This is a genomic window from Phyllobacterium myrsinacearum (genome assembly GCF_002980555.1).
GTDB classification, from domain to species: Bacteria; Pseudomonadota; Alphaproteobacteria; order Rhizobiales; family Rhizobiaceae; genus Phyllobacterium; species Phyllobacterium myrsinacearum.
Genome location: NZ_PVBT01000005.1, coordinates 115,344 through 173,014 on the forward strand (window position 1 = coordinate 115,344; position 57,671 = coordinate 173,014).

Here is a 57,671-nt window from a genome sequence, read left to right on the forward strand (position 1 = left end):
CATCGCCGCTCCTTGAGGACATGAAGGCGGCGGGCAGGCTCGGCCGCAAAACCGGAAGCGGGTTTTTCACCTATCCGCGCCAGGACAACGTGCTGGCGGGGGAAAATCATATATCCACCGCCAACGAACTGAAGCGGCAACTGGAAACACGCACCGGTGTTGCCGTGCATCTGAGCGACGGGCGGACGGCCCGCGAACTGTCCGCGGACAGCCGCCAGCCGGTTATCGTGCTTGACCGGCAGATCGGCCAGTGGCGCGGTCCCGTTTCCCTCGCCTTCGCCCAGCATGATCTGCGTGATGCCGATATCCAGTCCATAGCGCTGCAGGCCAAATCGCTCGGTGTTGAACTGCACGAGGTGACGGACACGCCAGGCCTCGTATTTCTGCGCGTGGCGGCCATGCTGGTCAACGAAGCCGCCTTCGCCTTCGAGCAGGGATTGGCCACCACAGCGGGGATCGACACCGCCTTGAAACTCGGCCTGAATTTCCGCCACGGCCCGCACGAAATGCTGGAGGCGCTAGGCCTCCCAGCGGTCAGCAACACGCTGGAGCGCTGCGGCCGGACCCATCCTTCCGGGCGATATGATGCCTGTCCCGCTCTGGCGGACTTTGCGGAGGACGCAACAACCAAGCGTTAGTTGGCACGGGCACTTGCATCGCGAATCAATTTAGAATTGAGATGAACCATAAAATAAGGGGAACGACGCAATGAAACGAATAGCAGCAGCGGCATTGATGGCAGGTTTGACTTTTGCCGGTCAGGCCATGGCAGAGCCCGTGAAGATCGGCATGATCACGACATTGTCCGGCGGCGGCGCAGGCCTTGGCATCGACATACGCGATGGCTTCCTTCTCGCCATCAACGAGTCCGGCAACAAGGACATCAAGGTCATCGTCGAGGACGATGCGCAGAAGCCGGAACTCGCCGTGCAGATCGCCGACAAGATGGTCCAGAGCGAAAAAGTCGACATCCTGACCGGCATCGTCTGGTCGAACCTCGCCATGGCTGTCGTGCCGGGTGTTGTCGGCCAGGGCACATTCTACCTCTCGACCAATGCCGGACCGTCGGCACTGGCGGGCGCCAACTGCAACCCCAATTATTTCAACGTCGCCTACCAGAACGACAATCTGCATGAGGCCATGGGCAATTATGCCAACACGGCCAACTACAAGAAGACCTTCATTCTTGCGCCGAACTATCCCGCGGGCACCGATGCACTGACGGGCTTCAAGCGCTTCTACAAGGGTGCGCTGGCAGGCGAGCTCTACACCAAGGTCGGCCAGACCGATTATGCCACCGAGATCGCGCAGATCCGCGCCTCCGGCGCCGATTCCGTCTACTTCTTCCTGCCCGGCGGCATGGGTATTGCCTTCATGAAGCAGTATTCGCAGTCCGGCATTTCCACGCCAGTCATGGGACCCGGCTTCTCCTTCGATCAGGATGTGCTTGGCGCTATCGGCGATGCGGCCATCGGCGTGAAGAACTCGTCGCATTGGTCGAAGGACCTCGATAATGCGGCCAACAAGAAGTATGTCGCGGCCTTCAAGGCCGAGTACAAGCGCCTGCCGTCACTCTATGCGACACAGGGCTATGACACCGCCAACCTGATCCTCTCGGCGGTCGCCAAGGCCAGCGTCAAGGACAAGGATGCGTTCCGGGCCGCGCTCAAGGAAGCCAAGTTCGATTCGGTGCGCGGCAAGTTCAAGTTCGGCAACAACAATCACCCGATCCAGGACATTTATGTGCGCGAAGTGATCAAGGAAGACGGCGTTCTCACCAACAAGATCGTCGCCACCAGCTTCACCGACCATCAGGATGCCTATGCGGCCAGCTGCAAGATGTGAACGATAGACGGGCGCGCGGACGAAAAAAACGCGCGCCCTTTCTGCCAGTGATCGTCTCATCGGATTGGATTGAACCTTGTCTTCGGCTCTCCTCATCGAACAAGCCCTGAACGGCCTGCAGTTCGGCGTCATGCTGTTTCTGATGGCCGCCGGATTGACGCTGATCTTCGGCGTCATGGGCGTGATCAACCTTGCCCACGGCTCGCTTTACATGGTGGGGGCTTTCGCCTGCGCGGCGGTGGCCGCCTATACCGGCTCGTTCTGGCTTGGCCTGGTGGCAAGCCTCATTGCCGCTGCCGCTGCCGGAGCCATCGTCGAAATCACCGTGATCCGCCGCCTCTACAACCGCGATCATCTCGATCAGGTGCTCGCGACCTTCGCGCTCATCCTGATCTTTTCCGAGGGCACGCGCTGGGTTTTCGGCTCCTTCCCGCTCTATCTCGACATACCGAAAGTGCTGCAGGGCGCGATCAGCCTGCCGGGCGGCGGGCAATACCAGCTTTACCGGCTTGCCATTATCGGTGCCGGTCTCATCGTCGCCATCGGGCTTTATCTGCTGATTGCCAAGACGCGGCTCGGCATGCGCATCCGCGCCGGTGAATCCGACCGGGAAATGATCGGCGCACTCGGCGTCGACATCGCTTCGCTCAACACCATCGTCTTTGCCCTCGGCGCAGCGCTGGCCGGTCTTGCCGGTGCGCTGGTCGGCGCGCTGCAGTCGGTGCAGGTCGGCATGGGCGAACCGGTGCTCATTCTCGCCTTCGTCGTCATCGTCATCGGCGGCATCGGCTCCATCAAGGGCGCGCTCGCCGGTGCCATTCTTGTCGGCGTGGTCGACACCATGGGCCGTTTCCTGCTGCCGCAGCTCTTCGCCCTGTTCATGCAGCCGTCGCAGGCGGCAACCGCGGGCGCAGCCATCGCCTCGATGCTCATCTACATCGTCATGGCCTTCATTCTGGCAGTGAGGCCGAAGGGCCTCTTTGCGGTCAATGCGTGAGGGGCGGGATGGCTGATCGCGAACGCCTTGTGAATATTGCCCTTGCCCTGATCGTACCGGCCTGCGCCCTTGCCGCCTATGGCATGGGCGAGCCGTTCTACGTGACCCTTGCCACCCGCATCGCCATTCTCGCGCTTGCCGCAGTGGGGCTGAACCTTGCGCTTGGTCTTGGCGGCCTTGTCTCCTTCGGCCATGCGGCGTTTTTCGGCATTGGCGGCTATGCCGCCGGTATCTTTGCCACCCATGCCTTCAACCAGACCCCGCTGCTCGCCTCGCCCGTCGTCATCATGGCGACCAGCCAGATGCCGGTGATCTGGCTGGTGAGCGCTGTCGTCGCCGGTCTTGCCGCCTTGCTGATCGGCCTGATCAGCCTGCGCACGTCAGGCGTCTATTTCATCATGATCACCCTCGCCTTTGCCCAGATGATCTACTACTTCGCCATCTCGTGGCCCGCCTATGGCGGCGAGGACGGTCTGTCGATCACCATGCGCAACAGCTTTCCCGGTGTGAACACGCTCAATCCCCTCAGCTTTTTCCTCATCGCCTATGGCCTGCTCCTGCTGGCGCTGTTCGCCTTTTCCCGGCTCAGGGATTCGCGTTTCGGCGCGGCGCTGCAGGCCACGCGGCAGAACGAGGTGCGGGTGGCATCCATCGGCATCCGGCCGCTGCGCATCCGCCTTGTCGCCTTCATCATCTCCGGCATGATCACCGCCGTGGCGGGCGCGCTGTTTGCCGATCTCAACCGTTTTGCCGGTCCGTCCATGCTGTCATGGAGCATGTCCGGCGAACTCATCGTGCTGATCATACTGGGCGGCACCGGCCGTCTCTTCGGCCCTGTCGCGGGCGCCATCCTGTTCGTGCTGTTCGAATTTGCCCTCGGCGGACTGACCGAGCATTGGCAGCTCTTCCTCGGCCTCATTCTGCTCGCCGTCGTCCTGTTCGGGCGCGGCGGCCTCATCGGGCTTCTGGCCGGGAAGGTGCGTCATGGCTGAACCCGTCCTCAGCATCCGCAACCTGTGCAAATCCTTCGGCGCCCTGAAGGCCACCGACGATGTCAGCCTTGATCTGCGTCCGGGCGAAATCCACGCGCTGATCGGGCCGAACGGCGCGGGGAAATCGACCCTCATCCACCAGATCGCCGGAACGCTGAAGCACAATAGCGGCTCGATCCATTTCATGGGCCGGGATGTCTCGGCGCTTGGCGTTTCGCCCCGCGCGCAGATGGGGCTTGGCCGCACATTCCAGATCTCCTCGCTGGCGCCGGAATTCTCGGCACTGCGCAATGTCATGCTCGCCGTGCAGGCCAATCAGGGGTCGAGTTTCCGCTTCTGGAAACCTGTCATGGCCGATGCATCGCTCAAGGACACCGCGCGGGACATGCTTCATCGGGTGGGATTGCTCGAGCGGGCCGATATAGCCAGCGCCGCGCTTTCCCATGGCGAACGGCGGCAGCTGGAAATTGCAATGGCACTGGCGCTCGGTCCGAAAGCCTTCCTGCTCGACGAGCCGATGGCGGGCATGGGGCCGGAAGGCTCGAAACGCCTTACCGCCTTTCTCGACACGCTGCGGCACGAGGCGCCGATCCTTTTGATCGAACACGACATGGATGCCGTCTTTGCCCTCGCCGACCGCATTTCGGTGCTGGTCTATGGCCGCATCATCGCCACCGGTTCCGTCGACGACATCCGCCGCAATCCGCTGGTGCGCGAAGCCTATCTCGGGGAGAGCGTCTGATGCTGCTGGAACTTGACGGGGTCGAGACCTTCTACGGCGCGTCGCAGGCACTTTTCGGCGTCGATCTTGCCATGGCGGAAGGCGAAGCCGTTGCGCTGATGGGCCGCAACGGCATGGGCAAGACCACCACCATCCGCTCGATCTTCGGGCTCTCGCCGCTGCGCCGTGGCACGGTGCGTTTTGCCGGCCATGATATCTCGTCGGCAAAACCCTATCGCATTGCCCGGCTTGGCCTCGGCCTGGTGCCGGAAGGGCGGCGCTGCTTTCCCAATCTGACGGTGGCGGAAAATCTGCTGGCTTCGGCGCGAAGGGGTTTCTGGACGATCAAGGAGGTCCACGCCCTCTTTCCGCGCCTGGCGGAACGGTCCGGGCAATATGCCAACTCGCTGTCGGGCGGCGAGCAGCAGATGCTCGCGGTCGGGCGCGCCCTGATGGCCAACCCCAGACTTATTGTTCTCGACGAGGCGACGGAGGGCCTTGCGCCTGTTATCCGGCAGGAAATCTGGAAGGCCATCGCCGCCTTGAAGCAACAGGGCCAGTCCATTCTGGTCGTCGACAAGACCCTGTCCGAACTTCTGCCCGTGGCGGACCGCTGCTTTGTGCTGGAGCGGGGCCGCACCGTCTGGAGCGGTGTGCCGGCCGAATTGACCGGCGCGATACAGGACCGCTATCTCGGCGTCTGATGGCCTCCCCGGCGGGAGGCCATCAGACATGATGTCTTACGAACGGCCCTTCCAGCCGAGAAGCCGCATGGCATTGGCCGTCACCAGCACCGTCGCGCCGGTATCGGCAAGGATCGCCGGCCACAATCCGGTCAGCCCGATGATCGTCGTTACCAGGAAGACGGCCTTCAGGCCGAGCGCAACGCCGATGTTCTGGCGGATATTGTTCATCACCGTTTTCGACAGATCGACCATGTTGGCGACATCGATCACGCGGCCGTGCAGAATGGCGGCATCGGCGGTTTCAAGCGCCACATCGGTGCCGCCGCCCATGGCAATGCCAATATCGGCCGCAGCCAGCGCCGGAGCGTCGTTGATGCCGTCGCCAACCTTGGCCACGGTCAGGCCGGAACGCTGCATCTCGCCGACAATCCGCTGCTTGTCCTGCGGCAGCAGTTCCGCCCTCGGCTCGATCCCGAGCTTGGAAGCGATTGCCTTTGCGGTGCGGCTGTTGTCGCCAGTCAGCATGACCGCCTTGATGCCCTGCTCCTTGAGCACGGCAAGACCGCGCTCCGCATCGGCTCTTGGCTCGTCGCGCATGGCCAGCAGGCCCGCAAGAGTGCCATCGACAACCACGAGGGAAACCGTCTTCCCCTGATCGTTGAGTGCCGCGATGGCTGCTGTCTGCTCCGCGCTGAGCGGCGCCGTTGCGGCGACGGCCTGCGGTGAGCCAAGAAAGACGGCCTTGCCGCCGACGGTCCCCTCGACGCCCTTGCCCGAAACCGCCTTTGCCGCGGTGGACGGGAGAACGGCAACGGCATCCGCCTTGGCCCGGTCGAGAATGGCCACCGCCAGAGGATGGCTCGAACCGGTTTCCAGCGCCGCGGCCAGCGACAGCACGTCCTGTTCCGGCAGGCCGAATGACACGATATCCGTGACCACGGGCTTGCCTTCGGTCAGGGTTCCCGTCTTGTCGAAGGCAACGGCCGTCACCTTGCGGAAGGTTTCAAGCACGGCGCCGCCCTTCATCAGCAGCCCGCGCCGCGCACCGGCGGAGAGGCCGGCGGCAATGGCGGCAGGGGTTGAAATGACCAGCGCGCAGGGGCAGCCAATCAGGAGAATGGCAAGACCCTTATAGACCCATTCGCTCCAGATGCCGCCCATGAACAGCGGCGGTACGATAGCGACAAGCGCCGCGACAACCATGATTCCAGGCGTATAGTAGCGGGAGAAACCGTCGATGAACCGTTCTGTCGGCGCCTTGCTTTCCTGTGCCTCCTCAACGAGGCGGATCACGCGGGCGATGGTGTTGTCGCTTGACGTCGCGGTGACAGCGATGCGCAGGACGCCATCTGTATTGATGGTTCCGGCGAAAACGGGATCACCGGCATTCTTGCGCTTGGGCGTGCTTTCGCCCGTGACCGGCGCTTCGTCGATCTCACTGGTTCCCTCGGTGATGTCGCCATCGGCGGGAATGCGGTCACCCGGCCGCACGAGAATGATATCGCCAACGGCCAGAGTATCGGCAGGAACCGAGACGGTGTTGCCGCCACGCTCCACCAGCGCGGTTTTGGGAACGAGATCGGCGAGCCCCTGGATGCTGGCGCGGGCGCGCCCGGCGGCAACGCCTTCGAGCAGTTCGCCGATCAGGAACAGGAAGACCACGGCGGCGGCTTCCTCACCCGCACCGATGAACACGGCGCCGATGGCGGCGATGGTCATCAGCATTTCAATGGAGAAAGGCGTGCCCGAAAACGCAGCCATGATCGCCCGGCGGGCAATCGGGACAAGACCGACGAACATCGCCACGACAAAGGCCCAGTTGGCGATATCCGGGTTAAGTTTGCCGGCGGCGTAGGCCACAACGAGGGCAACGCCGCTGATGATGGTCAGAAAACCCTTGCGGCTCTGCCACCAGCGGGCGGGCCTGGCACTTGGCACCGGCGCAGCGGCCACGGCGGTGCTTGTGTCCGCATGGGCATGCCCGGAATGATCGTGACCGGCATGGTCATGACCGTCGTGATCATGGTCTGCGTGATCATGTGCGGCATGGCCGTGATCAGCATGGTTGTGGTTGGCATGATCATGCCCGCTGCACGAGGGCGCCGCCGCGGGGGCCGGGCTCTTGGCCGTCAGCGGCGAAACCTTGTAGCCAAGACCATTCACCTTTTTCTGGACGACGCCGAGATCAGCCGTTTCATCGTGCTTGACCGTCATGGTGCCCGCTGTCACCGACACGGAAATGTCGGCCACCCCAGGCAACCGGCGCACCGCCGTATCGATCTTGGCCGCGCAGCTTGCACAGTCCATGCCCTCGACCCGGAAGCGGGTTTGCGTTGGCGCTGCTGTCATGATTCAACCTCTCTTGACTCTGTTGCCGGCAAGGCTACATGCTCTAGCGACTAGAGGAGCAAGCGAAATGTTGAAAGAAATTTCAATCGGCGAAGCAGCAAAGCGCAGCGGCGTCAAAGTGCCGACCATCCGCTACTACGAACAGATCGGGCTGCTGGCGGCGCCGGCGCGCACCGACGGCAACCGGCGGCACTACGAGGACACGGATATCCGCCGGCTGGCATTCATCCGCCACGCGCGGGAGCTGGGTTTCGAGATCGACTCGATCCGCACCCTGCTGCACCTGCAGGATGATCCCAACCAGCCCTGCGAAACCGCCGACGGCATTGCCAATGCCCGGCTCATCGAAGTCGAGCAGCGCATCCGCAGCCTGAACGCGCTGAAGGCCGAGCTGGAACTGATGGTGGAGGGGTGCCGGCATGGCCGCGTTGCCGAATGCCGCGTCATCGAAATCCTCGCCGATCACGGCAAATGCGCGCACGCACAGCATTAGGCCGCAGTCACTACCGTCTGCGGCCTTGATGGCTCCGCCGGTCAGATGACCAGCAATGGGGCCTTGCCGGGGACGCGCTCATAGAGATCCATCACGTCCTGGTTGAACATGCGCACGCAGCCCGACGATGCTGACTTGCCGATGGAGTTCCAGTCCGGCGAGCCGTGAATACGGTACAGCGTGTCGACCCCGCCCTGAAAAATGTAGAGCGCACGGGAACCCAGGGGATTGTGGACGCCAGGCGGCATGCCCTGGCGCCATTTTTCCAGCTTCGGATCGCGTGAGATCATGGCCGATGGCGGTGTCCAGGTCGGCCACTTGCGCTTCCACTGAACGATGGCGCGCCCCTTCCAGGAATAGCCCTGACGGCCAAGCCCGACGCCATAGCGCATCGCCTTGCCGTTCTTCTGGACCAGATAAAGAAACTTGTCGACCGTGTTGACGACGATCGTGCCGGGCTTCTCCCCCGTCGGATCGTCGACGACCTGCCGCAGGAATTTTTCATTGACCTTGGCAAAGGGTATCGCCGGCAGCCGGTAGCCATCCTCTTCGACAGCCTGATACATGCTGATGTAATCGGGCCTTGCCGGTGCGGCAGTCTCAACGGGCGCGGGTGCGGGCTTGTCCGCCGGGATGGCATCCTGCGAACCGGCAAGATCGAGCGACTGTTTGGGCAGCTGGGCACAGGCAGCGACGGCTGAAACGCCAAGGAGCGACAGGCCGGTCAGGAATGACCGGCGCGAAACGAGGGATGACATTCTGTATGCTTTCAAACGATGGGACAGGCAGGGCGGACAGGCGGTCGTGGACACCGCTTGCCCCATCCTTTTAAAACGGATCGCGGCAACTATGTGTCAAAAACAAGGCAAACCGTAATGTCTGTGGCGGTGTTGCAATATGATCACAATAAATATCAACCTGTAAACTTACGTGATAAGATAACGGGACGGCTAATCCTTCGTGCTTCCTTCCCAGGTTCCGTGCGAAATGCCGTGCTGCTTTTCCATATGGGCAATCACCGCGTCAATCTCGTCGGGATCAATCGCGGTGCTGACCAGCGTGGCAACGATTTCCACGGTCTCTTCGTCGCCCTGGTCGGTGATTTCCACATCGCTGACGGGATAATCCGCCTCTTCAAGCCGCTCGACCAGAAGATCGCGCATGGTCGGCATGGCCGCACGGGTCGATATCAGCTTGACCTCATAGGTGGCTTCCGCCGCTTGCTCGCTGATCGGGATGCGGTTGATGACATTGACCAGCGGGCGCAGCAGCGTGTTGCCGGCCAGGACAAACACCGTCAGCAGCGCCGCTTCGGCAAGCATGTCCGTCCCGGCACAGGCACCCACCGCCGCTGAACACCAGAGCGTCGCCGCGGTGTTCAGCCCCCGCACGTTCATCCCCTCCTTCATGATCACGCCCGCGCCGAGAAAGCCGATGCCGGAAACCACATAGGAAATGACCCGGACCGCTTCCGTCGTCCCGGCAATCCGCTGCGCCAGGTCGACGAAGGCCGCCGAACCAATGGCGACAAGCACATTGGTGCGCAGTCCGGCCGTCCGCTGCCTGTACTGGCGCTCGGCACCGATCAGCGTGCCGAAGATGAAGGCGGCGACGAAGCTGATGGTCGTATCGAGAAAGGGATAGAGATCGAATGTCTGTATGAACTTCATGGGGTCACCGCGGCTGGCTGGTTATGCGAGGCTAGCATTTCTCCGGTTAACAATGATGACAGTTTCTGTCATCGCGAGACGGGCGGCTTGCCCCAGCATGTCGCCCTCCGGATTGTCGGCACAATAGGCAGCGGAAGAACCCGCCTCACCCTGCGGCAGCCGCCCGGCATAGGCCGTGATCACCGGAATATGCCTGGCATGGGCCTGCTGCACCAGTTCCTGCAGATGCCTGCCGCCGGGAAAGGCCAGCAGCGCATCGGGACGGCTGTCTTCCAGCATGAAGCGGTTGCGCTTCGTGTCCGCCTGCTTTCCCAGCAGCGACCAGTTGGCGGGATAGCGGACGATATGGACATCGTTCTGCCGGGCCCAGTCCTCGGCCACCGATCCCAGGGCAGGAAGACCGCCATGGATGAGAACCGTTACCGGACAGGCCGCATGGATGCGGTTCAGTTCGTCGAGAATGGCTTCGGCGACATCGAAATGCCGTCCGCCGGAAATCAAAAGGCGCATGATGTGCTCCTTGCAGTCTGTGTTGACATGAGAAATGTGCTACCAGCGCGCACGCCGCATGATGCGGATCGCGCTCTGGTTGAGGGACGACGACCACTGAATGAGGCGCCAGCTTTGACGGCGATTGAGAACGCGCCAGCGGTGCAGCCGTGTGGCAAGCCGGAACAGCCCCTGCCCCGTCACGGCCAAAAGCCAGCAGAGCCATCGCAGAAACTGATCCCTTATCCGGGAACGGCGCGGTTCGGGGCGCCGGGATTGACGTTTGGGCGAACCGCCCCACGAACCATGGGGTGTTGCACCAGGCTGAAACGGCAGCAGAAAAGCGGTCATGACCATATCGGATCTCCTCTGGCATCAAGGATTTGCATAGCGGCATTGGGAGAACAGCGGGCGATGATGACATCGCCCGCTGCATGGCAGCTCAGAACCACTGGCCGAAGCGGCGGATGTAGATCGCCTTCATCGTCTGGGCGACGACGCAGTAGCTGAACAGGGTAGCCACCAGCCAGGGGAAGTAGCTCCAGGGCAGAGGCTGCAGTCCGACCAGCGTGCCGAGCGGCGAGAACGGCACATAGATGCCGAGGCCCATCACCAGGATCGACATCAGCATGACCGGCAGGGCCGCCGTGCTCTGGATGAAGGGGATCTTCTGCGTGCGCAGCATGTGCACGACCAGCGTCTGCGACAGAAGCCCCTCGATGAACCAGCCGGACTGGAACAGCGACTGATGTTCGGGCGCATTGGCGGCAAAGACGAACCACATCAGGGCAAAGGTGGTCATGTCGAAGATCGACGAAGTCGGTCCGATCCAGAGCATGAAGCGGCCGATGTTCCTCGCATCCCACTTGCGCGGCTTGCTGAGGAATTCCTTGTCCATCCGGTCCCACGGCAATGCCAGCTGCGAGATATCGTACATCAGGTTCTGGATGAGCAGATGAATCGCCAGCATTGGCAGGAACGGGATGAAGGCGCTGGCCACGAGCACCGAGAACACGTTGCCGAAGTTGGAGCTGGCCGTCATGTTCAGGTACTTCATGATGTTGCCGAAGGTCTCGCGACCCTTGATGACGCCCTCTTCGAGCACCATCAGGCTCTTTTCCAGGAGGATGATATCGGCCGATTCCTTGGCGATGTCGGCACCGCTGTCGACGGAAATGCCCACATCCGCATCGCGCAGTGCCGGAGCATCGTTGATCCCGTCGCCGAGGAAGCCGACGGTGTGACCATTGGCCTGCAGGGCCTTGAGCACCCGCGACTTCTGCAGCGGCGTCAGCTTGGCGAAGACGACGCGCTCTTCAACGAGCAGGCCCAGCGCGCTGTCGTCGAGTTTCTCGATGTCACGGCCAAGCAGCGGTATCCCGGCTTCAAGCCCGACCTCACGGCAGATCTTGAGGCTGACCACCTCGTTGTCGCCGGTCAGCAGCTTGACCGCGACGCCATGTTCGGCAAGCGCAGCAATCGCCGGTCCTGCGGTTTCCTTGGGCGGGTCGAGGAAGGTCAGGAAACCCTCGACGATCAGCTCGCTTTCATCCGCAATGCCGTATTGCGCCTTGGTGTCCCCTGCCGGGATTTCCCGGGTGGCGACCACAAGAACACGGAACCCGTCCTCATTGTAGGCGCGGGCGATGGCAACCAGCGCCTTGCGGCTGGTGTCGTCGAGCGCGCGGACATCCTTCCCGTCGCGCATGCGGGTGGCGATGCCAAGCATTTCCTCCACGGCGCCCTTGCAGACCAGCAGGTGCTCGCCGGCCACGCCTTCGACCACCACCGACAGCCGCCGGCGGATGAAATCGAACGGCATCTCGTCGACCTTGCGATAGAAGGCAGCGGTCCGCATGTTGTCGGCCGATGCATCGGTAAAGCGCAGCACGGCCTGGTCCATCAGGTTTTTGACACCGCTTTGGTGATGGCTGTTGAGCCAGGCAAGGCGCAGCACTGTCTCGTCACGCTTGCCGTAGACATCGACATGATGCTCCAGAATGATCTTGTCCTGGGTCAGCGTGCCTGTCTTGTCCGTGCACAGGATGTCCATGGCACCAAAGTTCTGGATGGCGTTGAGGCGCTTGACCACCACCTTGCGCCGGGCCATGGCGACAGCACCCTTGGCCAGGTTGGACGAGACGATCATCGGCAGCATTTCCGGCGTGAGGCCCACGGCAACCGCGAGCGCGAACAGCAGGGCTTCCAGCCAGTCGCCCTTGACGAAACCGTTGATCAGGAAAACGACCGGCACCATCACCAGCATGAAGCGGATGAGCAGCCAGCTGACGCTGTTGATGCCGCGGTCGAAGGCGGTCTGGGCGCGCGAACCGACAATGGATTTGGCAAGCGAACCGAAATAGGTGCGCGATCCCGTTGCCACGACGACAGCCGTCGCGGTGCCGCTGACCACATTGGTGCCCATGAAGCAGATATTGGGAACATCCAGCATATCGGTCTGATCGGAGGCAATGCCCAGCGCCGACTTCTCGGCAACCGCGCCGAGCGTGTCGTATTTTTCGACGGGAATGGCTTCGCCGGTCAGAACAGCCTGGCTGACATAGAGATCGCGCGATTCGATCAGGCGCACGTCGGCCGGGATCATGTCACCGGCGGACAGGCGCACGACATCGCCCGCCACGAGTTCCCGCATCGGAATTTCGAGCATTTCCGGCGGGGTCGTCGCACGGTTCCGGCGCAGCACGGTCGCCGTGGTGCGCACCATCGCCTTCAAGGCTTCGGCTGCCTTGCCGGACCGGTATTCCTGCACGAAGCGCATGATGCCGCTGGCCAGGATCATGACGGTGAGGATGATCACCTTGGTCGGATCGGGCGCGTCGCCCTTCTGCATGGGCAGCCAGCAATCGGTGAAAGCGCTGATCAGGCCGAGGACGATCAGCACCATGATGAAGGGATTCTTGAAAGCCGACATGAACTGGAGCAGCGCATGCGGGCGCCGGTCATGGGCGACCTCGTTTGCCCCGTCCTTGGCCAGGCGTTCCGTTGCATCGCGGATCGTCAGGCCATCGCGATGGCTTTTGACGTTGGCGAGGGTGATGTCGATATCGTTCTGGGCTTCACGCACAGCCCGCATGGACAGCTTGCGGCTATCCTTTTTCTCCGCATTCAACGCGGAATTCTTGAGAATGACGTTCATTTTCTGGTCTCCTGCCGCTTTGCGCGACAGCGACACCAGCTCACGGTCACCTGAAATTCAGGCGCAACAAGCCGTGCCGAGCCGTCACGTCCACGGTCGGTTTTGGGGAATTTGCTCTTTGGGATCGCCCGCCATGCTTGCCGGTCACCGGCAGCACGGCGGGCCTACTAGGATAGTCGTCCATGGGATACTCCTTCATGCCGCGCCCCGTAGCCCGATGGCGCATGCGCGGCGTTTGGCAAAACGGCGGTCAGATCATGCGGCCCGACTGATAGACCGCAAGCACCATCCCGACTTTTTCAACCGGGTCCAAAGCGGGTGCCGGCGGCTCATTGTCGGCACGCCAGCGCATTTCAAGCCGGCCATTGACCGGATTGACGCGCCAATCCGCCTGCAGATTGGAAAAAAGATGCTGTTTCCGGGGTGCGGCGGAAACGGTGTTCCGTTGCACGGCAAGCCGCCCGCAGACGCGGTTGGCGAAGGCGCGAACGCCTGGAAGAGTTGCGAACGTGATGTTCATGGCTCACCTCATTGACCGGAAGCGATCCGGCCTGGGTGAGCGACGGTGGAGCCCTAAGCCCTAACGTTGCTCATCCGGTGTACCGGATCGAGTCCTGCTCGTTAGTTGTTTCAAGCGCCCGGCCTCCCGCATCAACGGCAGTCAGGGCGCAGCTAGATTTGCTGTCCATCGTCTTCTTTGTGATTTGAAAAATGACCTGGGTAACCCAAGCAAAACCGCGATACGCCTGCTTGATGCGGGTTGTCAACCAGAAAGCTTGGCCATTGCGATTTTTGTCGCATGAAATCGAACGGGGCCGGGACTGCGAACTTTACAGCGCCGGTCAGAAACGTATGCTCCATCTGCTGAACGCTTTGGGAGGAGCAATCGATGATCAGGGAAAGCTACGTTCACGGTGCAAGCAGCCAGCCGCTGATCGGCGAAACGATCGGCCGGCATTTTGACCATATCGCCGGGCGGTTTCCCGACCGCCCCGCCCTTGTGGTCCGCCACCAGAATGTGCGCCTGAGCTATGCCGAACTGAAGCAGCGCGTTGATGCCGTCGCAGCGGGTTTCATTGCCCTCGGCCTGAAACCCGGTGACCGCATCGGCATCTGGTCGCCCAACAATCTGGAATGGGTGCTGACCCAGTTCGCCACGGCCAAGGCCGGGCTCATCCTCGTCAATATCAATCCGGCCTACCGCTCGCACGAGCTTGAATATGCCGTCAACAAGGTCGGCTGCAGCGCGCTCATCCTGTCGCCAGCGCTCAAAACAAGCAATTACCTCGACATATTGCGCGAGATCGCCCCGGAACTGGAACACTGCGCGCCCGGCAAGCTCCGCTCAATCAAGCTGCCGGCGCTGCGGACCGTCATTCGCCTGGGCGCAGACAAGACGCCGGGCATGTTCAACTTCGCCGATCTCGAACGGGCCGCGACCCCGGAGGCCATGCAAGAGCTGCAGGCGCTCGCCGCCCTGCTGCAGTTCGACGATCCGATCAACATCCAGTTCACCAGCGGCACCACCGGCAGCCCCAAGGGCGCGACGCTCACCCATCACAATATTCTTAACAACGGCTTCTTCATCGGCGAGGCGATGCGCCTCACCGAAATCGACCGCCTGTGCATCCCGGTGCCCTTCTACCATTGCTTCGGCATGGTTCTCGGCAACCTCGCCTGCCTCACCCATGGCGCCTGCATGGTCATACCGGGCGAGGCATTCGATCCGCTCGCGGTCCTGCAGACGGTCGAGGCCGAAAAATGCACCGGCCTGCATGGCGTGCCGACCATGTTCATTGCCATACTCGGGCATCCCGACTTCAAGACCTTCGACCTCAGCAGCCTGCGTACCGGCATCATGGCGGGCTCGCCCTGCCCGATCGAAGTGATGCGGAAAGTCATCCACGATATGCACCAGAGCGAAATCACCATCGCCTACGGCATGACCGAGACCAGTCCGGTCAGCTTCCAGAGTTCCGCCACCGACCCGCTGGAACGGCGCGTTTCAACCGTCGGGCGCATTCATCCGCATGTTGAGGTCAAGATTATCGATGCGGACGGCGCGATTGTCGCGCCGGGCGTGACCGGTGAGCTTTTGACGCGCGGCTACAGTGTCATGCGCGGCTATTGGGGCGACGACGCCAACACCGCGGCCACCATCGATGCCGCCCGCTGGATGCATACCGGCGATCTGGCGACCATCGATGCGGAAGGCTATTGCAACATTGTCGGACGCATCAAGGACCTGGTCATCCGCGGCGGCGAGAACATCTATCCGCGTGAGATCGAAGAGTTTCTCTACACCCATCCCGGTATCGCCGACGTGCAGGTGTTCGGCATCCCGGACGCCAAGTATGGCGAATGCCTCTGCGCCTGGATCAGGGTGCGTGCTGATTCCACCCTCAGCGAACATGACGTGCTGCAGTTCTGCAAGGGCCGGATCGCCCATTACAAGGTCCCGGCCCATATCCGCTTCGTCGAAGCCTACCCGATGACCGTGACGGGCAAGATCCAGAAATTCATCATGCGGCAGGCCATGATCGACGAGCTGGGCCTCATGGAGGCGAAAACCGCCTGAGCGGGGACACTTACTCCGCCGCGTGCGGCGCCGCCGCAGCAGGGCCACGTTTGACAAAGACCTTGCGCCACAGCTGCGCCGAACCGCGCGACATGTCTTCCATATAGAGGAAGATCACCGGCGTGATGAACAGGGTGAGGATTTGCGAGGCAAACAGGCCGCCGACCACGGCCACGCCAAGCGGCTGGCGCAATTCGGAGCTGGCGCCCGCACCGATGGCAATCGGCAGGGTTCCCATCACCGCGGCGAGCGTTGTCATCATGATCGGCCGGAACCGCACCAGGCAGGCTTCGCGAATGGCGTCGTGCGGCGTGTCTCCCGCCCGCTGCCGGACAAGGGCAAAGTCGACCATCATGATGGCGTTCTTCTTGACGATACCGATCAGCATCAGCATGCCGATGATGGCGATCACGCTGAGATCGAACCCGAAGAGTTCGAGCGTCGCCAGCGCCCCGGCCGCTGCCGCAGGCAGGCCCGTCAGGATGGTCAGCGGATGGATGAAGCTCTCATAGAGGATGCCGAGCACGATATAGATCGTCAGGATCGCCGCACCGATCAGCATTCCCTGATTGGACAGCGCCTGCTGGAACACCTTTGCCGTGCCGGTAAATGTCGAGGAAATCGAATCCGGCACATTCAGTTCCGCCTTGATCTTGTTGATTTCTTCGACCGCCCGGCCCAGGGCAATCCCCTGCGGCAGATTGAAGGAGATGGTCACCGCAGGCAACTGGCTCAACTGGCTGACCGCCAGCAGTCCGGCTCGCCGCTCGACATGGGCGAAGGAAGACAGCGGAATAAGCTTGTTGGTGGTGGTCGAGCGGATCTGCATCTGGTCGAGCTTGTCGGTGGTCCAGGGAATGGAGGGATCGAGCTCGAGGATCACCTCGTAGCTGTCGCCGGTGGAAAAGATGGTCGAGGCCTGATTGGTCCCGAAGGCGTAGTAGAGCGAATTGCGCAATTGCGTCGACGAAATGCCGAGCAGCCGCGCCTTGTCGGCGTCGATCACCAGATTGGCCTGCAGCGCATTGTTCTGCAGGTCGCTGGTCACATCCGCAAAATATTGCCGGTCCTGCTGCAGCGCCAGCAGGAATTTCTGCGACCACGGATAGAGATCGTCAGCGTTGATGCCCTGCAGCACGAACTGGTACTGCGCGCGCGACGAGGTGCTGCCGATACGCAGGTTCTGGATGGCGATGGGATAGCTGTTGATACCAGGCACCTTCGCCAGCGACTGGCGCAGGTCCGTCAGCAGCGGATCGAGGGCCATGCGCTGGGATTTCGGTTTGAGCTCAACGAAGAAACTGCCCTGGTTGAGGCTGGATGAATTGAAGCCGCCGCCGATGGTCGACGCCACATGGGCGACATAGGGTTTGCTCCTCAGAACATCGGCCACCTGTTTCTGCAGCGCCACCATGGCATCGAACGAAATGTCCTGCCGGGCTTCGGTCGAGATGGAAAGCTGGCCGATATCCTCAGTCGGCAGAAAACCCTTGTCGATGGACGAGAAGAGATAAAGCGTTGCAATGACCGTCAGCACGAAGACACCGAGCACGACGAGACGGAAGCGCAGGCAGACATCCAGCATCCACCGGTAGCCGCCAAGCACCGCATCGAAAACCCGTTCCGTCAGCGGCTTGCGGCCTTTTCCATTGTCATGCGGAATGGCCGGCATGTGGCTGCACAGCATGGGGGTCAAGGTCAGCGATATCAGCGCCGACGCGACGATTGCCACGGTGACCACAACGGCAAATTCGTTGAAGATGCGCCCGACCACGCCGCCCATCAGCAGGACGGGGATGAAGACCGCCACGAGCGATGCCGTGATGGACACGATGGTGAAGCCGATCTCCTCGCTGCCCTTGAGCGCCGCCTCGCGTGGCGGCATGCCCTCCTCGATATGCCGGGATATGTTCTCCAGCATGACGATGGCGTCGTCCACCACCAGTCCCACCGAAAGCGTCAGGCCGAGCAGCGAAATATTATCGATGGAAAAGCCGAACACATACATCACCCCCAGTGTGGCGATCAGCGACAGGGGCACGGCGATGGTCGGGATAAGCGTTGCCGCGATCCGCCGCAGGAACACGAAGATCACCATCACGACCAGCCCGATGATCAGGACAAGCGTGAACTGCACGTCGGACACCGCCTGGCGGATCGACGTGGAGCGGTCGTTGAGCACGTTGAGGCTGGTGGACGCGCCAAGCTCATCGGCGAATTTCGGCAGCATGGTGCGCACGCGGTCCACCACGTCGACCGTATTGGCGCCGGGCTGGCGGAAAACAGCCAGCACCAGCGCCTTCTTGCCGTCATAGCGGCTTTCGGTCTGGGTGTTGGCGACCGAATCGACCACGCGCGCCACATCGCCCAGGCGCACCGGCTTGCCATTGGGTGACGCGACCAGGATCTGGCGGAACGTGTCGGCATTCTTCGACTGCGTATCGGCCTCGATCGCCATCTGCTGGGTGGGGCTCGTCAGCGTGCCGACCGGCGCAATCGAATTGTTGTCGGCCACGGCACTCGTCAGTTCATCAATGCCGATGCCGCGGGCCTTCATGGCATTGGGATCGACCTCGATGCGCACGGCGAACTGCTTGGCGCCGAACACCTGGACCTCGCCGACGCCATCCACCGTCGACAGCGACGGCGAGATGACCTGCTCGGCATAATCGTCGAGCTTCGACAGCTGCGCCGTATCGCTTTGCAGCGCGATCAGCAGGATCGGCGCGTCGGCAGGATTGGTCTTGCGGTAGCTCGGCGGCGTCGTCATGTTCGCCGGCAGTTGCCGCAGCGTCCGCGCGATGGCGGCTTCGACGTCGGCGGCGGCCTGGTCGATGTTCCGGTCCAGCTCGAATTCGATGGTGACGCGGGTCTGGCCCTGCGTGCTGGTGGCGCTGATGGTCGACACGGAGGGTATCGTGGCGAACTGCTTGATCAGCGGCGTTGCCACGGCATTGGCCATGGTATCGGGCGCAGCGCCCGGCAACTGGGCGGAAACCGATATGACGGGGAAATCGACCTGCGGCAGCGCGGCAACGGGGAGGAACTGATAGGCAAACAGGCCCGATGCGGCCAGCGCAACGGAGAGAAGAATTGTCGCGATGGGCCGGCGGATGAATATGGCCGATATGTTCATTGCACCGTGTCCGTCTTGATCGGGTCCGGCACAACAGCATCGGCAGCCGACAGCGCAGGCGCCGCATTGTCGATATCGGCCACCGTTTCAATGACGCTCGACCCGTCCTGCAGATGCAATTGCCCGTCAATGACCACATGGTCGCCGGACTTGAGGCCCGCCGTGGTCACGGCGGTATCGCCAACCGTTTCAACCACGGTCACCGCCTGCTTGATCACTTTCTTGTCGGGGCCGACGACAAAGGCGAATGTCCCGTCATTGCCCTGTTGAATGGCAATCAGCGGTACGGTCACCGCATCCTTGTGCGTGCCGATCTCAACCGTTGCGTTGATATACTGGCCGGGCCACAGCGCGCCGTCATCATTGGCGACGTCAGCCTTCAGGACAATCGTCCCGGATGCGGTGTCGACGCTGGAATCGACAAAGTTCAGCGGACCCGATGCAACCACTTCCTTGCTGCCGGGGACCTTGACCAGCACATCGAGCTGACGTTCCTTCATCGCGTCCCGCACCGTCGGCAGATCGCTTTCCGCCACCGTGAACGACACCCGCAGCGGCGCCATGCGCGTGATGGTCAGAAGACCGCCGCCGGTATCCGCAGTGCGCACGAGATTGCCGGCGGATGTATTGACCACGCCGACGCGGCCATCGATCGGTGCCTTGATGGTCATATAGGACAGCTGCACCTCGTCGGCCTGGATCTGCGCCGTATCCATGGCGATCGAGGCCTTCAACGCATTGACAGCAGCAAGCGCCTGATAGGCCTGCTGCTGCGTATCGATCTTCCGGCTTGACAGGGCCTGTGCCGCGATCAGGTCCTGGTTGGCGGAATCGAGATTGGCCTGATCCTTGGCCAGCGCCGCCTTGTCCTTCTCGATCGTCGCTCGGATCGCCCGGTCATCCAGCTGGAAAAGCACGTCTCCGGCCTTGACCATCTGCCCGTCCTTGACATTGGTCGCCATCACCACGCCGTCGGCCTGCGGCCGGATGACGACCGTGTCGATCGGCTCGATATTGCCGACAACCGTCTTGGTGATGGGCACGTCTTCAGTCTTGGCCGTGGCGGCAACAATCGATGGAACGGCGGCGGAGCGGCCCTTGCCCGATCCTGCGGCGGGCGCTGTCGCGGCGACCGTCATTGGCCCCTTGCCGGCCGGCGGTGCATTGAGATGCGGAAAGAGAAAGATGTAGCCGAGTCCGGCCAATACAACGAACGCGATCAAAAGACCCAGACGTTTCACTGCACGCTACCTCCAGGGCACCGCCCATTAGCCAAGCAACTTGTTGGCTATGGACTCTCTCACCTTCCCGGCATCTTGTCGAATGACCATTTTGTCATGTTTGCTGCAATGCACACGGCGGCCATCAGGAGGTGCAAGCGCGGGCCGCCACCACAGAATATCATGTCCGCAGCATCAGGGAAAACAAATCAAACAGCGCCGCGGCTATCGGCGCTGGGTCCTGCAGGCCCCGCTCGATGGCGTCGTCCACGGCGCCATGGAAGCCCTGATACACGACAACGGCGACAAATTCGGGATTGCGGGCATTCCATGCCCCATCCCTGGCCCCGGCAGCCAGAAGGCCGGCCAGCTGTCCGACAATCGCGTTCTTTTCCGTCCTGTACTGCATCCGCCGCCCGTGCTGGTGAAAAACCACGTCATGCAGCTCGTATTCGGCCATATAGATCGTCACCCCCGCGACCAGCCATTGGCGCAGCCGCGCCGCATGATCCCCGGCCGGAACCGTGTCGACAGCGGCGCCGACACGATCGAGAAAACCTTGAGAAAACGCCGCCCGCAGCGCTTCCAGAATCCCGTTCTTCGTGGAGAAGTAGTGGTAGAACGTCCCCTTCGCCACCTCGGCCCTGGCGGTGATGGCGTCGATTGTCGTCGCCTCTACCCCCTGTTCGATGAACAAACCGGCAGCCGCATCCATCAATTCCTGGCGCCTGATGTCCGAGGGCTTCGTCCGGGGTCTGATCGTCTTCTTCATTCCATCCCTTTGCCGCATCACCACCGGGCAATCAATAGGCACGCTGTTGCCCGGAACTGAACCTACACTCTTCCAATGTGAAGAAAAAGATATTTTAGAATTATTCTACAATGATTTATGCATATTGACTGACCGTCAGTCAATTGATAGGCAGACACCCTGTATCAAACATGGGTGTCGCATCATGAGAAATTATCGCCGTCTCGCGCTGATCCTGACAATCTACCTTGGAACATTCATCGCAACGCTCGATATCAGCATCGTCAACGTTGCCCTTCCGCAGATCCAGACAGACCTGCAAACCAGCATCAGCGGATTGCAATGGGTCGTCGACATCTATGCCCTTTGCCTCTCCGCGTTCATTCTCTCCGCCGGCCCGATCGGCGACCGCTATGGCCGCAAGCTGTCCTGGCTGATCGGCGTCGGCGTCTTCATCGCCGGATCCGTTATCTGCGGCATCGCGGAAAACCTGACTGTCCTGTTGGCCGGACGCGCCGTCCAGGGCGTCGCGGGCGCGCTGCTCATTCCCGGCGCGCTTTCCATTCTGGTTCATGCCTTTCCCGACAAGCGGGAACGCGCGCATATCATCGGCGGCTGGACCTCCTTCAGCGCCATTTCGCTGGTTGTCGGCCCGATCCTCGGCGGCATCCTCGTTGAAACGGCAGGCTGGGCCAGCATCTTTTTCATCAATGTTCCGATCGGCCTTTTTGCAATCCTCATCGGCACGTGGGCCATCAACGAAAGCGCCCATCCGGATCATGCGGCCTTCGACCCGCTCGGACAGATCGCCAGCATGCTGGCCCTCGGCCTGCTGACGTTCGGCCTCATCACCGCCGGCGAGGCAGGCTGGAAAAGCGGACACACCCTTTTTCCGCTGCTCGGCGCGGCCATCGCCTTTGTATTCTTCCTGGCCGTCGAGCACCGGGTCGAACGGCCTTTGCTGCCGCTTGGCCTGTTCCGCAACGCCGAGTTCTCGATGATGAACGCCATCGCCTTCATGATCGGCTTTTCGACCTTCAACAATGTGTTCTTCCTCTCCCTGTTCTTCCAGCGCGCCCAGGGCCTGTCTCCAGCCGAGACGGGATGGCGGATGGCGCCGGAATTTGTCGCCATGGGTGCCGTTTCGATCCTGTCCGGCTATCTCTGTTCGAGGCTGGGAACGCGGCAGGTCATCGTGACCGGCGGTACGGTCATTGCCGCGTCTCTGCTTCTGATGGGTCTGTTCGCCGGCGGGATATCCTATCTCTACCTGGCATTCCTGCTGGCCGGGCTCGGCATCGGCATCGGACTGGTCGTCCCCGCCAGCAGCGCGGCGCTGATGGCCTCTGTGCCCGCAGAGCGCTCGGGCATGGCATCGGCAACCATGAACACGCTGCGCCAAGCGGGCATGACCATCGGCATCGCCCTTCTCGGCTCGATCATGGGCAGCCAGGCGCTCCGCTCACTCACCGCCCGGCTGGAAGAAACCGGCATCGGCAACGCGGCAGATATCGCCGAAGCCGCGATCATCCGCCACGACCTGACCGGCGGCGGCCTGCCTGGCAACAGCCTTGGGCAGCTTGCCAACAGGGCGTTTGCCGAGGGCATAGAGCGTGCCATGCTGGTCGCGGGCGCGATTGCCGTGATCGTTACGCTGGCATTTGTGTGGACGCACTATGTCAAACAGCCGATCCGCAGTTCCTCGCCCGGACAGGCAGCCGCCGAAACAGATACAATCAGCACTTGAAGCCGACCAAGCAATGCGCGTACTCCTATCGTCAGAACGAGGGGGACTGCGATGCTGAAACGCCAGAACATTCCATCGGCAATGCGAATGGTCCTGCTCTGTCTTTGCGCGGCGCTTCCCGGGGTTCTTGCAACAACTGCCGCCGCCCAGGACGCAGCCGGGACGGTCACCGTCATCCTGCAGCGTGGCCAGAGCGAGGCCGATATCAACAACACCCTGCGGGCCGCCTATGCCAGCGGCCGCAATGTGGTCGTGCGCTGGGATGAACCGGCACCCGCGGCGGCAAAAGCCAAGGCCGCGCCTGCCGCCCAGTCCACTGACACCCCGCTCGATCAGGCTGAAGTCCTGGCCGAAAACGCACTGGAGTCATTCAGCACCGGTCTTTCCGTCGGGCTCACGGGCATCGGCCACATCGTCGAACTGCCCTTCATGATGGATAAGGGGCTGCAAAGCCAGGGCGGCGACTGGGGCCAGGTCACCCTCGTCACGCTGGGGGCGCTGCTGGCCGCCGCCGCCGCGGGCTGGATCGTCTTCCGGCTCGGCACGGCCCTGATCGTCCGTCCGATCGGCGCGGATGCCGATCTCGTCCATCGCGCCCGCGGATCGCTTGCCCGCACGGTGCGCGACATCGCCGGCATCTGCGCTTTCATTGCCACCGGGCATATCGTCATCAACGTCCTGACGGCCAATGCGCCGATGGCCTCGCACCTCACATTGCGGCTGCTGCATGCCGCCGGGCTGACCCTCGTCTATGCGGCGGTGGGCCGGCTCTTCCTCTCGCCGGGCGATCCCCAGGCAAGGCTGCTGCCCATCAACAATCCGCAATGGCACTTCCGCATGCTGGTTGCCTATGGCTTTACCGGGGCCATGGTCGGCCAGCTCGTCCGCCTGTCCCTGGAAAGCGGTGTCAGCCGCGGCGTCACCGAAGGCTGGTTCCTGATTGCGGCAACAATCCTGACCATTTTGAAGCTCTGGTGGTTCATTGGCGGGCGAAAGGACATCACCGCCGTGTTTGCCGGACCGGCACCGCGCATGACCCGGCGGTTGATCGCAAGCGCGCTGCCGGCGTTCCTGTCCCTTGTTGCCATCCTGATCTGGATCGTCGGCTGCATGGCCGCCAGTTCGCCCCAGCTTTCCCATTGGGGCGAGGCAGCGGGCGCAACCCAGATTATCGTGCTCCTGATCCCGATTATCGCGCTCGGCGTGCATGCACTGATTGCGGCGATGCAGGAGCGGCACAAGAATGACGCCCCCCTGCCGCCGCTGGCGCAGGCGTTCATTGCCGCCATCCAGACACTGGCGACCGGGGGTATCTGGCTTCTCGGCCTCTTCCTCATTGTCCGTCTGTGGACGAGCTATATGGACAGCGCCTATTCCATGGCGCTGTCGCTCATCACCGGCCTGCTCCGGATCAGCGTTGCCGTGGTCATCGGCTGGGCCATCTGGAGTTTCCTGCGGCACTATTTCACCGCCCTTTCTCCCTCCTCGCGGCCGCTGCTGCCGGGACAGGAGGACACGGACGGACCGGTGCGCACCGCCGCCGGGCGCCTCTCGACGATCCTGCCACTGGTGCGCGATCTCGCCTTCGGCGCCATCGTTGCGATCACCGCGCTTGTGGTGCTTTCATCGCTCGGCATGGATATAGGGCCGCTGCTTGCCGGCTTCGGCGTTCTCGGGCTGGCCATTTCCTTCGGCTCGCAGACCCTGGTGAAGGATGTGGTTTCCGGCATATTCTTCATTGCCGACGACGCATTCCGCACGGGTGAATATATCGATACCGGCAAGCTCAAGGGCACCGTCGAGCGCATCACGCTGCGCTCCCTCCAGCTCAGGCACCAGAATGGCCCGGTACACACCATCCCCTTCGGGCAGATCCAGTCGGTGACGAATTACAGCCGGGATTGGAGCACGATCAAATTCGAGCTGCGTTTTGATCGCGACACCGATCCGGAGAAAATCCGCAAGACCGTCAAGAAGGTCGGCCAGGAGATGCTTGAAGACCCGGATTTCGGCCCGGAATTTCTGGTTCCGCTGAAGTTTCAGGGCATTCAGGACATCACCGAGAATTCGATGATCGTCCGGCTCAAATTCACCGCCAAACCGGGCAACCCGTCGCTTATCCAGCGTGAGGCGATGAAGCGGCTGCTTGTGGCTTTCCGCGAAGCCGGTCTGCTGCTGGCATCCAATGCCGTGACCGTGCGCTCGGGCACCAACGACGCGGCCGGTGCCGGTGCGGCAACCCAGATCGCCCTGGAGAAGGCCGCCGAACTCGCGTCGACGCAGGCGGCCAAGCCGGGCTAGTGTCACTCCGGCATGCCGGCAAGTGCGACGGGCTGGACGATCAATCCCTGCTCCGTTGCCTGGAGATAGGCCTCGACGCCATAGATCCGGCGCATGTGATCGGCCGTCAGCACCTCGGCGGGCCGGCCGTCGGCAACGATCCGGCCGGCATGGATGAGAACCAGCCGGGTGCACCAGCCTGCGGCGAGGCCAAGATCGTGCAGGGATGCCACCACCGCAGACCCTTTGCCTGCCAGATCGGCGAGCGATTGCATCAGACCGATCTGATGCGCCGGATCGAGCCCCGCCGCCGGTTCATCCGCAAGCAGGAGCGCCGCGTCCTGCGCCAGGGCACGGGCAATCAGCACCCGCGCCTGTTCACCGCCGGAAAGCGCGAGAGCCGAACGATGGCGGAGCTGCTGAACATCCATCCGCTGCATCGCCTGTTCGACCAGCGCCGCATCATGCGCGCTTGGCCGGGAAAATTCGCGGCGGTAGGGCGTGCGGCCGAGCGCGACGAGGTCTTCCACCGGCATGGCCCAGGCGATTTCGCGGTCCTGCGGCAGATAGGCGACGTGCCTCGCCCGCTCCCGGTTATTCATCCGCCTCGCCGGTTTTCCGGCAATGCCGATGTCGCCGCTCGACGGCACCAGGCCAAGAATGCTCCGCAGAAGGGTCGACTTGCCCGCACCGTTCGGACCGATCAGCCCGACAAATTCACCGGCGCGAACGTCGAGCGACACATCGTGCAGGACGGCTCTGGAACCGAGCGAGGCATGGACATGGGACAGGCTGAGGATCGTCATATCAGCGTCCTTCGCGTGCGGAACACCAGCCACAGGAAGAAGGGTGCGCCGATCATGGCCGTCAGGACGCCAAGCTTCAAATCCCTGCCCGGCGCGATCAGACGCACGAGAATATCGGCAGCCATCAGCATCGAGGCGCCGCCGAGCGCACTCACCGGAAGCAGGCGCGACGGCCGTCCCCCCGCCAGCGGCCGCAGCACATGCGGCACGATGAGGCCGATGAAGCCGATGGCACCGGCAACGGCGGTGGCCGCCCCGACCGACGCAGCCGTGCCCAGAATGGCGAAGAACTGCACCCGCCGGATGTTGATGCCCATGCTGGCGGCGGCATCGGGCCCCAATGTCAGGGCGTCGAGCGAACGGCCGAGGCTGAACAGCAGCACCCAGCCGGCAAGGATGAACGGGGCGGCAAGCTCAACATGCAGCATGGAGCGGTCCGTGAGGGATCCCAGCATCCAGTAGACGATCTCCATCGCCGCAAACGGGTTGGGTGACAGGTTCAGCGCCAGCGTGGTCATCGCCCCGGCAAAGCTCGAAACGGCGACACCGGCGAGAATGACGGTGAGCGTGCCCGCACCACGGCCGGCCAGCGCCTGCACCAGGAAGACGGCGAGAACGGCGCCTGCCAGCGCCATCAGCGGCAGGGCAAGCGGGAAAACGAGGGATAGGCCCGTATAGATGGCGATCACCGCGCCGAGGGATGCCGACGCACTCACCCCGAGAAGGCCCGGTTCCGCCAGCGGATTGCGCAGATAGCCCTGCAGCACCGCACCGGAGAGCCCGAGGGTCGCCCCGATCATCAGGCCGAGCAGCGCGCGCGGCAGCCGTATTTCCCGCATGACGATGACGATGGCATCGCCCTGTCCCGTCAGCAGGGCGCGAATACTGTCGGACACGCCCAGTGCGGCCGGACCGGCGAGCAGCGACAGCACGAACAGGACAAGGGTCAACAGCGCAAGCCCGCACAGCAAAAGACGGTAGCGATCCTTCATCTGGGGCCTTCCCGCCGGGCTGCATCCGACAGCAGCTTGACGGCCTCCACGGTGAACGGCCCGCCGCATATCCAGTATTTGTCGGGGATATCGATGGGGTTCTTCCCCTGCAGCGCCGCCCGGAACGCCGGATGGAGCTGCGCGTCATAGGCAAGGGCGGGCGCCGGATAGGCGTTGTGGGTGGCAATCAGGTCCGGCTTGGCCATCACCAGTTGTTCGAGTGACAGCTTTTGCGTGCCATCGAGGCCGAGCTTTTCGCCCATATTGACCAGTCCCGCCCGGTTGACCACGTCCCCCGCCAGCGTGTTGCGGCCCGAGGTAATCTGGTTGGCATAATAGAGCGCGACGGTGGGTGCATCGGCGCTGCGCGCCGGAATATCTGCCAGCGCAGCGTCCATCGCGCCCAGGAGTTCTTCCGCCCTGGCCTGACGGCCGAGCAGGGCGCCCATCCGCCGTACATTGGCGCGGATATCGTCGAAGGAGGCTTCCGGCGGGAATTCCTCGACGCGAAATCCCAGCCGCTTGAGAATACCGGCCGTCGCCCGCGTGGTATAGGTGCTGGTCAGGACAAGGTCCGGCTGCATCAGGAATATCTCTTCCGCCTGACCATGATTGAGCGCAAACGCCCCCGCATCCCCGGCCAGAACCGATACGGTCGCGTCCCCCGCGAGATAGGACACGGAAACGAGTTGCCCGCCAGACGCCAGCAGCATCGCCAGCTGATCGGTGCACAGGTTCATGGAAACGACGCGCGCCGGTGCTTCGGCTGAAGCGGAATCGGCAGCGCCAAGCAGCGCAATGGCGGATGCCAGCCACGCCACACCTGCGCCGACAGCCCATCTGTATCCCCTGCTCACGCCCAGAAACTCCCCTGGCAATCGATAGGGCCGCATGCAGCATGCGGCAGCCTTCCTATAGCTGCCATCAATATCGTCCGGCGTATAGTCATTCCTGCGGCATATCCATCGTCCCGCCGGTTGACATCCCGTTTTGCGGCTTCCACCATGGCACAGATTCCGGGAGAGAAAATTGGACATTCGCAACATTGGTAAAACGCCGCTGGCCGTCACTGAAATCGGCTTCGGCGGCGCGGCAATTGGCGGGCTGTATCGTGAATGCACGCGCGAGGCCGCAATGGAAACCCTGCAGACCGCGTGGGATGCCGGCATACGCTATTTCGACACGGCGCCGTTTTACGGCTTCGGCCTGTCGGAACGCCGCACCGGCGACTTCCTGCGCGACAAGCCGCGCGACAGCTATGTGCTTTCGACAAAGGTCGGCCGCCTCATGCGCCCGGTGCCGGAGGATCAGGTCCCCGATCATTCCTACGTCGATCCCCTGCCCTTCGCTGTCGACTATGACTACAGCTATGACGGCATCATGCGGTCCTTCGAGTTCAGCCTGGCGCGCCTCGGCCTGAACCGGATCGACATCCTCTACATCCATGATATCGGTGCCTACACCCATGGTGCCGAACAAAACGCCGTCTATATGGACCAGCTGCTCGGCAGCGGCCTGAAGGCGCTGGACGAACTCAAATCGGCCGGGGCAATCGCCGCCTATGGGCTGGGGGTGAACGAAGTCGAGGTCTGCCTCGATGTGCTGGCCCGGCATCCGCTTGACGGCATTCTTCTCGCCGGGCGCTATTCCCTGCTCGACCGCGCGGCCGAACGCGGCCTGCTCGACGTCTGCCGGGCGCAAGGGACCTCCCTCATCATTGGCGGCGTGTTCAATTCCGGCATTCTGGCGACGGGACCGGTGCCCGGCGCGCATTTTGACTATGGCCCGGCATCCCCGGATATTCTCGAGCGCGTCCGTGCCATGCAGGCCATTGCGGAGGCCGAAAATGTGCCCCTGGCGGCGGCCGCCATCCAGTTTCCGTTCCGTGAACCGGTCGTGGCGAATGTTTTGATCGGCACCGCCAAGCCGTCGAGCCTGACCCGCAATCTGGAAATTTTATCCACGAAAGTCCCGGAATCTGTATACACCGACTGCGAACGTTTCGTCCTTCGCTAAATTCTTCTAAAAGATCGCTCCGGATTAGGATCGGCATGGGTTTCATCGGGTGGCAGCAAGCGCTAATTTGCTGATCTGCCTTGCAATATCAGCCATTGCATATTCCGCTCATCTGATTACATAAGGGCTCGCTGACTGCGTTCAGCGCGCCCGGCCAGCGTTTGCGGCGGCCGGAAATCAGGCAATGAATGGAGCAACGCCCGGCTCTCTTTCATGTGTTGACACGAAGTATTGAGCGAGAGACCCAGGGATGACTGCATCTTCGTCAGCGACCGTCACGGCGGCACCTATTCATGCAACGGATGACGTTTCGGCACCGGTTGCATTTGCTATCCCCGACAATGTGTTCGCGGAAACGGTCACCGAGGTGCGCCACTATACCGATCGCCTGTTCCGTTTCCGTATCACGCGACCCACAAGCTTCCGCTTCCGTTCCGGCGAATTCGTCATGATCGGCCTGCCCAATGCGGAAAAGCCTGTCTATCGCGCCTATTCCATCGCCAGCCCGTCCTGGGACGAGGAAATCGAATTCTTCTCGATCAAGGTCGAAAACGGCCCGCTGACCGAACATCTGCAGAAAATCAAGCGCGGCGATACGGTGCTCCTGCGCAAGAAGTCGACGGGAACGCTGGTTCTCGACGCGCTTCTCCCGGGCAAGCGGCTCTACATGCTGTCGACCGGAACCGGCGTTGCCCCCTTCGCCAGCCTGATCCGCGATCCGGAAACCTATGAAAAGTTCGAAGAGGTCATCCTGATCCAGACCTGCCGGGATATTGCCGAGCTGAAATACATCACCGAAATGGTCGAGGGCATCAAGGATGACCCGCTGATCGGCGAATTCGCTGCCGACAGCCTGCGGCTCTACACGACGACCACGCGCGAACCATTCACCCATATGGGCCGCATCACCGACCTGATGCAGAGCGGCAAGCTGTTCAGCGATCTCGGGCTGCCGCCGCTCGATCCTGAAACCGACCGCGGCATGATCTGCGGTTCGATGCACATGATCCACGACACCAAGGCCATTCTGGAATCCTTCGGCCTGGTCGAAGGCGCCAACAACAAACCGGCGACCTATGTGGTCGAGCGGGCTTTCGTCGGCTAAACCCTTCCACAGACTTTCTCTTTTCAAATTGCGTGCCCGGCCCCAACAGGCCGGGCATTTTGCCATGCGGATTTTCTCACTGACTTGTGACACCTTGCCTCTTCTAAAAGATGAGTCCACATGCTATATGTGTGAATGTTATAAGCACCCTTATGAGTTTCAAAACCCCACATCATGGACGACACACCCACTCTTGGCTTTCTGCTGCACGATGTTGCGCGGTTGCTGCGCAAGCGGTTTGAACAACGGGCCAAATGCCTCGGCCTGACCCGGTCGCAGTGGCAGACGCTGGCTTATCTGTCCAAGAATGAGGGGATTCATCAGGCCGGACTGGCCGAGATTCTCGAGATCGAGCCGATCACCCTGGTGCGCATCCTCGACAAGCTGCAGGAGCGCAACCTGATCGAGCGGCGCCGGCATCCGACCGACCGCCGCATCTGGCTGCTGTTCCTGCGCGATGAAGCGCGGCCGCATCTGGCGGATATGCGCGTCATCGGCGAAGTCACCCGGTCCGAAGCCCTCGAAAATGTACCGGCCGAAGACCGCGAACATCTCATCCGCACTCTAACTCTTATGAAGTCCAATTTGATCGATGCCTGTCAGACACCGGTCGATGACAGGAAGACACACCATGGCTGACGGATCTCCCAACTCCCGCATTCCCGCCAATACCGACGAACCGGCCGCACCGGGGCACGCCGTGCCTGTTCTGGAAAAGACCGGCGCACCCGGCGAAGCGCCTGTCGCCGCACGGGTCAACGAACCGGTGCCGCTGCCCGATATCACGCCGCCGAAAACCCGCCGCAACCGCCTGCGCCCCGTGCTCTTCGCCGCGCTGCCTCTTGCCCTCGTGGTGGGCGGCTATTTCTACGTCACCGGCGGGCAGGTCATGGCCACCGACAACGCCTATGTGCAGGCGGACATGGTTGGCGTTTCCACCGATATATCCGGGCTGGTCAGTGCCATCGATGTGCATGACAACGAGGTCGTCAAGCAGGGACAGGTTCTGTTCCGCGTCAACCCCGACGTCTACCGCATCGCCCTTGAGGGCGCGCAGGCCCAGCTCGGCACCGTTCGCAACCAGATTCTCAACCTGCAGGCGAGCTACAAGCAGACGCTGGCGGAAATCGCCCAGGCGGAATCCGACATTCCGTTCTACCAGAAGACCCTGCAGCGCCAGGCGGACCTGACCAATACCGCTGCCGTTTCCAAGGCCACCTATGATCAGGCCAAGCATGATCTGGATGCGGCGCAGCAGAAGGTCGATGTCGCCAGGGCGCAGGCCGCCACCACGCTCGCCCAATTGGGCAACAATGCCGACCAGCCGGTCGAGCAGAATCCGTCCTATCTCGCCGCAAAGGCAACCGTCGATAAGGCCCAGCACGATTTTGACGCGACCACCGTGCGCGCACCCTTTGACGGGATCGTGACCAATGTCAGTTCGCTGCAGGTCGGCGCCTATCTTCAGGCCTCGCAGGCCGGTTTCAGCCTGGTTTCGACAACCCATATGTGGGTCGCCGCCAGCCCCAAGGAAACCGAGCTGACCTATGTGAAGCCCGGCCAGCCGGTGACCGTCACCGTCGACACCTATCCGGGCGTCGAATGGAAGGGCACGGTTGCCAGCATCAGCCCGGCCTCCGGCTCGAGCTTCTCGCTGCTGCCCGCACAGAATACAACCGGTAATTGGGTTAAAGTTGTGCAGCGCATCCCCATGCTCGTCAGCATCGACGACATGGCGGGCAAGCCGCCCCTGCGCGTCGGCATGAGCGTGACGGCCGAAGTCGATACCGGCCATGCACGCGGCCTGCCGCATTTCGTGCAATCGCTCCTGGGCAGCAAGGATCATGTCTAGCACCGCCGCATTGCCGGGCACCGCGCCGGTTGCCAATCGCGGCGCGATCACGGCCTGTGTCATTCTCGCCGTGATCATGCAGGCGCTCGACACGACCATCGCCAATGTGGCGCTGCCCTATATCCAGGGCAGCGTTGCGGCGAGCGCCGACCAGATCAACTGGGTGCTGACCTCCTATATCGTCGCTGCCGCCATCATGACGCCGCCATCGGGCTTTCTGGCCGCCCGCTTCGGCCGCAAGCGCGTGCTGCTCACTGCCATCGCCGGTTTCGTCGTGGCGTCGGTGCTGTGCGGCATTGCCCAGTCGCTGCCGCAGATCGTGGCTTTCCGGCTGCTGCAGGGCCTGTTCGGCGCCTCGCTCGTTCCGCTGTCGCAAGGCATCCTTCTCGACATCTATTCCGTCGAGGAGCGCGGTTCGGCCATGGCGCTGTTCGGCGTTTCCGTCATGGTCGGTCCCGTGCTCGGCCCCGTCATCGGCGGCTGGCTGACCGACAATATCAGCTGGCGCTGGGTGTTCTACATCAACGTTCCCATCGGCCTTCTCGCCTTCGGCGGCATCGTTGCCTTCGTCACCGAAACCGGGCGGGAGCTGAAGGCCAAGCTGGACTGGTTCGGCTTCGGCACACTCAGCCTCGCCATCGCCGCCCTCCAGCTTTTTCTCGACCGCGGCGAACAGCTCGACTGGTTTTCGTCGGGCGAAATCCAGCTGGAAGCGCTGGTCTGCGCCGGCGCCTTCTACCTGTTCCTCAGCCATACCTTCACGGCCGAACGGTCCTTCGTCAATCCAAGGCTGTTCCTCGACCGGAACTTTGCCGTCAGCATGTTCTTCATCTTCATCGTCGGCGTGACCTATCTCGCCTCGCTTGCCCTGATGACGCCCTACCTGCAGACGCTCATGGGTTATCCCGTCACCACGGCGGGTATCGTCATGGGCCCGCGCGGCGTCGGCACGATGGTGTGCATGTTCATCGTCGGCCGCCTCATCGGCAAGGTCGATACGCGCTTCCTCCTGGTGCTCGGCCTCGGGCTGACCGCCTGGGCCATGTATGACATGACCGGCTGGACGCCTGACGTATCGCAGTGGACCATCGTTTCCGTCGGCTTCATCCAGGGTGCGGGCCTCGGCTTCCTGTTCGTGCCGCTGACGACGATTGCCTTTGCCACCCTGCCCGCCAGCATGCGCGGCGAAGGCACGGGCCTGTACAATCTGTCGCGCAACATCGGTTCCAGCGTCGGCATTTCCATCGTTACGGCGTTGATCACCGAGAATGTGCAGACCAACCACGCCTCGATCGCCGCCTATGTCACGCCGTTCAACCACGCCTTCAATGCACCTGCCGTGATGCAGCATCTCGACCCGCTGAAGGCGGCGGGCCGCGCTTCGCTTGACGGCATCATCACCCTGCAGGCCACGATCATCGCCTACATGGATGATTTCAAGCTGCTGATGCTGATGTCGCTGGCGGCTATCCCGCTGGTGTTCCTGCTGCGCAAGCCGGCACCGAGCGCCGCGCCGCCGGAACATGCGGTGATGGAATGAAACAAGGGCGGGCGGTCCATCGGCCACCCGCCCCTTTCATCACGGTAACCGCGTCTTACCGCGCTGGCAGCGCATACATCAGGCCGCCGGCATTCCACAGGGCGTTGATGCCCCGGTCGATCTTCAAGGGGCTGCCCTTGCCGAGATTGCGGTCGAACATTTCACCGTAATTGCCGGTTGTCGACACGATGTTGTAGATCCAGCGCTTGTCGAGGCCCAGCGGCGCGCCCGTATCCCCCTCGGCGCCCAGAAAGCGCTTGATCGACGGATTGCCGGAGTCCATCTGCTTGGCGATGCTGTCCCTGGTAATGCCCAGCTCTTCCGCCTCGACCAGCGAAAACAACGTCCAGCGGACGATGTTGAACCAGCGGTCATCGCCCTGGCGCACCGCCGGTCCCAGCGGTTCCTTGGAAATGATCTCGGGCAATACCATGAACCCCTCGGGGTCGGACAGGGTCAGCCTCTGCGCATAGAGTGCGGAGGCATCCGTCGTATAGACGTCGCAGCGGCCATTGTTCAGGGCGACAATGGTTTCATCCGGGCGTTCGAACGAGACGATCTCGTAGGTGATGTTGTTCGCCTTGAAATAATCGGCGACGTTGAGTTCGGTTGTCGTGCCGGTCTCGGTGCACAGCGAGGCGCCGGAGAGTTCCTTTGCGCTCTTCACGCCCAGCGACTTCTTCACCATGAAGCCCTGCCCGTCATAATAGGCGGTGCCAACGAATTTGAGCCCCATGGTGGTGTCGCGCGACAAGGTCCATGTGGTCTGGCGCGACAACAGATCGGCTTCGCCGGATTGCAGCGCGGTGAAACGGTCCTTGGTGGAAAGCGGAATGAAGTTGACCTTGTCCGGGTCGCCGAAAATCGCCGCTGACACCGCATGGCAGAAATCGACATCGAAGCCGGTCCATTTGCCCGTGCTGTCCGCATTGGAAAAGCCGAGAACGCCCTGGCTGACGCCGCAATTGACGCGGCCGCGTTCCTTGATCACCGACAGCGTGTCGGCTTTGGCCGGGGTGGCGGTAAAGGCTGCCGATGCCAGCAGCAGGGCCAGAAGTGCAGTCCGTTTCATGATGTTCTCCCTCATTGTGATTGAATAAATCTTTCCCGCCCGCCGGACACCTTGCCCGGCGGTTCGTCCTTTTCTTCGGTTTTTAGATCACTGCTTCGCCAGGACGGCCGTGAACGTGTCCTCCAACACGTCGATCAGATAATCCGCATTGGCCCGGCTGAAAATCATCGGCGGGCGCAGCTTCAGGATGTTGTCGTGCGGTCCCTCTGTTCCCATCAGGACACCGCGCTCTCTGGCGCCGTTGTTGATGGCGCGGGCAATCTGTGTGGCAGGCTCCTTGCTCTTGCGGTCCGTCACCAGCTCGATACCGAGAAACAGGCCCTGTCCGCGCACATCGCCAATGACGGCATGGCGGGCCTTCATCTCCTCGAAGCGCTGCAGCAGGTAATTGCCTGTCTCCAGCGCATTCTGCCGCAGATTGTCGCGTTCGATCACATCGAGCACCGCAAGGCCCACCGCACAGGAAACGGGATTGCCGCCGAACGTGTTGAAATATTCCATGCCATTGTTGAAGGAAGCCGCGATCTCGCGCGTCGTCACCACCGCCGCCATGGGATGGCCATTGCCGATGGGCTTGCCCATGGTGACGATGTCGGGCACGACGCCTTGCGTCTCGAACGCCCACCAATGGCTGCCGACGCGGCCGAAACCGACCTGCACTTCATCCGCCGCGCAGATGCCGCCGGCGGCGCGCACCATCGCGTAGACCTCTTTGAGGTAACCATCCGGCAGGAAAACCTGACCGGCAACGCTCGGAATGGACTCGGCAAGGAACAGGCCCGGCGCTTTTCCGGCCTTGCGCATCAACGCGATCTGTTCGGCAACGCTTTGCGCATAGCGGCTGGCAATCTCCGCCTGCGGCCAGTCGGACGGCGCGCGGTAAGGATCGGGAATGGCGGCCTCATAGACATGCGGCTTGCGGCCCTTGCCGCCCTTGCGCTTGTATTTGTAGGGGCTGAGATCGATCAGTTCCTGCGTCGTGCCATGATAGGCCCAATCGAGAACAATCGCCTCCTCGCGCCCGGTATGCGCCCGCATCATCCGCAGCATCAGGCTGTTGGCTTCGCTGCCCGAACAGGCGAAGGTCGCGACCGCGAGATCACCGGGCAGCGTCGCCGTCAGCCGCTCCGCATAGGTGACGATGTTGTCATGGAGATAGCGCGTATTGGTGTTGAGCAGGCCCGCCTGCCATGACAGAGCCCTCACCACATCCGGATGGGCATGGCCGAGATGGCAGACATTGTTGAAGCAGTCGAGATAGGCCCGGCCGCGATCGTCGATCAGCCAGACACCCTCGCCGCGCACGAACTTGATCGGCTCCGCATAGGAGATCGACAGATTGGGCAGGAGCGATGTGCGGCGCGCCGCGACGATAGCCTCCCTGCTGCGCCCCGTCTGCTGGAATGTTTCGCGTGGCAGGGCGATGAAATTGGCCGGGTCCGGGAACAGCTCGCCCCAGACCGGGAGATAGCACGCTTCGCCGACGCCGAGGATGGCGGTCGCCGACAGGGATGTATCGACCGAAAGCTGCAGATGCAGATGCGGCGCCCAGCCGCCATTTTCTGCAGGCGCGCCCATTTGGCCGACGAGATCGCCCGCTTGAAGCACATCGCCGGGACGCAGCCGCGTCATGGCCTCATGCGCAAGATGTCCCCACAGCGTTGCAAAGGGCGGGCAGCCATCCGGCGCGTGCTCAAGCTTGATCAGGCAGCCATAGCCGAGCGGATCGGGCTCGATGACGACTTCTGCGACAGTTGCCGCGATGGGGGTGAACAGCTTCGTGCCCGCAGCCATGAAGAGATCGAGACCGAGATGCCGGGTGCGCCGCTCGCCCGCAATGAAACGCGATTCGAACATCGGGCCGGTGTAGACGGAGCGCTCTTCGCCCCACGGCCCGATGCCGAGCGCAATGCCATTTTCCGCGCAATAGGCATCCCACCACGCGGTTGCCTTATCAGGCTGCTGCGCGGCGGACCAGACGGTCATGGCATTATCAGGATCGCCATAGGGAACCAGCGCCTTGGCCGCGGTGGCCGGATGCTGCGCGAGAACGGGAGCGAATGTCCGGTTGTTGCGCTTGATCCAGCCGGCAACCGCCTTGGCCCCCGCCGCTGCATCATATCCGCAGGCATGGCGGAAAATCGCCGTGGCAAAGCCCGGATTGATCGCATCGAGGCGCCGCAGCAAGGCCCAGGCGGGGGCCTCGCTGATGGCGAGATAGGGATTGTCATCCGTCTTGTCCTTGCGCTGCGCCGACAGTGTGACGCTGGTGACAAGCCGCATGGCGATCAGGTCGAACAGCAGGTCCAGCTCCTGTTCCTGCAAGGGATATTCCCCATGGAAACCTGCGGTGATGACGGCTGCCGCGCCGATGGGATCGTCGAGATCGAGAATGGAATAGGCGCAGGCCACCGCCACTTCCGCGATCAGCACGCTGTGCAGCGCGTCGCCGAAATCGATCAGGCCGGCAATTTTTCCCGGATTGTCCGGATCGACCAGCACATTCCAGTCATTGGCGTCATTGTGGATGACGGCGGCGCGTAAGCGAGGCAGGCGCGGCGCCACCCGCGCCTCGAACCGGTCGAGGAAGCGGCCGAGCAGCGCACGGTCGTCGGCATTGTCGATATATTTCAGGCGCTGGCGCGACAGGCCCGCCGCCCGCATGTCCCAGTCGAATGTCCGGAGTGCGCCGGGATGCATGAAGCCCTGCATGGCCCTGTCCAGCCGCCCAAGCATGCCGCCAAGGCTTTGCAGGACCGCCGGCGTGCGTTCGCGTTCGGCCAGGGGATCGCCGTCCTGCCAGGACACGACGCGGATGCAATGCCGCTCGCCCGATGGGGATTGAACCTGCACCAACACCTGTCCGTCCAGCGAGCGGCGCAAGCGCGGCACCGGCAGGTCGGAGGCATTGGCTTCCAGATGATGCAGCAGCGCCGTCTGGAAATCGCTCTGATCCTTCGGCTCACTGGAATTGACCGCCTTGAGTATCCAGATGGAGCCATCGGACGCATCGATCCGGAAATTCTGGTCGCGTTCGCTGGCGAGCGAACTGATCCGGCCCTCGATGCCGAAATGCTGCCGGGCAATGGCGAGGGCGTCCGCATTCGAAAATGCCGGTGCCGGATGGGACAGATTGATCATGCATCAGCTCCTTTTCACCAGAGCTTGGCACGGGCCTCAAAATGGGGCATCCGTTAATCCGCCGGTTTGACCGTCAGAAAGACGGCCAGAACCGGCATTTGGTCGGGGGGACGAAGAGGGCAATGAAGGAACTCGATGAAAAGGACCGGAACATCCTGAGTATCCTGTCGCGGGATGCCAAGATTCCGCTGAAGACGCTTGCCGGAAAGATCGGCCTGTCGCGCAGCGCAACCAGCGAGCGCATTCTCTTTCTCGAACGGTCGGGCGTCATCCGCGGCTACCGGGCCGATATCGGGCAGTTGAATGAGGGCGCGATCTGCGCCTTCCTGCTGATCAGCCTGGTGCGCACCCCGGCGCTTGGCGTGCTCGACCGGCTCGCCGCCCATCCGGAAGTCCGGCGCGTTTCCTCGGTCAGCGGCCAGCTTGACTTGATTGTCGAGGTCGAGGTGCCGACGATGAACCACCTCAACACCATCCGCGATACGGTGGCGCTACTGGAGGAAGTGGATGACGTCACCACATCCATCATCCTGCGCCGCGACATCGACCGGATGGGCAGCGACGCGGGCGCGTAACCGCTGCATCAGCCTCACTCTCGGAGGATCGGGCAATCTCTTCGGCCAAACGGGATACCGGGTTTTGACCGGACCGCGCATACTCCGCCTTGTCCGCAAGTCGATTTGACGAACAAAGACGAGGTATGAAAATGAACATTTACCGGAATTATATTGCCTGGCGCAATGCGCGCCGCACCATTGCCGAACTCAACAGCCTGCCGCTGGATCAATTGGCAGACCTCGGCATTGATCCGCTGATCCATGTGCTTGATATTCCCCTGCGCTCCTATTCGGGCAATCAGCGCGAAAGGAACTGATCCCCGCTGATATAGACAGCGCGGAAATCATTGACATTGGTGCCGGTCGGGCCCGGCACAAAGAGATCGCCGAGCGCATCGAAGGCCGACCACGCATCATTCAAATTCAACAGGCCGCGCGCGTCCCTCCCAAGACCCGCCAGCCGCGCGGCGGTGCTGCCATCGGCAAAGGCCCCGGCATTGTCCTCCGAACCATCGATGCCGTCCGTATCGGCGGCCAGCGCCGATATCCCCCCGGCTCCGGCAATGTCGAGCGCCAAGGACAGAAGAAATTCGGTGTTGCGCCCGCCCTTGCCGGACCCGCGCACGGTGACCGTGGTCTCTCCCCCGGACAGGAGAATCACCGGCGCCGTGAACGGCCGGTTTCTGGTCAAAACTTCGCGGGCAAGCGCGGCGTGCACATGCGCCACTTCCCGTGCCTCGCCCTCGATGGCATCCGACAGGATGACGGCGTCGACGCCCTGGCGCCGCGCTTCGGCCGCAGCCGCGTCGAGCGAGACCGCTGCGGAGGCGATGATGCGGACCGTGTTCCGGGCAAACCCGGCATCGCCAGGGCGGGGTGCGCGCGCCGCATCCAGCGACAGATGCCGCAAGGCCGCGGGCGGCAATGCAAGGTTGTACTGGCGCACGATCGCCAATGCATCGTCCAGCGATGCGTCATCCGGCACGGTCGGCCCCGACGCGACCAGCGCCGGATTGTCGCCGGGAATATCGGATATGACAAGCGTCACAACCCGCGCCGGAAAGGCGGCGGCGGCCAGCCGCCCGCCCTTGACGGTTGAAAGGTGCTTGCGCACGGTGTTCATCGCGGAAATCGGCGCCCCGGATGCCAGCAATGCCTTGTTAACAGCAATCTCGTCGTCGAGTGTCATGCCGTCCGGCGGTGCCGGCAACAGCGCCGAACCGCCGCCCGATATCAGCGCCACGACAAGATCGTCCTCGGTCAGACCGGCAACCGCCGCGAACAGTCGCGCCGTGGCCTTCAGTCCCGCCGCATCGGGCACCGGGTGCGCCGCCTCGATGATCTCGATTTGCTCGCACCCCACGCCGAAACCGTAACGGGTGACCACAACCCCTTGCAGCGGGCCATCCCAGGCCTTCTCAAAAGCCCGCGCCATCTGCGCCGAGCCCTTGCCCGCACCGATGACGATGGTCCGGCCCTTGGGCCTTTCCGGCAGGTTGGCGGCAACGGTGCGCTCGGCCTGCGCCGCCGCCACGGCGGCGTCAAACAGGGATTTCAGGAATGCCCTGGGGGCGGTTTTCAATGTCATTATTGTCCGTCCCCAGACCCTTGTCCGCCGGCCTCAGGCGACCGCGTGATTGGCGATGCGCTCCAGCGCCTTGACCAGTCCGGAGTGGTCGAGACCGCTGTCGCCGTTCGCCGCGCAGCTGTTGAACAATTCCTGCGTCGATGCCGTGTTGGGCAGCGAGACGCCGAGCGATTTGGCACTCTGCAAGGCCAGGTTGAGGTCCTTCTGGTGCAGCGAGATGCGGAAGCCCGGTTCGAATGTCCGCTTGATCATCCGCTCGCCATGCAGTTCGAGAATGCGCGAGGAGGCGAAGCCGCCCATCAGCGCCTCGCGCACCCGCGCCGGATCGGCACCCGCCTTCGACGCCAGCACCAGCGCTTCGGAAATGGCTTCGATGGTCAGGGCAACGATGATCTGGTTGGCAACCTTGGTCACCTGGCCGTCGCCGCAATCGCCGACAAGCGTGATGTTCTTGCCCATCAGCTTGAACAGCGGCAGGGCCCGGTCGAAGGCGCTTTGCTCGCCGCCCGCCATAATGCTGAGCGTGGCGTTCCTGGCGCCCACTTCGCCGCCGGACACCGGCGCATCGATATATTCGCTGCCCGTCTCGCGAACCCTTTTGGCAAACTCCTTCGTCTCGATCGGCGAGATCGAGCTCATGTCGATGACGAGCTTGCCCGGCTTCAAGCCGAAGACCACGCCGTTTTCGCCGAAGAGCACGTCCTTGACCTCCGGCGTGTCCGGCAGCATCAGGATGATGATATCCGTCTTTTCCGCCAGAGCTTTCGGGCTTTCAACGATCTTCAGGCCGTTCTCGACCAGTTCCGGGCGCGGCTCGATGAAGAATTTCGAGGTGTAGACGTCATGCCCCGCATCCTGCAGGTGACGTGCCATGGGCGTTCCCATGATGCCCAGTCCGATGAAACCTATGTCAGCCATGTCCTCAGCTCCTCATTCTCAAGATGTCGGCGGATTTCTGTGCGTCGGAAAAATCCTTCAGCCAGCCCAGCCCGCGTTGCGTTTCAGTCTTTGGTTTGTATTCGCAGCCGATCCAGCCGGTGTAACCGGCCTCGTCCAGTGCCTCGAACACGAAGGGATAATTGATCTCGCCCGTGCCCGGCTCGTTCCGGCCGGGATTGTCGGCCAGCTGGATATGGGCAATGCGGTCCTTGTGGCGCTGATAGGTCGCCACCAGTTCGCCGCGCGTGCGCTGCTGGTGATAGAGATCGTACTGGATGAAGAGATTGTCGCTGCCGACCTCGTCGATGATCGATGCGGCCTGTTCCACGGTATTCAGGTAGAAGCCGGGAATATCATAGGGGTTGATCGGCTCGATCAGCAGGCGGATCTGATGTCTGGCAAGCTCCTGCGCCGCCAGGCGCAGATTATGCACGAAGGTCGTGCGCAGCACGTCCTGCGCCAGCCCGACCGGCGCAATGCCGGCAAGGCAGTTGATCTGCCTGCACCCCAGCTCGGTGGCATAGTCGATGGCCGTAGCAACGCCGCGCCGGAATTCATCGATGCGGTCGGGCAGCACCGCAATGCCGCGCTCGCCGCCCGCCCAGTTGCCGGCCGGAAGATTGTGCAGCACCTGCACCAGCCGGTGTTCGCCAAGTTTCCGTTTGAGAACGGCGGCATCGAACTCATAGGGGAAGAGATATTCCACCGCATCGAAACCCGCCTGGCTGGCCAGTGCAAAGCGGTCGAGAAACGGAACCTCGTTGAAGAGCATGGTCAGATTGGCTGCAAATTTTGGCATGGGACCTCCGGAAAGTCAGTGAATGTCAGTCAAGGAATGCCGCGACGGCGGTCGGCGCATCCTGCTTCTGCTCGGCCAGCTCCTCGAACTCGACCACCGCATTGATGTCGGCGCCCATGGAGATATTGGTCACCCGCTCGAGGATGAACTCGATGACCACCGGCACCTGGTGCTCGTCCATCAGCGCCTGCGCCTGTGCAAACGCATCGGCAAACTGGTTGGGGCTGCGCACGCGGATGGCCTTGCAGCCGAGACCTTCGGCCACCGCCACGTGGTCGACGCCGTAGCCCTTCTCCGCATCATCAGACGCATTGATGTTGTCGAAAGCAAGCGACACTTCGAAATCCATGTTGAAGCCGCGCTGCGCCTGACGGATCAGCCCGAGATAGGAATTGTTCACGACCACGTGCAGATAGGGCAGCTTGTGCTGGGCGCCGACGGCCAGTTCCTCGATCATGAACTGGAAATCATAGTCGCCGGAGAGCGCCACGATCGGCCGGTGCGGATCGGCGGCACGCACGCCAAGGGCAGCGGGCAAGGTCCAGCCGAGGGGCCCGGCCTGGCCGCAATTGATCCAGTTGCGCGGGCGGTAGACATGCAGGAACTGCGCTCCGGCAATCTGGCTGAGGCCGATGGTCGTGACATAGCAGGTATCGCGGCCGAACGCCTTGTTCATCTCCTCGTAGACGCGCTGCGGCTTGAGCGGCGTCTGGTCGAAATGCGTCTTGCGCAGCAGGGTACGCTTGCGCTCCTGGCATTCCCGCGCCCATGCCGACCAGTCGCGCAACTTGCCCGCGGCCTTCCATTCGGTGGCCACGTCGAGGAACAGCTTCAGCGCCTTGCCCGCATCCGAGACAATGCCGAAATCCGGCGCGAAGACACGGCCGATCTGGGTCGGTTCGATGTCGACATGCACGAATGTGCGCCCTTCCGTATAGGTCGCGACATTGCCCGTGTGGCGGTTGGCCCAGCGGTTGCCGATGCCCAGCACGAAGTCCGATGCCAGCAGCGTGGCATTGCCGTAGCGGTGCGAGGTCTGCAGGCCGCACATGCCCGCCGTCAGCCGGTGATCGTCCGGGATCGTTCCCCAGCCCATCAATGTCGGGATGACGGGAACGCCGGTGATTTCGGCAAACTCCACCAGGAGATCGGAGGCATCCGCATTGATGATGCCGCCACCCGCCACGATCAGCGGCCGTTCCGCCGCATTGAGCATGGCAAGCGCCTTTTCCACCTGCGCCCGCGTTGCGGCGGGCTTGTACGGTTCGAGCGGTTCGTAGGTGTCGGCGTCGAACTCGATTTCCGCCAGCTGCACATCCAGCGGCAGGTCGATCAGCACCGGACCCGGACGGCCCGACCGCATGATGTGAAAGGCCTTCTGGAAGACGTAGGGCACCAAAGCGGGTTCCATCACGGTCACCGCCCATTTGGTCACCGGCTTGGCGATGGAGGCGATGTCGACGGCCTGAAAATCCTCCTTGTCGAGACGGGCGCGCGGCGCCTGCCCGGTAATGCACAAAATGGGAATGGAATCGGCCGAGGCCGAGTACAGACCGGTGATCATATCGGTACCGGCCGGGCCCGAGGTGCCGATGCACACGCCGATATTGCCGTGATTGGCGCGGGTATAGCCCTCGGCCATGTGCGAAGCGCCCTCGACGTGGCGCGCCAGGATATGGCGGACCGAACCGCGGGCGCGTAGCGCCGAATAGAACGGGTTGATGGCAGCGCCCGGCACACCGAAAGCGCAATCGATCCCCTCCTTTTCCAGGATGAGAACCGCAGCATCGACAGCACGCATTTTGGTCATGATCATTCCTCCGTATTTAGTGAGATCATAATCCGTTTCATGAATCACACAATGAATTTCTGGAAATCATTCTCATGATATGGAAATAAAGATTTTCAATAAAACTGGTAAAATCAACGGCGCCGGATTATGCCAATGCATCGTAATGCAAGGGGAAGATGCCAGCATGGCCTCACAGTCGACAGCAGCGAAAGGCAGGCGGGGACGCAAGGCGGGCGAGAATGCCGTGCCGTCCTCGGTTCAGGTGCTTGACCGCAGCCTCCATCTGCTCAGCATCGTCGCCGACAATGACGGATCGACGCTGACCGACCTTGCCGACCATACCGGAATGGCGCCATCGACCGTTCACCGGCTGCTGACATCGCTTGCCAATCACGGCATGCTCGCGCATGACCCGGAATCCGGCGAATGGACGGTCGGCGTGCGAGCTTTTGAAATCGGCAATGCCTTCCTGCGCTACCGCAAGCTTGGCAGCATCAGCCGGCCATTCCTGAAAAGGCTGATGGACGCGTGCGGGGAGACAGCCAATGTCGCCATCGAGGATGAAGGCGATGTGGTCTTCATTTCGCAGATCGAGAGCCATGCGCCGATGCGCGCCTTCTTCCGGCCGGGACGGCGCGGCCCCATCCATGCATCGGGCATCGGCAAGGCGATCCTGTCGACCTGGTCGGACACCGATATCGGCCAGATGCTCAGCGGCAAGACGCTGGCGCATTTCACCGCCCACACGCTCGATACGCTGCCCGCTCTCCTGAAGGACATCCAGCAGATCCGCGCACGCGGCTGGTCGATCGATGATGAGGAGCACACGCTCGGCATGCGCTGCATCGCAGCACCCGTCTTCAATGAACACGGGGAAGCCATTGCCGGGATTTCAATTTCAGGCCCGGCCGTGCGCCTGCCCAAGAACAAGCTGGATGTGTTTGGACCGGTCATCCACCGGACCGCCGATGAACTGACGCAGGCCATGGGCGGCCGCAAACCGCACGAACTCTAGCGGGGAAAGCAAAAGGGGGCCGCTGGCCCCCTTTTCGTCATCCTCAGGCGATCTGCAGATCGGCCGCTGACCGGGCGGGGCCCGCCGCCGGATGTTTGTCGAGCCTGCTCTTCATCGGCTTGCCCGCTACATAGACCTCGGCCACCGAACGGTCATCCCCCATGGTCTGCAGGATGAACAGCTCTTCGGCGAGCGTCGTTGCCGTGCGCATGCGCAATTCCATCGCCGGCTTGGCGCGGCTGTCGAGAACCGTGATATCCGCATCGGCACCCGCATGCAGCGATCCGATCCGGTCTTCAAGGCCGAGTGCCCGCGCATTGCCGAGCGTCATCATGTAATAGGACGCGAAGGGCGAGAGGCGCTGGCCCTGCACGTGCAGTACCTTGTAGGCTTCGGCCATTGTCTCCAGCATGGAGAAGCTGGTGCCGCCGCCGACATCCGTCGCCACGGAAAACCGCGCGCCCAGCGTCTGGAACCGGTCGCGGTCGAACAGGCCGCTGCCGAGGAACAGATTGGAGGTCGGGCAGAAGACCGCCACGGACCCGGTTTCGGCCAGCACCGCAATTTCCCGGTCGGACAGGTAGATGCAGTGCCCGAGCAGCATCTTTTTGCCCAGAAGATCATAGCCGGCATAGATGTCGGTATAATCCTTGGCGGCGGGGTAAAGCGAGGTTGCATAGGCAACCTCGTCGCGGTTTTCCGACAGGTGCGTCTGCACGTAGCATTCGGGATGTTCGCGCACGAGAACCCGGCTCATCTCCATCTGCTCGGGGGTCGAGGTGATGGCAAAGCGCGGGCTGATGGCATAGTGCGCCCGGCCCCGGCCGTGCCATTTCGCGATCAGCGCCTTGGTCTCGTCGTAACCGGTCTGCGCCGTGTCGCGCAGCCCTTCCGGCGCATTGCGGTCCATCATGACCTTGCCGCCGATCATCAGCATGTTGCGCTTTTCCGCTGCCGCAAAATAAGCATCGACGCTTTCCGGATGCACCGAGCAATAGGCAACCGCCGAGGTGGTGCCGTTGCGCAGGAGTTCGTCCATGAAGCGCCCGGCGATGAAATCGGCATGGGCTGAAGACGCGAACTTCTGCTCTTCAACGAAGATGTAGGTATTGAGCCATTCCAGCAGCTGCGCCCCGTAGGAGGCGATGGCCTGCGTCTGCGGGAAGTGCAGATGCGTGTCGATGAAACCGGGCAGGATCAGATGCGGGCGGTGATCGACGATCTCCGCCTGCGGCCCCGCCAGAGGCGCAAGCGCCGCATGGTCGCCGACGCGGACAACCCTGCCGTTTTCGATGAGAACGGCACCATCTTCAAAATAGGAATAGGACGCCGTGTCGTCGATGCTCTTCGGCGCATCGGTGAAGGTCAGCACCCGGCCGCGCAGCAGCAGTTGGCTCATTGGATTGTTCCTCCCTTGACTGTGTTCTCATACCATTTGGCCAGCAATTGCCGCTCCTCGCTGGAGATGGCGGTCACGTTGGCCGGCGGCATGGCGTGCGAGCGCCCCGCCTGGAGATAGATCTCGCGGGCATGCGCGGCGATCTGGCCATCGGTTTCCAGCATCACGCCCTTGGGCGGGGCGACAAGCCCTTCCCAGCCCGGCTCCTTGGCGTGGCACATGGAGCAGCGGCCGAGGACCGTATCGCGCACCTTGGGAAATTCCGCCGCGGCGATGAAGGGCTGCTGCACGGCCGATACCTTGTCGGCAGCCGGGCCTCCCGACAGGATCTTCGGCACCGTCGACAGCCACATGATGACGATGAACAGGATGGCGGTGACAAGCCACGTCCAGGTCGGGTCACCCTTGCGGGCGTGGCGCGTGTTGAACCAGTGGCGGATGGTGACGCCCATCAGGAACACCAGCGAGGCGATGATCCAGTTGTACTGGGTGCCGAATGCCAGCGGATAATGGTTCGACAGCATCAGGAACAGCACCGGCAGCGTCAGGTAATTGTTGTGGGTGGAGCGCTGCTTGGCCTGCTTGCCGAGCTTGGGGTCCGGCGTCTTGCCGGCAATGAGGTCCGCAACCACCTTCTTCTGGTTGGGAATGATGATCATGAACACGTTTGCCGACATGATCGTCGCCGTGAAGGCGCCCAGATGCAGAAAGGCGGCGCGGCCGGTGAACAGCTGCGTATAGCCCCAGGCCATGCCCACCAGAACGAAATAGAGCAGCACCATCAGCCGCGTATCGTTGCGGCCCAGCGGCGACTTGCAGATCGTGTCATAGACCACCCAGCCGCCGAAGATCGAGGCCAGCGAGATCGCGATGGCCACCGGGCGCGACACATCGAGCACATGCGGATCGATCAGGTAGAGGTCGGCGCCGGCATAATAGACGATGCACAGCATGGCGAAGCCGGACAGCCATGTCGCATAGGATTCCCATTTGAACCAGGTCAGATGTTCGGGCATCTGCGCCGGGGCGACCAGATATTTCTGGATGTGGTAGAAACCGCCGCCATGCACCTGCCATTCCTCGCCATGGGCACCGGCGGGAAGGTCCGGACGCTGCCGCAGGCCAAGGTCAAGCGCCACGAAATAGAATGACGAGCCGATCCACGCAATGCCGGTGATCACGTGCAACCAGCGGACGGCAAAATTCAGCCATTCCCAGGCTATGGCATATTCATACATGCGGCTCTCCCTTTTATGCGAAAGAGTATGTGCCAAAGCCTGAGCCGCAGGAAAACGCCATAAATCGCCCATCTCTTTCAAAAAAAACTATAAAATGCTACAGCATGGAACGGTGTAAGACAGGGGTGGGAACCATGTCATATTTCGATAATCTTCGTGTTTTCGTTCGCGTCGTCGAACTGGGAAACCTTTCTGCCGCCGGCCGGGACCAGCGGGCGTCCCCGGCTGTCGCCAGCAACCGCATCAAGGAACTGGAGCGCTATCTCGGCGTGCGCCTTTTCAACCGCACCACGCGCAAGCTGACGCCGACCGAGCATGGCCGCGTCTTCTATGAAGGGGCGGTCAAGATCATTGAGGCCATCAACGAGGCGGAAGCGGCGATTGCCGACCTGTCGCAAAAGCCGAAGGGTGCCATCCGCATCACCGCGCCGCTCGGCATCGGCCGCCGGCTGATTGCCTCCGGCGTGCCGGAATTCCACGACAAATATCCGGATATCGAGGTGCGGCTGCGATTGTCGGACCACAATATCGACATCATGAGCGAGGGCGTCGACGTCGCCTTCAAGCTCGGCATTCTCGAAGATTCCAATCTGCGCATGCGCGGCATCATGAATTGCGAGCGGGTGATCTGCGCCTCGCCGGACTACCTTGCCAAGCGCGGCATCCCGGCCAGCCCGGACGAACTCATAACCGGGCATCACGATTGCCTGCTTCTGCGCTATCCCGGCTCCAAGGAATATTACTGGACGCTGCAGACGCCGGAAGGCCCGCGCAAGCTGGAGGTCAGCGGCCCCTATGATTCCGACGACGGGGATGTTTTGACCCGCTGGGCGCTCGATGGCCGCGGCATCATCAACAAGCCGCTCTTCGAGGTCAAAAACCATATCAATGACGGGACATTGCAGCCGATCCTTGAGAATACGCCACCGGTCAGCATCCAGCTTGCGGCGATCTATCCGCACAAGCGGTTCCAGGACCCGAAGGTGCGGCTGATGATCGATTTCATGACCGAGCGCTGCCAGCGCCTGATCAGCGCCATGCTCGAATAGGCATCAGGCGTGCAGGCGCGCCTTCTGCTTCGGCAGGCGCTCCTCGCCGGTCCGGTGGTTGAGGGCCGAGGTCATGATCTCGGCCGCGGCCAGCGCCGCAATGACGGACGGGCGCTTGTCCTTGACCGCGGTTCCGCCCACCGGGCAGACAAGCCCGTCAAAAATGTCCGGGCGGCCGGCTTCCCGCTCCAGCCAGCTGCGGAACGTCGCCTTCTTGGTCTTCGAGCCGATCATGCCGACATAGGCGGCATCGCCCCGCGCCAGGGCTTCGGCGGTGATGAGAAAATCCAGCGCATGGTCATGGGTGAGGACGACGAAGGCGCTGCCCGCCGGTGCATCGCGCACCACCATTTCCGGCATTGCCGTCAGGCAGGTTTCGATGCCGGGGACCCGCGTGGCGGACAGTTCGATCTCGCGCGTGTCGACGAGGACGATGCGCAGCGGCACCAGCGACAGGGCCATGGCCAGCGCATCGCCGACATGCCCCGCCCCGAAGATGTAGACATGCGGGCGCTGGGCGATTTCCAGGTCGACCTTTTCCACCAGCGCCGAACGCAGGGGCCTGTCCACCCGCTTGAAGCCAAGGGCAACCCGCCCGCCGCAGCATTGTCCGATCTCCGGTCCGAGCGGAACGGAAATATCGTCCGCATCCGCCCCGCCTTCGCTCAGCAGCCGCCGCGCATGGTCGATGGCCATGAATTCAAGCTGGCCGCCGCCGATGGTCCCAAAAATGCAGTCGACCGCAACCAGCATCCAGGCGCCCGCTTCGCGCGGCGTCGAGCCGCTGGCGGACTTCACCTCGACCAGCACCACATGTTTGCGCCGGTTGAGAAAGTCCCTGATATCATCGCGGTTCGACGGCATGGGACGCTCACTTCCCGCTTCGCGCAGCGCGCAGCCGCTCGACCGCCATCAGCACGCGTTCCGGCGTCGCCGGGGCATCGAGGCGCGGCGCGATCCGGTAGCCGGCAACGCTGGCGACAGCCATGGAGATTGCCTCGAGCACGGAGATGGCCAGCATGAACGGCGGCTCGCCGACCGCCTTGGAGCGGCGGATCGTCTCCTCGCGGTTCACCGACCATGTGGCCAATTCCACGTTGAACTGACGCGGACGGTCCGAGGCGAGCGGGATCTTGTAGGTGGAGGGCGCATGGGTGCGCAGGCGTCCCTTGGCGTCCCACCAGAGTTCCTCGGTGGTCAGCCACCCCATGCCCTGGACGAAGGCGCCTTCGACCTGGCCGAGATCGAGCGCCGGATTGAGCGATTTTCCGACGTCATGCAGGATATCCGTCCGGTCCACCTGATACTCGCCGGTCAGCGTATCGATGCTGACTTCCGAAACCGAGGCGCCATAGGCGAAGTAATAGAACGGCCGGCCCCTGCCTTCGGCGCGGTTCCAGTGGATTTTCGGGGTCTTGTAGAAACCCGCCGCCGACAGCTGCACGCGGGCGCCATAGGCTGTCCGGATGAAGTCGGCAAACGGGATCAGGCGATTGCCCACCCGGACCGTGTTGGGTTCGAAGAAGACTTCGTTCCTTGCGACGGCATAATGTTCGGCGGCGAAATCCACCAGCCGCGCCTTGATCTGCTGTGCCGCATTGGCGGCGGCCATGCCGTTGAGATCGGACCCGGACGAGGCTGCCGTCGCCGATGTGTTGGGCACCTTCGCCGTGGTCGTCGCGGTCACCTTGACGCGGTCAAGATCGACCTGAAACTCATCGGCCACCACCTGCGCCACCTTGGTGTAGAGCCCCTGCCCCATTTCCGTGCCGCCATGGTTCAGATGGATCGAGCCGTCGCTGTAGACATGCACCAGCGCGCCCGCCTGGTTGTATTCGGTCTTGGTGAAGGAGATGCCGAACTTGACCGGCGTCAGCGCGATGCCGCACTTGATGATCCGGCTGCCGCGGTTGAAGGCAAGAACCGCTTCGCGCCGCGCCGCGTAGTCCGAGGATGCCTCCAGTTCGGCGACGATCTGCGGAATGATATTGTCTTCAACGGTCTGGTGGTAGGGCGTGACGTTCCTGCCGGTGCCGCCGTAGAAATTGGCCTTGCGGATTTCCAGCGGGTCCTTCCCCAGCGCATAGGCGATATCCTCGATCATCCGCTCGCCGCCGACCATGCCCTGCGGGCCGCCAAAACCGCGAAACGCCGTGTTGGACACCGTATTGGTCTTGAGCGGCCGCGAACGCAGGCGGACATTGGGATAGAAATAGCAATTGTCGGCGTGGAACAGCGCCCGGTCGGTGACCGGTCCTGAGAGATCAGCTGAGAAACCGCAGCGCGCCGAAAACGTTGCGTCCACCGCTGCGATGCGGCCGTCATCGTCAAAGCCGAGTTCATAGGCCACGTGGAAATCGTGGCGTTTGCCTGTGGCCACCATGTCGTCGTCGCGGTCCGGTCTGATCTTTACCGCCCGCTTGTATTTCTTTGCGGCAACCGCAGCGACGGCGGCGAAGAGGTTGGCCTGCGTTTCCTTGCCGCCGAAGCCGCCGCCCATGCGCCGCACATTGACCGTGACCGCATTGGCGGGTACGCCGAGAACATGGCCGACCATGTGCTGGGTCTCGCTCGGGTGCTGGGTCGAGGAATACACCGTCACCTCGTCATCCTCGCCGGGCATGGCAAAGGCGATGTGGCCCTCGAGATAGAAATGATCCTGCCCGCCGATGCGCATTTCACCGCTCAGCCGGTTCGTTGCCTTGGCAAGCCCCTCGGCGATATCTCCGCGCTCGAGCTTGAGCGGATCGATGACCAGCGGATAGCCGGCTTTTTCGGCGTCGAGCACGTCGATGGCGTGATCGAGATCGCGATATTCCACCTTGACCTTCGCGGCAGCGTTCCGGGCGATCTGCCGCGTCTCGGCAATGACGGCAAACATGGGCTGGCCATGGAATTCCACCTTACCCACCGCAAAGACCGGATCGTCATGCTTGCCCGCCGGGCTCACATCATTGTGGCCGGGGATATCATCCGCCGTCAGGACACCGATGACACCCGCACACGCCCTGACCGCTTCGAAATCGATCGACAGGATGTCCGCATGCGCACGCTGCGACAGGCCGAGATAGGCGTGCAGCGTGTCGGCCGGTTCCGGCATGTCATCGATATATTCGGCGGAACCGGAAACGTGCTTGTGGCCGGATTCATGCGGCTGTTGTTCGTGCACCCCGCCCTTGATGCGGGCCATCGGCTGGATCGAATTCATGCTTTCCTCCTAGCCCGCAACCGCGGCATAACGGTTCAGCCGGACGGTCTCTTCGCCCGTCGTCTCCAGATGGAAGCGGCGCAGCAGGTTCCTGGCGGTCAAAAGCCGGTAGTCCGCCGAGGCGCGCCAGTCGGTCAACGGCGTGAAATCCACTGTAAAGGCCGCCATGGCCCGCTCGATGGCCGCCTCATCCCACGCGGAACCGGTCAGCGCCGCCTCGACGGCGGCCGCGCGCTTTGGCGTCCCCGCCATGCCGCCGAAGGCAATCGTGGCGGCCTGTACCTTGCCTTCAGTGTCGAGCAGCACCTTGAACGCGCCGCACACCGATGAAATGTCCTCGTCGAGCCGTTTCGATATCTTGTAGACGGCGAACAATTCGCCCGGCTTGAGCGCGGGGATGTGGATGGCCTCGACGAATTCTCCGGGCATGCGGTCCTGTTTGCCATAGTCGATGAAGTATTTTTCCATCGGCACGCTCCGGCGGTTCGGGCCTTTGCGCAGGCGCACGCTTGCGCCGAGCGCAATCAGCGCCGGGGGCGTGTCGCCGATGGGCGAACCATTGGCGACATTACCGCCGATCGTGCCCATGTTGCGCACCTGCTCGCCGCCGATGCGGTTCCACAGCTCGGACAATTGCGGGAAATGTTCCGAGATGACCGGATAGGCGTCGGTGTAGCTTACCCCGGCGCCGAGTGTCAGCCCATCATCGTCGGCCGTGATCCGGCGCAGCCCGTCCAGATGCGCGGTGAAGATGACGGGACCGATCTCCCGCATGAATTTCGTCACCCACAGCCCGACATCGGTCGAACCGGCAACAATGGTTGCGCCGGGATTGGCATCGAGAACAGCGGCGAAGTCATCGGCGTCGGCGGGCAGGATAAAGCGTTGCTTGCCTTCGCCGATATCGACGCGCCTGCCATCCTTCAGCGCCTGCAGCTGTTCGATGACCCGTGCGCGCTCGGCGACAAGCGGATCATTGCCGGCATTGCGTGCCGACACGCTTTGCGCCGCCCGAATAATCGCGGCATAGCCGGTGCAGCGGCAGAGATTGCCCTGCAGCGCTTTTTCAATGTCGCGGACCGCCGGGCTCGGATTGTGCATCCACAAACCATAGAGCGACATGACGAAACCGGGCGTGCAGAAGCCGCACTGGGACGCATGGGTGTCGACCATCGCCTGCTGCACCGGGTGCAGCGTGCCGTCGGCGGCGGCAAGCGCCTCCACCGTGACGACATGGCAGGCATCGAGCGAGCCGACAAAACGGATGCAGGCATTGACCGATTCATAGGTCAGCTGGCCATGGGTCAGGCGGCCGACCAGGACAGTGCAGGCGCCGCAATCGCCTTCGGCGCAGCCTTCTTTCGTGCCGCGCAACCGGCGATCGAGGCGCAGGAAATCGAGCAGCGTCTGGGTTGCCGCCACGTCGGTCAGTTCGACAAGCCGGTCATTGAGCAGGAAGCGGATGCTGGAGCGGGTCTGGATATCCATGGCCGGTCAGCTCCCGCGATAGGTTGAATAGGCATAGGGCGCGACGAGCAGCGGCACGTGGTAGTGCGCGGCCTCGTCACCGATGCCGAAGCGGATCGGCACCACGTCGAGGAACGGCACGGCGCCATCGGTCTGCCCCCCGAGATAGGCGCCCACATGAAAACGCAGCTCATAGGTGCCGGCACGCATCTCCGCGCCGGCCAGAAGCGGCGCATCGCAGCGCCCGTCCGCATTGGTGCGCGTGCTGCGCAGCGCCGAGAACTGCTCGCCGTCAAGCCGCAGGAGATCGACCCGCAGGTTGGCGGCAGGTTTGCCGCTGGCGGTATCCAGCACATGCGTCGTCAGACGGCCTGTCGTTTCGTTCTGAGAACTCATGAGCGTTCCTCCCTCCCAAGGCGGATTTTCCACTTTTGCATCGCCCAGTTTGCCCGGCGCGGCGGCGGCGCAGTAGGCGGCGCTTCCTTACAGGACTTTCAAAATTTTCTGGGGGAATGCATCCCCGCTTATTTGATTATTCATGGGATCGGACCAGCAGAGTGGAGGACGGATCGCTGCCATGAAATATCCCAGAGACTTGCATGGATACGGAGAAACCCCGCCGCAGGCCCATTGGCCGGACGGCGCAAAAATCGCTGTCCAGTTCGTTGTGAACTATGAGGAAGGCGGCGAAAACTGCGTGCTGCACGGGGACGCCGCATCCGAAGCCTTTCTCTCGGAAATCGTCGGCGCGCAGGCCTGGCCGGGCCAGCGGCACTGGAACATGGAATCGATCTACGACTATGGCGCGCGGGCCGGATTCTGGCGCCTGCATCGCCTGTTCACCGGCAAGAACGTGCCGGTGACGGTCTATGGCGTGGCAACCGCCCTGCAGCGCTCGCCGGCGCAGGTGCGCGCCATGCTGGATGCGGACTGGGAAATCGCCTCGCATGGGCTGAAGTGGATCGAATACAAGGACTACACCAGGGAGGCGGAGCGCGAGCATATGCGCGAGGCCATCCGCATCCATACCGATATCACCGGCGCGCGGCCGAAAGGCTGGTATACCGGCCGCTGCTCGGTCAACACGGTGGACCTTGCCGCAGAGGAAGGCGGCTTTGACTATGTCTCGGATTCCTATGCCGACGACCTGCCCTATTGGCACGAGGCCGCAGGCCGGCAGCAGCTGATCATCCCCTATACGCTGGATGCCAATGACATGCGCTTCGCCACGCCGCAGGGCTTCAATTCCGGCGAGCAGTTCTTCTCTTACCTCAAGGACAGTTTCGACACGCTCTATGCCGAAGGCGAAGCGGGTTCTCCCAAGATGATGAGCATCGGCCTGCATTGCCGTCTTGCCGGCAGGCCGGGACGCGCGGCCGCCGTCGCAAGGTTCATCGACTATGTGCAAAGCCACAGCCATGTCTGGCTGGCGCGGCGCATCGACATTGCCCGGCACTGGGCAAATACCCATCCGCACCGGTCAGCCGAACCGCGTCCGTCGGCACTGACGGAAGCGGCGTTCGTTGCGCGCTTTGGCGGTGTCTTCGAACATTCCGAGTGGATTGCGCAGCGCGCCTTTGCGTCGGAGTTTTCCCATGCGCACGACACGGCACCGGGGCTGCATGCCCTGCTGACCACAGTCTTCCGCAGCGCGTCGCCGGAGGAGCGGCTTGCCGTCCTCAAGGCCCACCCGGATCTCGCCGGGAAACTGGCACAGGCCAAGCGCCTGACGGAAAGCTCCACGCAAGAACAGGCATCCGCCGGTCTCGATGCGCTGACCGACGCGGAACGCGCGCAATTCGAAGCGCTCAACGGCCTCTACGTCGAAACCTTCGGCTTTCCCTTCATCATCGCGGTCAAGGATCACAGCAAGGATGGCATCCTCGAAGCCTTCAGGACGCGCGTCAAGAACGACCGGGAAACCGAGTTCAATACCGCCTGCCGGCAGGTGGAACGGATCGCGTTTCTCCGGCTGCAGGGCATGCTGCCAAACTGAAGGGGTGCGCATGCCGGATTGCGTGGATCATCTGCCCGCCTTTGCCCGCGACGGCATCAACCTTGCCTCCGCGGGGCTCGGCGCCAAGCCGCTGTTTGCCACCGATGAGTTCTTCGCTCCGCTCGAACGCATGCTCAGCGACAGCCCGGCCGTTTTCATCCCGGAAAAATACGACGACCATGGCAAGTGGATGGACGGCTGGGAAACGCGGCGGCGGCGCGGCAGCGGTCATGACCACGCGGTCGTGCAGCTCGCCGCACCGGGCACCATCCGCGGCTTCGACGTCGATACCGCCCATTTCACCGGCAACTATCCGCCGGCCTGCCGCATCGAGGCAACGCTTTCGCCGCACGAGCCCAACGCCGCGACCCGGTGGACGGAAGTGCTGGCGTTGAGCCCGCTCGGTCCCGGCGCCCGGCATTTCTTTGCCTGCACGTCGGACGCCGTGTGGAGCCATGTGCGGCTCCACATCCATCCCGATGGCGGCGTGGCGCGGCTGCGCGTCTACGGCCAGCCGTCCCTTGGCACCCATGGCGCCGACGGCAGCAGCATCGATCTGGCGGCCTCGCTGTTCGGCGGCCGCGTGGTCGCCATGTCCAACGCCCATTACGGCCATCAGCGCCTGCTGGCGCCGGGCCGCGGTGTCAATATGGGCGACGGCTGGGAAACGCGCCGCCGCCGGGAACCGGGGCACGACTGGATCATCATCCGCCTTGCCGCGCGCGGGACCATCGAAAGCGCTGTTGTCGACACCGCGCATTTCAAGGGCAATTTTCCCGACGCCTGCTCCATTCAGGCGGCAGACCTTGGAGACAGCAGCGGGGGTCTCGACCCGCTGGTGGTTCCCTCCTCCATGTTCTGGGATGAAATCCTGCCGCCGCAAAAACTGTCGGCCGATGCGATCCACGAATTTGGCGCCGGTCAGATCCGGCAGGCGGGCGCTGTCACCCATGCCCGCTTCAACATCTATCCCGACGGCGGGGTGAGCCGTCTGCGCCTTTTCGGCAAGATCGGGAGCAAAGAACCATGCGCGACATTCTGATACAACCGCTTTCCCGCGACGCATTTCGGCCCTTCGGCGATGTGATCGAGGTGGAGGGATCGTCCAGCTTTCCCATCAATCACGGCATGTGCACGCGGTATCACGATCTGGCGAAGGTGGAGACAACCGGGGAAAACCCGCGCGTGCTGATCAGCCTGCTGCGCGGCAAGCCCTACGACCTGCCGCTGACGCTCGCCATGGTGGAGCGACATCCCCTCGGCAGCCAGGCCTTCATGCCGCTGTCCGCTCACCCGTTCCTCGTCGTGGTCGCGCATGACCGGCCCGGCGGGGCGGGCGATCCCATCGCCTTCCTGACGGCACCGGGACAGGGCGTGAATATCCATCGCAACATCTGGCATGGCATTCTCACCCCGCTCGGCGGCACCTCGGATTTCGTGGTCGTGGATCGCGGCGGCGACGGCAACAATCTCGAGGAATATTTTTATCCCGAACCGTTCATCGTCCGCTGAGCGCGGCCGGCGGCCAAAACAGACGAGGCGGGGCGCAAATGCCCCGCCTCGTCAGCATATCGATGGATCAGCACCCTAGTTCAGCGGGATGGAATTCCCGCCCTTGCCGGACTGATACTGGTTCGACAGATCCGCATATTTCTTGGCGATCCGCGCGGCCCGGGCATGCAGCCTGCCCCGGTCCGGTTCCGGCAGCGCCGCGATCAGGGCATGGATGGCATAACTCTTCCAGAAGGCATTCTCGGCATTGTAGCCGCCGGGCTCCAGCGTGAAGACTTCCTTGAGAATCTTCAGATCATGCGGGATGGCGAAGGCATCGCGGGAATCCTCGTGGCTGAAGAAATAGTAGAAATTGTCGAACCCGGCCCAGGTGATGGCCGAAAGGCACATCGAGCAGGGTTCGTGCGTCGACAGGAAGATCAGCTCCCTGGGGTCCGGGCGCTTGTCTTCGTTCACTTCGTAGAAGCGTTTCAGCGTATGCACCTCGCCGTGCCAGAGCGGGTTTTCCGTCTCGTTGTTCGTCTCCGCCAGAACCAGCGACAGATCCGACTTGCGCAGCAGGGCGGCGCCGAAAATCTTGTTGCCTGCCGCCACACCCTTTTCCGTCATCGGAATGATGTGATGTTCCATCGCGTCGAGCAACGCATCGATCGTCGCGGTTGTTGGTGTTTCCACAGTCATTGACGTGTCCTTCGCTTAGGCCCGCAGGCAGCTTGGCCCGGATACGGCATGTATCCGGGCCGCTGTTTTACACGGGGAACAGGGTGTAACGGATGACAAACAGGATCGCCACGAGCCAGGTTGCCAGATGCACGTCCTTGACCCGGCCGGTGCATGTCTTCAGCACGACATAGCTGATGAAGCCGAAGGCAAGACCGTTGGCGATCGAATAGGTGAACGGGATCATCAGCGCGGTCAGTGCCGCCGGGGTGGCCTCGGTCACATCGCCCCATTCGATATCGGTGAGTTCACGCATCATCAGACCGGCGACGTAGAGCAGGGCCGGTGCGGTGGCGTAGCCGGGAACGGACCCTGCCAGCGGCGCGATGAACAGGGCCGCCAGGAACAGGACGGCAATGGTCAGCGCCGTCAATCCGGTCCGCCCGCCGGCCTGAACGCCCGATGCGCTTTCGACATAGGCGGTGGTGCTGCTGGTGCCGAGCAGCGAGCCGGCCACGATGGCCGTGCTGTCGGCAAACAGCGCGCGTCCGAGACGGTTGGGTTTCCCCTCCTCGATCAGGCCGGCGCGCTTGCTCACGCCAATCAGCGTACCGGTGGCATCGAACACCTCGACCAGCACGAACACCAGGATCACCTGCAGCAGGCCCGTATGCAGCGCGCCCATGATATCAAGTTGCAGGAATGTCGGCGCGAGGCTTGGCGGCGCTGAGAACACACCCTTGAACTCGCTGGCGCCCACGGCCATCGACAGGACGGTGACCACGAGAATGCCGATGAGGATCGCGCCGCGCACCTT

Annotated in this window: 49 protein-coding genes (2 of these 49 cut by a window edge); 22 read left to right on the forward strand and 27 right to left on the reverse strand. The window is 62.6% G+C overall.

The window, feature by feature from the left end:
- The 6 genes from C5750_RS17075 to C5750_RS17100 form a co-directional block, all read left to right on the forward strand.
- A protein-coding gene (locus tag C5750_RS17075; protein WP_158531307.1) for a 3-hydroxyacyl-CoA dehydrogenase NAD-binding domain-containing protein crosses the window boundary here: on the forward strand, positions 1–638 show its end. Its footprint begins 781 nt before the window's first position; only the last 638 of its 1,419 coding nucleotides appear in the window; the start codon falls outside the window, past its left edge; the stop codon is at positions 636–638.
- A 70-nt stretch (positions 639–708) separates the two neighbouring features.
- Positions 709–1,845, forward strand: a complete 1,137-nt coding sequence (locus tag C5750_RS17080; RefSeq protein WP_105735133.1) for an ABC transporter substrate-binding protein — start codon at positions 709–711, stop codon at positions 1,843–1,845.
- Between the two features lie 76 nt (positions 1,846–1,921).
- On the forward strand, positions 1,922–2,842 hold the full coding sequence (locus tag C5750_RS17085) for a branched-chain amino acid ABC transporter permease (protein ID WP_105735134.1): 921 nt from the start codon (positions 1,922–1,924) through the stop codon (positions 2,840–2,842).
- An 8-nt stretch (positions 2,843–2,850) separates the two neighbouring features.
- A complete protein-coding gene (locus C5750_RS17090) occupies positions 2,851–3,834 on the forward strand; it encodes a branched-chain amino acid ABC transporter permease (protein WP_105735135.1) in 984 nt (327 codons plus the stop codon).
- Positions 3,827–4,576, forward strand: a complete 750-nt coding sequence (locus tag C5750_RS17095; protein WP_105735136.1) for an ABC transporter ATP-binding protein — start codon at positions 3,827–3,829, stop codon at positions 4,574–4,576. Before C5750_RS17090 ends, C5750_RS17095 begins: the two co-directional genes overlap by 8 nt.
- Entirely contained in the window at positions 4,573–5,259 is a 687-nt protein-coding gene (locus tag C5750_RS17100) for an ABC transporter ATP-binding protein (protein WP_199538036.1), read from the forward strand. The genes C5750_RS17095 and C5750_RS17100 overlap by 4 nt, the downstream gene beginning before the upstream one ends.
- Positions 5,260–5,295: 36 nt before the next feature.
- Here the strand turns inward: C5750_RS17100 and C5750_RS17105 are convergent, their stop codons facing one another.
- Positions 5,296–7,590 (reverse strand): heavy metal translocating P-type ATPase, encoded by a 2,295-nt coding sequence (locus tag C5750_RS17105; RefSeq protein WP_105735137.1) that lies wholly within the window; start codon positions 7,588–7,590, stop codon positions 5,296–5,298.
- A 70-nt stretch (positions 7,591–7,660) separates the two neighbouring features.
- Here C5750_RS17105 and C5750_RS17110 point away from each other — a divergent pair, with 70 nt between their 5' ends.
- The gene (locus tag C5750_RS17110) at positions 7,661–8,083 is read left to right on the forward strand and encodes a MerR family transcriptional regulator (RefSeq protein WP_105735390.1); all 423 of its coding nucleotides are present in this window, start codon (positions 7,661–7,663) and stop codon (positions 8,081–8,083) included.
- A gap of 41 nt (positions 8,084–8,124) precedes the next feature.
- Here C5750_RS17110 and C5750_RS17115 read toward each other — a convergent pair whose 3' ends face one another.
- The 6 genes from C5750_RS17115 to C5750_RS17140 form a co-directional block, all read right to left on the reverse strand.
- Complete coding sequence (locus C5750_RS17115) at positions 8,125–8,841, reverse strand: L,D-transpeptidase (RefSeq protein ID WP_105735138.1); 717 nt, start codon at positions 8,839–8,841, stop codon at positions 8,125–8,127.
- A gap of 192 nt (positions 8,842–9,033) precedes the next feature.
- Positions 9,034–9,753 carry an MgtC/SapB family protein gene (locus C5750_RS17120; protein WP_105735139.1) on the reverse strand — a complete coding sequence of 240 codons (720 nt, stop codon included), beginning with the start codon at positions 9,751–9,753 and terminating at the stop codon, positions 9,034–9,036.
- Between the two features lie 21 nt (positions 9,754–9,774).
- Positions 9,775–10,263, reverse strand: coding sequence for a DUF2493 domain-containing protein (locus C5750_RS17125; protein ID WP_105735140.1), 489 nt, complete (start codon positions 10,261–10,263; stop codon positions 9,775–9,777).
- Between the two features lie 39 nt (positions 10,264–10,302).
- A complete protein-coding gene (locus C5750_RS17130; protein ID WP_130272216.1) occupies positions 10,303–10,593 on the reverse strand; it encodes a hypothetical protein in 291 nt (96 codons plus the stop codon).
- 91 nt (positions 10,594–10,684) lie between these two features.
- Complete coding sequence (mgtA, locus tag C5750_RS17135) at positions 10,685–13,399, reverse strand: magnesium-translocating P-type ATPase (protein WP_105735142.1); 2,715 nt, start codon at positions 13,397–13,399, stop codon at positions 10,685–10,687.
- 250 nt (positions 13,400–13,649) lie between these two features.
- Positions 13,650–13,919: a hypothetical protein gene (locus C5750_RS17140; RefSeq protein WP_105735143.1), complete on the reverse strand. Its 270-nt coding sequence runs from the start codon at positions 13,917–13,919 to the stop codon at positions 13,650–13,652.
- A 369-nt stretch (positions 13,920–14,288) separates the two neighbouring features.
- Between C5750_RS17140 and C5750_RS17145 the strand changes: the two genes are divergently transcribed.
- Entirely contained in the window at positions 14,289–15,977 is a 1,689-nt protein-coding gene (locus tag C5750_RS17145; RefSeq protein ID WP_105735144.1) for an AMP-binding protein, read from the forward strand.
- A 10-nt stretch (positions 15,978–15,987) separates the two neighbouring features.
- On the opposite strand, the gene C5750_RS17150 is transcribed toward C5750_RS17145, so the two are convergent.
- The 3 genes from C5750_RS17150 to C5750_RS17160 form a co-directional block, all read right to left on the reverse strand.
- A complete protein-coding gene (locus C5750_RS17150) occupies positions 15,988–19,113 on the reverse strand; it encodes an efflux RND transporter permease subunit (RefSeq protein WP_105735145.1) in 3,126 nt (1,041 codons plus the stop codon).
- Complete coding sequence (locus C5750_RS17155) at positions 19,110–20,354, reverse strand: efflux RND transporter periplasmic adaptor subunit (protein ID WP_110003318.1); 1,245 nt, start codon at positions 20,352–20,354, stop codon at positions 19,110–19,112. Before C5750_RS17155 ends, C5750_RS17150 begins: the two co-directional genes overlap by 4 nt.
- A gap of 160 nt (positions 20,355–20,514) precedes the next feature.
- Positions 20,515–21,105 (reverse strand): TetR/AcrR family transcriptional regulator, encoded by a 591-nt coding sequence (locus C5750_RS17160; protein WP_199538035.1) that lies wholly within the window; start codon positions 21,103–21,105, stop codon positions 20,515–20,517.
- A 184-nt stretch (positions 21,106–21,289) separates the two neighbouring features.
- Here C5750_RS17160 and C5750_RS17165 point away from each other — a divergent pair, with 184 nt between their 5' ends.
- The gene (locus C5750_RS17165; RefSeq protein ID WP_105735148.1) at positions 21,290–22,831 is read left to right on the forward strand and encodes an MFS transporter; all 1,542 of its coding nucleotides are present in this window, start codon (positions 21,290–21,292) and stop codon (positions 22,829–22,831) included.
- Positions 22,832–22,882: 51 nt separating this feature from the next.
- Positions 22,883–25,132 (forward strand): mechanosensitive ion channel family protein, encoded by a 2,250-nt coding sequence (locus C5750_RS17170; RefSeq protein WP_105735149.1) that lies wholly within the window; start codon positions 22,883–22,885, stop codon positions 25,130–25,132.
- Positions 25,133–25,134: 2 nt separating this feature from the next.
- Here C5750_RS17170 and C5750_RS17175 read toward each other — a convergent pair whose 3' ends face one another.
- From C5750_RS17175 to C5750_RS17185, 3 genes are read right to left on the reverse strand one after another with little or no spacing between them, the layout of a single operon-like run.
- Positions 25,135–25,917, reverse strand: a complete 783-nt coding sequence (locus C5750_RS17175) for an ABC transporter ATP-binding protein (RefSeq protein ID WP_105735150.1) — start codon at positions 25,915–25,917, stop codon at positions 25,135–25,137.
- Positions 25,914–26,909 (reverse strand): FecCD family ABC transporter permease, encoded by a 996-nt coding sequence (locus C5750_RS17180; protein WP_105735151.1) that lies wholly within the window; start codon positions 26,907–26,909, stop codon positions 25,914–25,916. The genes C5750_RS17175 and C5750_RS17180 overlap by 4 nt, the downstream gene beginning before the upstream one ends.
- Positions 26,906–27,766 (reverse strand): ABC transporter substrate-binding protein, encoded by an 861-nt coding sequence (locus C5750_RS17185; protein WP_245421151.1) that lies wholly within the window; start codon positions 27,764–27,766, stop codon positions 26,906–26,908. The genes C5750_RS17180 and C5750_RS17185 overlap by 4 nt, the downstream gene beginning before the upstream one ends.
- A gap of 172 nt (positions 27,767–27,938) precedes the next feature.
- Between C5750_RS17185 and C5750_RS17190 the strand changes: the two genes are divergently transcribed.
- The 5 genes from C5750_RS17190 to C5750_RS17210 all read left to right on the forward strand — a co-directional run bounded on the left by C5750_RS17190 (position 27,939) and on the right by C5750_RS17210 (position 33,422).
- Positions 27,939–28,925: an aldo/keto reductase gene (locus C5750_RS17190; protein ID WP_105735153.1), complete on the forward strand. Its 987-nt coding sequence runs from the start codon at positions 27,939–27,941 to the stop codon at positions 28,923–28,925.
- Between the two features lie 250 nt (positions 28,926–29,175).
- Positions 29,176–30,030 carry a ferredoxin--NADP reductase gene (locus tag C5750_RS17195; protein WP_105735154.1) on the forward strand — a complete coding sequence of 285 codons (855 nt, stop codon included), beginning with the start codon at positions 29,176–29,178 and terminating at the stop codon, positions 30,028–30,030.
- A 174-nt stretch (positions 30,031–30,204) separates the two neighbouring features.
- Entirely contained in the window at positions 30,205–30,669 is a 465-nt protein-coding gene (locus C5750_RS17200; protein WP_105735155.1) for a MarR family winged helix-turn-helix transcriptional regulator, read from the forward strand.
- Positions 30,662–31,882, forward strand: a complete 1,221-nt coding sequence (locus C5750_RS17205; RefSeq protein ID WP_105735156.1) for an HlyD family secretion protein — start codon at positions 30,662–30,664, stop codon at positions 31,880–31,882. The genes C5750_RS17200 and C5750_RS17205 overlap by 8 nt, the downstream gene beginning before the upstream one ends.
- Positions 31,875–33,422, forward strand: coding sequence for a DHA2 family efflux MFS transporter permease subunit (locus tag C5750_RS17210; RefSeq protein WP_105735157.1), 1,548 nt, complete (start codon positions 31,875–31,877; stop codon positions 33,420–33,422). The genes C5750_RS17205 and C5750_RS17210 overlap by 8 nt, the downstream gene beginning before the upstream one ends.
- A 55-nt stretch (positions 33,423–33,477) precedes the next feature.
- On the opposite strand, the gene C5750_RS17215 is transcribed toward C5750_RS17210, so the two are convergent.
- Positions 33,478–34,494 carry an amino acid ABC transporter substrate-binding protein gene (locus C5750_RS17215; RefSeq protein ID WP_105735158.1) on the reverse strand — a complete coding sequence of 339 codons (1,017 nt, stop codon included), beginning with the start codon at positions 34,492–34,494 and terminating at the stop codon, positions 33,478–33,480.
- 87 nt (positions 34,495–34,581) lie between these two features.
- On the reverse strand, positions 34,582–37,635 hold the full coding sequence (locus tag C5750_RS17220) for an aminotransferase class III-fold pyridoxal phosphate-dependent enzyme (protein WP_105735159.1): 3,054 nt from the start codon (positions 37,633–37,635) through the stop codon (positions 34,582–34,584).
- Positions 37,636–37,757: 122 nt separating this feature from the next.
- On the opposite strand from C5750_RS17220, the gene C5750_RS17225 reads away from it, so the two are divergent.
- Both C5750_RS17225 and C5750_RS17230 read left to right on the forward strand, forming a co-directional pair.
- Positions 37,758–38,210, forward strand: a complete 453-nt coding sequence (locus tag C5750_RS17225) for an Lrp/AsnC family transcriptional regulator (protein WP_105735160.1) — start codon at positions 37,758–37,760, stop codon at positions 38,208–38,210.
- Between the two features lie 131 nt (positions 38,211–38,341).
- On the forward strand, positions 38,342–38,509 hold the full coding sequence (locus C5750_RS17230; protein ID WP_105735392.1) for a DUF1127 domain-containing protein: 168 nt from the start codon (positions 38,342–38,344) through the stop codon (positions 38,507–38,509).
- On the opposite strand, the gene C5750_RS17235 is transcribed toward C5750_RS17230, so the two are convergent.
- From C5750_RS17235 to gcl, 4 genes are read right to left on the reverse strand one after another with little or no spacing between them, the layout of a single operon-like run.
- On the reverse strand, positions 38,491–39,780 hold the full coding sequence (locus C5750_RS17235; RefSeq protein ID WP_105735161.1) for a glycerate kinase type-2 family protein: 1,290 nt from the start codon (positions 39,778–39,780) through the stop codon (positions 38,491–38,493). The genes C5750_RS17230 and C5750_RS17235 overlap by 19 nt on opposite strands.
- A gap of 33 nt (positions 39,781–39,813) precedes the next feature.
- Positions 39,814–40,698 carry a 2-hydroxy-3-oxopropionate reductase gene (locus C5750_RS17240; RefSeq protein ID WP_105735162.1) on the reverse strand — a complete coding sequence of 295 codons (885 nt, stop codon included), beginning with the start codon at positions 40,696–40,698 and terminating at the stop codon, positions 39,814–39,816.
- Between the two features lie 4 nt (positions 40,699–40,702).
- Positions 40,703–41,518: a hydroxypyruvate isomerase gene (gene hyi, locus C5750_RS17245; protein WP_105735163.1), complete on the reverse strand. Its 816-nt coding sequence runs from the start codon at positions 41,516–41,518 to the stop codon at positions 40,703–40,705.
- 25 nt (positions 41,519–41,543) lie between these two features.
- Positions 41,544–43,328: a glyoxylate carboligase gene (gene gcl, locus C5750_RS17250; RefSeq protein ID WP_105735394.1), complete on the reverse strand. Its 1,785-nt coding sequence runs from the start codon at positions 43,326–43,328 to the stop codon at positions 41,544–41,546.
- Between the two features lie 166 nt (positions 43,329–43,494).
- On the opposite strand from gcl, the gene C5750_RS17255 reads away from it, so the two are divergent.
- Positions 43,495–44,325 (forward strand): IclR family transcriptional regulator, encoded by an 831-nt coding sequence (locus C5750_RS17255; protein WP_130502113.1) that lies wholly within the window; start codon positions 43,495–43,497, stop codon positions 44,323–44,325.
- Between the two features lie 43 nt (positions 44,326–44,368).
- Here the strand turns inward: C5750_RS17255 and guaD are convergent, their stop codons facing one another.
- Both guaD and C5750_RS17265 read right to left on the reverse strand, forming a co-directional pair.
- A complete protein-coding gene (gene guaD / locus C5750_RS17260) occupies positions 44,369–45,724 on the reverse strand; it encodes a guanine deaminase (RefSeq protein WP_105735165.1) in 1,356 nt (451 codons plus the stop codon).
- Complete coding sequence (locus tag C5750_RS17265; protein ID WP_105735166.1) at positions 45,721–46,962, reverse strand: urate hydroxylase PuuD; 1,242 nt, start codon at positions 46,960–46,962, stop codon at positions 45,721–45,723. The genes guaD and C5750_RS17265 overlap by 4 nt, the downstream gene beginning before the upstream one ends.
- Before the next feature lie 134 nt (positions 46,963–47,096).
- Here C5750_RS17265 and C5750_RS17270 point away from each other — a divergent pair, with 134 nt between their 5' ends.
- Positions 47,097–48,011, forward strand: a complete 915-nt coding sequence (locus tag C5750_RS17270; protein ID WP_105735167.1) for a LysR family transcriptional regulator — start codon at positions 47,097–47,099, stop codon at positions 48,009–48,011.
- Positions 48,012–48,014: 3 nt separating this feature from the next.
- Here C5750_RS17270 and xdhC read toward each other — a convergent pair whose 3' ends face one another.
- The 4 genes from xdhC to uraH are packed head-to-tail and all read right to left on the reverse strand — an operon-like array spanning position 48,015 to position 53,082.
- Positions 48,015–48,875: a xanthine dehydrogenase accessory protein XdhC gene (xdhC, locus tag C5750_RS17275; protein ID WP_105735168.1), complete on the reverse strand. Its 861-nt coding sequence runs from the start codon at positions 48,873–48,875 to the stop codon at positions 48,015–48,017.
- 7 nt (positions 48,876–48,882) lie between these two features.
- On the reverse strand, positions 48,883–51,219 hold the full coding sequence (xdhB, locus tag C5750_RS17280; protein WP_105735169.1) for a xanthine dehydrogenase molybdopterin binding subunit: 2,337 nt from the start codon (positions 51,217–51,219) through the stop codon (positions 48,883–48,885).
- A gap of 9 nt (positions 51,220–51,228) precedes the next feature.
- The gene (gene xdhA / locus C5750_RS17285) at positions 51,229–52,707 is read right to left on the reverse strand and encodes a xanthine dehydrogenase small subunit (RefSeq protein WP_105735170.1); all 1,479 of its coding nucleotides are present in this window, start codon (positions 52,705–52,707) and stop codon (positions 51,229–51,231) included.
- A gap of 6 nt (positions 52,708–52,713) precedes the next feature.
- The gene (uraH, locus tag C5750_RS17290; protein ID WP_105735171.1) at positions 52,714–53,082 is read right to left on the reverse strand and encodes a hydroxyisourate hydrolase; all 369 of its coding nucleotides are present in this window, start codon (positions 53,080–53,082) and stop codon (positions 52,714–52,716) included.
- Between the two features lie 181 nt (positions 53,083–53,263).
- Between uraH and puuE the strand changes: the two genes are divergently transcribed.
- Genes puuE through C5750_RS17305 form a run of 3 tightly spaced genes read left to right on the forward strand, consistent with a single transcriptional unit; the run spans position 53,264 to position 56,194 of the window.
- Entirely contained in the window at positions 53,264–54,682 is a 1,419-nt protein-coding gene (gene puuE, locus C5750_RS17295; RefSeq protein WP_105735172.1) for an allantoinase PuuE, read from the forward strand.
- 10 nt (positions 54,683–54,692) lie between these two features.
- The gene (gene alc, locus C5750_RS17300) at positions 54,693–55,724 is read left to right on the forward strand and encodes an allantoicase (protein WP_105735173.1); all 1,032 of its coding nucleotides are present in this window, start codon (positions 54,693–54,695) and stop codon (positions 55,722–55,724) included.
- Positions 55,709–56,194, forward strand: a complete 486-nt coding sequence (locus C5750_RS17305; protein WP_105735174.1) for an ureidoglycolate lyase — start codon at positions 55,709–55,711, stop codon at positions 56,192–56,194. Before alc ends, C5750_RS17305 begins: the two co-directional genes overlap by 16 nt.
- 75 nt (positions 56,195–56,269) lie before the next feature.
- Here C5750_RS17305 and C5750_RS17310 read toward each other — a convergent pair whose 3' ends face one another.
- Together C5750_RS17310 and C5750_RS17315 are read right to left on the reverse strand one after the other, a co-directional pair.
- Entirely contained in the window at positions 56,270–56,869 is a 600-nt protein-coding gene (locus tag C5750_RS17310; RefSeq protein ID WP_425350485.1) for a deaminase, read from the reverse strand.
- Positions 56,870–56,942: 73 nt separating this feature from the next.
- Positions 56,943–57,671: the 3' portion of an NCS2 family permease gene (locus C5750_RS17315; RefSeq protein WP_105735176.1), read on the reverse strand. The gene runs 564 nt beyond the window's last position; only the last 729 of its 1,293 coding nucleotides appear in the window; its start codon lies off the right edge, out of view — the gene reads right to left on this strand; the stop codon is at positions 56,943–56,945.

Coding starts and splice junctions, on each gene's coding strand:
- C5750_RS17080 (WP_105735133.1), top strand. CDS start 709: ATGAAACGAATAGCAGCAGCGGCATTGATGGCAGGTTTGACTTTTGCC.
- C5750_RS17090 (WP_105735135.1), top strand. CDS start 2,851: ATGGCTGATCGCGAACGCCTTGTGAATATTGCCCTTGCCCTGATCGTA.
- C5750_RS17095 (WP_105735136.1), top strand. CDS start 3,827: ATGGCTGAACCCGTCCTCAGCATCCGCAACCTGTGCAAATCCTTCGGC.
- C5750_RS17105 (WP_105735137.1), bottom strand. CDS start 7,590: ATGACAGCAGCGCCAACGCAAACCCGCTTCCGGGTCGAGGGCATGGAC.
- C5750_RS17115 (WP_105735138.1), bottom strand. CDS start 8,841: ATGTCATCCCTCGTTTCGCGCCGGTCATTCCTGACCGGCCTGTCGCTC.
- C5750_RS17120 (WP_105735139.1), bottom strand. CDS start 9,753: ATGAAGTTCATACAGACATTCGATCTCTATCCCTTTCTCGATACGACC.
- C5750_RS17125 (WP_105735140.1), bottom strand. CDS start 10,263: ATGCGCCTTTTGATTTCCGGCGGACGGCATTTCGATGTCGCCGAAGCC.
- C5750_RS17130 (WP_130272216.1), bottom strand. CDS start 10,593: ATGACCGCTTTTCTGCTGCCGTTTCAGCCTGGTGCAACACCCCATGGT.
- mgtA (WP_105735142.1), bottom strand. CDS start 13,399: ATGAACGTCATTCTCAAGAATTCCGCGTTGAATGCGGAGAAAAAGGAT.
- C5750_RS17140 (WP_105735143.1), bottom strand. CDS start 13,919: ATGAACATCACGTTCGCAACTCTTCCAGGCGTTCGCGCCTTCGCCAAC.
- C5750_RS17145 (WP_105735144.1), top strand. CDS start 14,289: ATGATCAGGGAAAGCTACGTTCACGGTGCAAGCAGCCAGCCGCTGATC.
- C5750_RS17150 (WP_105735145.1), bottom strand. CDS start 19,113: ATGAACATATCGGCCATATTCATCCGCCGGCCCATCGCGACAATTCTT.
- C5750_RS17160 (WP_199538035.1), bottom strand. CDS start 21,105: ATGAAGAAGACGATCAGACCCCGGACGAAGCCCTCGGACATCAGGCGC.
- C5750_RS17165 (WP_105735148.1), top strand. CDS start 21,290: ATGAGAAATTATCGCCGTCTCGCGCTGATCCTGACAATCTACCTTGGA.
- C5750_RS17170 (WP_105735149.1), top strand. CDS start 22,883: ATGCTGAAACGCCAGAACATTCCATCGGCAATGCGAATGGTCCTGCTC.
- C5750_RS17175 (WP_105735150.1), bottom strand. CDS start 25,917: ATGACGATCCTCAGCCTGTCCCATGTCCATGCCTCGCTCGGTTCCAGA.
- C5750_RS17180 (WP_105735151.1), bottom strand. CDS start 26,909: ATGAAGGATCGCTACCGTCTTTTGCTGTGCGGGCTTGCGCTGTTGACC.
- C5750_RS17195 (WP_105735154.1), top strand. CDS start 29,176: ATGACTGCATCTTCGTCAGCGACCGTCACGGCGGCACCTATTCATGCA.
- C5750_RS17200 (WP_105735155.1), top strand. CDS start 30,205: ATGGACGACACACCCACTCTTGGCTTTCTGCTGCACGATGTTGCGCGG.
- C5750_RS17205 (WP_105735156.1), top strand. CDS start 30,662: ATGGCTGACGGATCTCCCAACTCCCGCATTCCCGCCAATACCGACGAA.
- C5750_RS17210 (WP_105735157.1), top strand. CDS start 31,875: ATGTCTAGCACCGCCGCATTGCCGGGCACCGCGCCGGTTGCCAATCGC.
- C5750_RS17215 (WP_105735158.1), bottom strand. CDS start 34,494: ATGAAACGGACTGCACTTCTGGCCCTGCTGCTGGCATCGGCAGCCTTT.
- C5750_RS17220 (WP_105735159.1), bottom strand. CDS start 37,635: ATGATCAATCTGTCCCATCCGGCACCGGCATTTTCGAATGCGGACGCC.
- C5750_RS17225 (WP_105735160.1), top strand. CDS start 37,758: ATGAAGGAACTCGATGAAAAGGACCGGAACATCCTGAGTATCCTGTCG.
- C5750_RS17230 (WP_105735392.1), top strand. CDS start 38,342: ATGAACATTTACCGGAATTATATTGCCTGGCGCAATGCGCGCCGCACC.
- C5750_RS17235 (WP_105735161.1), bottom strand. CDS start 39,780: ATGACATTGAAAACCGCCCCCAGGGCATTCCTGAAATCCCTGTTTGAC.
- C5750_RS17240 (WP_105735162.1), bottom strand. CDS start 40,698: ATGGCTGACATAGGTTTCATCGGACTGGGCATCATGGGAACGCCCATG.
- hyi (WP_105735163.1), bottom strand. CDS start 41,518: ATGCCAAAATTTGCAGCCAATCTGACCATGCTCTTCAACGAGGTTCCG.
- gcl (WP_105735394.1), bottom strand. CDS start 43,328: ATGACCAAAATGCGTGCTGTCGATGCTGCGGTTCTCATCCTGGAAAAG.
- C5750_RS17255 (WP_130502113.1), top strand. CDS start 43,495: ATGGCCTCACAGTCGACAGCAGCGAAAGGCAGGCGGGGACGCAAGGCG.
- guaD (WP_105735165.1), bottom strand. CDS start 45,724: ATGAGCCAACTGCTGCTGCGCGGCCGGGTGCTGACCTTCACCGATGCG.
- C5750_RS17265 (WP_105735166.1), bottom strand. CDS start 46,962: ATGTATGAATATGCCATAGCCTGGGAATGGCTGAATTTTGCCGTCCGC.
- C5750_RS17270 (WP_105735167.1), top strand. CDS start 47,097: ATGTCATATTTCGATAATCTTCGTGTTTTCGTTCGCGTCGTCGAACTG.
- xdhC (WP_105735168.1), bottom strand. CDS start 48,875: ATGCCGTCGAACCGCGATGATATCAGGGACTTTCTCAACCGGCGCAAA.
- xdhB (WP_105735169.1), bottom strand. CDS start 51,219: ATGAATTCGATCCAGCCGATGGCCCGCATCAAGGGCGGGGTGCACGAA.
- xdhA (WP_105735170.1), bottom strand. CDS start 52,707: ATGGATATCCAGACCCGCTCCAGCATCCGCTTCCTGCTCAATGACCGG.
- uraH (WP_105735171.1), bottom strand. CDS start 53,082: ATGAGTTCTCAGAACGAAACGACAGGCCGTCTGACGACGCATGTGCTG.
- puuE (WP_105735172.1), top strand. CDS start 53,264: ATGAAATATCCCAGAGACTTGCATGGATACGGAGAAACCCCGCCGCAG.
- alc (WP_105735173.1), top strand. CDS start 54,693: ATGCCGGATTGCGTGGATCATCTGCCCGCCTTTGCCCGCGACGGCATC.
- C5750_RS17305 (WP_105735174.1), top strand. CDS start 55,709: ATGCGCGACATTCTGATACAACCGCTTTCCCGCGACGCATTTCGGCCC.